The sequence below is a fragment of the Pleomorphochaeta sp. genome (genome assembly GCF_050031695.1).
In the GTDB taxonomy this organism is placed as follows: Bacteria; Spirochaetota; Spirochaetia; order Sphaerochaetales; family Sphaerochaetaceae; genus Pleomorphochaeta.
This window is the reverse complement of sequence record NZ_JBNAIC010000014.1, coordinates 1-57,671: the sequence shown is the minus strand read 5'-3', so window position 1 is coordinate 57,671 and position 57,671 is coordinate 1. Positions and strand designations below refer to the sequence as shown.

Below are 57,671 nucleotides of genomic sequence, written 5' to 3'. Positions count from 1 at the left end.
CGAATGATTCTGGTCCTAAAATAACCATGATAACACCAATGAATAATGTCATTAATAATGTATTAGCAACAACGTTATCATTAAGAATAGATAAGAAACCAGGAGATTCAACATGGTTAACATCATGTTCTTTATTACCTAGTAATCCACCTAATTTATAAGCAAACCAAGCTCCGAACATTTGTTGGTGACCAATTGTAAAACCTGCACCATCTGTAACTTCTTGTGTAGCTTCAATAATAAGGTTAGAAGCAACTGACCAATAAGTACCCATAAGAAGACCAATAATAATTACTAAGAAAGGAGAAGCTGGATTACCACCTGAAGCTCCTAATACCCAATACATTGCCCATAATAGAACAGCTGATTGTTGGTACATGATGTGACCAGTAATAAATAAAGTTCTAATTTTAGTTTGTTTTCTGAATGCAACATATAGAATATTTAGTGCAAAAGCAATTAACATTACATATCCAACATATTGTAAAGAACCTAAAACATCTAAAGCTTCAGTAGCTGAAGTTTGGCCGAAATAAGGGTCAATAACAAGAGCTGTAATACCATATTTTGCATTAAGACTGTTAATGATTGGTCTGAAAGTTCCTACAAGTCCACCAGTTCCGACTTGAAGAATCTTAAAACCAACATACGCTTTAATGAAACCTGCAAGTGCTTCATAAACTTTTTTGCCAAGTAACATATACCCGATAAAAGTAATGGTACCTAATAATAACGCTGGTTGTCCTAGAAATTTATTAATAAATGCTAAGAAAATTGATAGAATAAAATCCATAATTCCACTCCCCATGTGTTTTTATCTGTCGGAATGAATAATATTCATTTTTATCCGACTTTTTATATTTAATTAATAGTAACCTAGGAATTTCAAAAACACAAGAAAATAATCAAAAAAATCAAAATAAATGTTTTTATTGTTTTTTTTATCGAAAATATATAACAAATGAATAGATATTTTTCTTTTTGATTGATTTTTAAATAAAAAACAATCATATATTGGTTATTTTATCTTTTTGTTCTTTTTATAAAAAAGTTACTATATGTTTAAAAAATTAATTTTCCTTAAGGTTGAAGGTAAATTCATCTATTTTTCTATGAAGTTGATTTACTGTATTAGCAATATAATCCATTTTATAAGAAATTAGATCGTCTTCATTTCCCATACCCCAAGTTACGCCTACACTATAAAGATTTCCAGCTATTGCAGTTTTTGCATCAATTACAGTATCGCCAACAAAAAGAATATTTTTTCTTTTAAATCCACTTCTCACTATTAGAGTATCAACAGATTCTTTTTCAGGTTTTGAATAAGGTGAACTTCCGCTACCTTGTATATATTTAAAATCAATATCTGAAAAATAGTAATTAGTTATATGCTCTAATAAACCTTGTGGTTTATTAGAAAAAACAGCTAAATTGTTGGTTTTTTGTATTTGTTGTAACATATCTATAATACCTTCATATGGTTTAGAATATGTGAAAGCATTTTCATAGTATGTCTTTTTAAAATGTTCAACTGCTTCAGTTATAAAATCTTCATTATCTTTATAATCTAATGGAATAGTTTTTTTTAATGTTTGTGCGGGTCCATAACCTAGTAATTCTCTATACGTTGATATTGGATAAGTTGAGAAACCATAAAAGTCTAAAGTTTTATTAAAATTATGTGCTATATCTTTTAAAGAATCCAACAAAGTTCCATCCATATCAAATACGATAGATGCTTTTTCCATAATATACTCCATTAATTATAATTCTTATTATTCTTTATAAAAACGATAAAGTAATTATAAAGAATAATAACTAAAGTCTATAAAAGAGATTTAAAAGGTAAATCTGGTTCAATAGCGAATGCATCATGGAAGCCTCTATCGAACATAAATTCTAAATCATCTTTATTTTCAGGCCAAGTGAATTTACCACCAACTTGCCAAATGTATGGTTTGAATTGATATTTTAATCTATCTTTCTTCATATTCCATAACATTTTAATTTCTTGAGGATCAGCCATGAAATTAGTCCAAACATCATGATGGATTGGAATAATAACTTGAGTATTTAATGATTCAGCCATTCTTAACATATCTGCTGCATTAATTTTATCAGTCATACCTCTTGGGTTTTCACCAAATGAACCAAGTGCAACATCAATATGATGATCATTTCCATGTTTTGCAAAATAGTTTGAATAGTGAGAATCACCACTATGATATAAATTACCACCAGGTGTTTTGAATAAATAGTTAACAGCAATGTCATCCATTTCTCTAACAGGATTATCTTTTAGAATCATTCCTTTAGGTGCAGTAACTAATTCTGTTCTATCAAATGAATCTAGTGCAACAATTTCAGTATCTTTAATTTTTACTGTATCTCCAGGTCTTACTACAATACAACGTTCTTTAGGAACACCCCAAGACATCCATAAGTCTACACAAGCTTGTGGTCCAATAAAAGGAACACTTTCATCACAATTTTGTAAAACTGCTGCTGCAACATATGGATCAATATGGTCACCATGATCATGAGTTGAAAGAACAGCATCAACTGTTTTAATTTCAAATGGATCAAGAACACAAGGAGCGTTACGTAAATTTGGTTGTAGAGCAACACAACCAATCATTCTTTGATGTTGGTGTTGTTTTTTCATTAATGGATCTTTTTTTGTTCTTTTACCACTTTTTGTCCAAAAGTCAACCATAATATTAGCATTACCTTCTGATTTTAACCAAATCCCAGTACATCCTAACCACCACATTGCAAAAGTTCCAGGTTTAACAACTTCGTTTTCGATTTCTTCATTTAACCAAGTACCCCATTCAGGGAAAACATCGTGTAACCATTTGTCTTTGTTGATTTCTTTTACGTTCATCTATAATCTCCTATTTTCTTTTTCGATTATTTTTTTTCTTATTACTGTATTTTTCACACGAAAAGTTCAAAAAGTCAAGATTTATTTTTTCTTTTTGTTCTTTTCTTTCTTTTTATTCGTTTTTTTTACAATTTCCTTTCTTTTTGCTAAAATGTATTATATACTTTAATAAAACGATCAAAAATTCTATAATTACATATGTATTGCTTTTTTTTATGGAGAGAACAAAATAAATGACCAAAAAACCTATATCGTCAAATAGACAATTAAAAATATTAGACATACTGTCTGAGAAGCAAAAAATTAAGGTTCAAGATTTAAGTGAGATATTAGATGTTTCGCCAGTAACTATTAGAAGAGATTTAGATTCCTTAGATTCACAAAAATTATTAATTAGAACTCATGGTGGAGCTTCTGTTTTACAAGAATGGGATACTATTCAACCAGAACGTCTTTTTCAAGAAAAAGTAGATTTAAATAAGGATAAAAAACTTAGAATAGCAAAAAAAGCTGTAGAAATGTTGAAGGATAATGATACAATTTTTGTAAATAGTGGAACTACCACTTTGAGTTTTATCTCTGAAATTAATAAAAAAGTTCATGTAATTACTAATAATGCAAGAGCAATAACAAAACAAATGAATCCTGAGATAGAATTAATTGTTCTTGGTGGAGAATATAGAGAAGCATCTCAATCATTAGTTGGGATATTTACTATTGAAAATTTGCAAAAGATAAATAGTAACTATACTTTTTTAGGAGTTAATGGTCTTTTTGCTGAAAAAGGATTAATGACATCTGTTTTACAAGAATGTAGTGTTAATAATGCAATGATAAATAATACTAATGATAAAGTGATAGTATTAGCAGACCATTCAAAAATTGGTAGAATGTCAAATTTTGTTACAGCTCCTTGTTCAGATATAGATATTTTAATTACTGATGATCTAACACCAGAAGAAGAACTTGTTAAATTTAGAAATATGGGTATAGAAATTATTATTGCGTAATTAAAGTCTTATTAATCTTTACTTATTTTTTTGTTATTTTATTGTGATATTATAGAGGTTCAGGTTTTGAAAAATAATAACCTTGGATAAAATCACATTGTAAATTTAGTAAACTTTCATATTGGTCTTTTGTCTCTACACCTTCTGCAACAACTTTTAAATTCAATTGTTTTGCTAATGTTATTATATTTTTTATTACAATTGCTGATCTTTCATTTATGTTAATCTTATCAATGAATGATTTATCTATTTTTATTTCATCTACTTTAAGACTTTCTAAATAACTAAAAGATGAGTACCCTGTACCAAAATCATCAATTGATACATTAATACCCAAAGCTTTAATTTCTGATAAAGTTTTATTTATTTCATTAATTCCCATAATGATAACTTCTTCAGTTATTTCAATTATTATATTTTCTCCATCAATTTCATATTCATTCAATTTTGTTTTTAAGTAATTAATGAAATCAATATGTATTAAATGAGATGGAGAAATATTAATTGAAACTTGTATTTTCTTATTGTACTTTTTGCATAGTTTGTTATATTCTTGAAAAACTTTATCTATGATTAATTCTCCAAATTGCGCAGATTTATCAAGTTCTTCTATTATTGGAACAAAAACACCAGGACTTACATTACCAATAATAGGCGAATACCATCTAGCTAATGCTTCTGCTCCTATTATTTCAGTGTCTTTTGCTGAAATTTTAGTTTGATAGCTAATAGTAAAAGCTTTTTTTTCAATTGCTTCTTCTACTAATTTATTAAGTTTAGCATTGTACCTAATCAAATCTTCTAAATCATCATTAAATTCTATTCTTTTGATGTTGTTATTTTTTTTGATGTAAGTCATTGCTATATTAGTTTTATTGTAACAATCTAGGGGGCTCATTTTTTCTTTTTCATATTTAGTATAACTAACATATAAGTCTAGTTTATGGTTTAATTTATGTATTCTATACTTTTTATCAATAATTTCTTCAATTTTATTTAAATAATTTATCATATTATTATCTGTTATATTTTCAATCCATAGAGCTAATTCACTTCCTGCAGTTTTTGCTAATAGGTTTAATTCTATTTCTTGATTTTGTAATGTTTTTGCTAACTCTAAAATTACAGAATCACCCATTTCTTTACCATAAATGGAATTAATGAAAGCCAAATTTTTAATATAAAAGATTATTATATATGCACAGTTAATATCTTTTGATCTGTTATTTATATGATTAATTAGATAATGTTGATTTGGTAATTTAGTTAAACTATCATAATAAGCTAACTTGTAAATTTTTTTATTGCTCTTCTCAATTATTTCAAGATAATTGTATAAAGTATCAATTATATTGAAAAATACAATTCTAAACAGTATAAAAAATAGAATGAACATTAAGACATGAGTAATCCAAGCGGTTATTCCAATATTTATATATAAATTATTAGAATATAAAGTTCCCCAAACTCCTAAAATAGCTAAAATCATTATTGATATAATATTTACAAAAAAACTTTCTTTTTTAGTAAATATTAAAATAGGTATTATATTTCCAATTGTTAATAAAATGATAAATCCAGTACTAAATCCACCATCAAAAAAAACTAATATTGCGAGTGTAATTATTACTACTATCATAGTATAAAATTTTTTATCCATTGTTAATTTTTTGTGGAATACACTTAATACTATAAATATAATAGCTATGATTAAATCAATATACATATAAATTATAGGAATGTCACTAAAGTAAATAGAAAAAGCAATTACAGAAGATATAATAGCAACAAGAGGCAAAATACTATCTATTTGCTGCTCTATTTTATTATATACATCTTTTAATACTTTTTTTTTCACAAGTTTTTCCTTTTTTTAATATCATAAATTTTGATTGTCTGTGTTAGAAGTCTATCAGTAATTATTGCAGTAAGCAATTAAAAAATTAAGCTTCTCAATATGTTGAGAAGAAATACCAATATTTTTTTTGTAGAAATTAATAAATGTAATTTTATTATTTAAGATAATAATTCCAAATTACACAAGAAAAGTGATTGAACCATTTTTGTTATAAAAGTAGATATATTTTTCTAGATTTATAATACAAGTTAAATAACAAAATTAAGATTCCTTTAATGTTGTATTTAGATATGATTTAGTTAATAGATTGATTCTATTGTTGTAGTTGTATGTAATATTAGATTGATAAATATATATATGTATTGTTTAATTTTTTTTAAATATTAAATGTATAATAAATTGTAATATTTACTTTTAAGGTAAGTATTTATAAAAAATATTATTTAATTGCAGATTGTTCTTTTTATTATTCTTCTTATCTAATAACCTTTTTATTAAAATAACTAATTCTCTATCATTTTTATTATTATTTTATATGGGACTAATTATAGAAGAGAAAAAATAATTTGACGCCATATGTATTGTGTTGTATTCTTGTATTACTTATTACAAAACAATAATTACAAAAATTGATTGTAATAATAAACAAAAGGAGTCTTATAATGATTAAGAAATTTTTAATGGTAATGCTATGTGTATTAGTTTCTACAAGTATGCTATTTGCAGGTGGACAAGAGGAAGAAAAAGCTTTAGATGCAACTGTAGATGAAAATTGGCCTGATATGACTTGGGAACAAGTTTTAGCTGAAGCTGATGGACAAACTGTAAATTTTTATATGTGGGGCGGAGGTACTTCATATAATAATTTTGTAGATAATGTTTTAGGTGAAGCTGCTGAAGAATATGGTGTAACAATCAATAGAGTTGGGGTTACTAATATTACTGAAGCTGTAAATACTGTAATTGGTGAAAAAGCAGCTGGAAAAGTTGATGGTGGTACCGTTGATATTTTCTGGATTAATGGTTCTAACTTTATGATGATGCAACAAGCTGGTGTAACATTCCCAGAATGGTCAGAAGCTATTCCAAATGCTAAACATGTTAACTGGGATAATCCATCGATCAAGTTTGATATGGGATATCCTGTAAATGGTCAAGAATCACCTTGGATGACAGCTCAATTCCAATTAATCTATAATTCTGATTTATATAGTAAAGATGAATTACCAAAGAATTATACTGAATTCATGGCTTTTGCAAAAGCAAATCCTGGTGTAGTTACTTACCCTGGAATTCCTGATTTCCACGGAACAAGATTTATTAAAGCTGCTATGTATGAATTAACAGGCGGTTTTGAACAATATAATAGAGATGATATTACTAAAGAAGAATTTGAAGAAATGACAGAACCTGTTTGGGAATATTTTGAAGAACTTGAACCATATCTATGGAAAGAAGGTAAAACTTATCCTTCATCAACCCAACAACTTGAATTATATAATAATGGGGAAAGTGTATTTTCTGTAACAATGAATGGTATGGGAATTTATAATGATATTCAAAACGGTAAATATCCTGAAGCATCAAAAGTATATTGTTTAGATACTTCTATTGCAGATACTAACTATGTTGCACTTACTTTCAATGGTGCTCATAAAGCTGGTGCTATGGTAATTGCAAATATCATTGCTGATCCATTTATTCAAGCTAAAAATATATCCTCAACTGGTGGAGCTCCTGCTATTGATTCAACAACACTTACAGATGAACAAACTGAAGCTTTTGCTAAAGAATTAGCAAAACTTGCACCTGGTACTTATGTAGAAGCTTCTGAAAAAGCTAGAACTACAGCACCTGAAATAAGTTCTTACTTAAATATTTATATAGAAGAAATTTGGAACGAAAGAATCGGATCTAATTAGTAATTATTTAATCAGGAGAAGTACTTCTTCTCCTGATTCTTCAATATCATGCATTCGTATGAAAAGAAATTCAGGAGTAAGTGAGGGTGAAAAATATTATCTACCCTCGATAAACCTATGAAAGAAAAAACAAAAAACTGGTTGATGTTATCACCCGTACTAATAATTATTGTTGGATTGTTTGGTGGTGGCTTCATCTATGGACTTGTACAGAGTCTTAATTATATACCAATAATTGGACAATATGAGGTGAATTTAGATGCATATAAAGCTATACTTCAAGATAAAGAATTTTTATCATCTTTAGGCTTTACCTTTTGGATTGCACTAGGTTCGACTTTTTTCTCTATTGTTGTTGCAATTATTTTATCAATGGGATTGAGGAAACGTTTTAAGAGAAAAGGTGCTGTGTTATTTGCATATCAATTTCCTCTTCCAATCCCTCATATTGTAAGTGGTATCGCTATTTTGTTCCTTTTTGGACAAAGTGGATTTATAGCACGTATTTTAGCCTTACTTGGAATTATTGAATCTTCTAGTCAGTTCCCTGAGATGATTTTTGATTCCCATGGTATCGGAATTATATTAGCTTTGATGTGGAAATTTGTACCATTTGTAGGTGTTGCACTAGTTGGAATATTACAAACAACAGGTACTGCATACGAAGAAGCTGCTATTAGTTTAGGTGCTAATTCATGGAATAGATTTCGCTATGTGCTTCTTCCTATGATGCTTCCATCTATATCTACTTCATCAATACTTATTTTCGCTTATGCCTTTGGTTCATATGAAATTCCTTTCTTATTAGGATCAACATATCCTAAAGCATTATCGATTGTTGCATATCAGAAATTTACAAATATAGATTTAGCTTACAGATCACAAGCTATGGCTATGTCTACAATTATAGCAGTAATAGTGTTATTTATTGTAATTGTTTATCGAAGATTGTCTTCTAAAGTACGTTATTAGGAGTGAATAAAAAAATGTCTAAATCAAAAAGAAAAAAAAGTGGCAAAAATGGACTGAGGAATTTTTCCATAGTTTATATTTTAGTAACTGTATTCATTCCATTCATACCTATTATAATATGGTCTTTTGCTTTCAGATGGAACTATCCTAATGTTGTTCCAGAATGGGGCTTAAGGGCTTGGAAATATGCATTAAGTCAAAAGTCAATTATTTCGTCTCTTTTATTAAGTATTAATGTGTCATTAACTGTTACTTTAATTTCATTATGTGTTGGAATGCCTGCAGCAAAAGTTCTTGGAACTAAAGATTTTAAAGGGAAAAAAGTTGTTGAAACAATTGTAACACTTCCTGCTATTGTTCCAGTACTTGTTGTAATTATGGGATTACAAGTAATATTTATTAAGATAAACTTAATTAATACTTTTTGGGGCGTAGTTATTGTTCAATTGATACCTACAATACCATATATGATTATGTATCTTCAAAGTACCTTTGAGGATTATCCAGTATCTTATGAAGATCAAGCTAAAGTATTAGGTGCTTCAACTATGGTTACTTTTTTCCAAATTACAATTCCTATAATTTATCCTGGAATTATAGTAGCTAGTCTATATGCCTTTTTAGTATCATGGTCACAATATTTATTAACAATAATGATTGGTGGACCAAATGTAAGAACACTTCCAACACAGCTATTTGCTTTCATTGGAAGCGGAGATAATGCAATTTCAGCGGTTGTATCTATTATTTTCGTTTTCCCAGCGATATTAATGCTGCTTATCACATCAAGATATCTTTCCGGTAACGGAGAAAAAAAATCAGGAGGAAATGAAGTATGAGCACAAAGCTCGAATTAAAAAACCTTGTAAAACACTATGAAGGAAATCCGCTACCAAGCGTTGAAGATATGAATATTACAATTGAACCTGGAGAAATGATAGCTTTTCTAGGGCCTAGTGGCTGTGGTAAAACTACTACTCTTAGAATGATTGCAGGCCTTATAGAACCTACTGAAGGTGATGTATTATTTAATGGGGAGTCAGTATTAGATATTCCACCTAGAAAACGTGAAGTATCTATGGTTTTCCAAAAAGCAATGCTTTTCCCTCATATGTCTATTTATGATAATGTTGCTTTTGGATTAAAAATGCGTAAAAGACCAAAAGATGAAATAGAAAAGAAAGTTAATCAAATGCTTGATTTTGTTCAACTTAATGGGTATGGAAAGAAAAAACCAACTCAATTAAGTGGAGGTCAAGAACAGAGAGTTTCTCTTGCAAGAGGACTTGTAATTGAACCTAAAATTTTCTTGCTTGATGAGCCTTTATCAGCACTAGATGCAAAATTAAGAATTGAGATGAGAGATATGATTCTCTCAATTCAAAGAGAGCTTGGTGTTACAAGTATATTTGTAACTCATGATCAAGAAGAGGCTGTAATGCTTTCTGATAGAATTGCATTAATGTTTGATGGAAAGTTACAACAATTTGATAAACCAGAAATGTTTTATCGTAAACCTAGAACTAAACGTATAGCAGAGTTCTTTGGTTGTAGTAATTTTGTTAAAGGAATTCAGAGAGGAAACACAGTTGAAACTGAATTTGGTACAGTTACACTGAAAGAACTACCTAAAGATAATAGAGATGTATATCTTGTTGTAAGAAATGAATGTTTTGAAGTTAGTGAAGAAAGTGATGCAATGCAAGCTAAAATTACTAGTAGAATATTTATGGGAACTAGCGTTAGATATGTATTCGATATTAACGGAGTTTCTTTACAGGCTACTATGGATAATGCAGCCTCTTACGATGTAGGTGATACTGTTGGATTAACCTTTATCGAGGATAAACTTTGGGCTGTAGCTCAAGATGATACTATTTAATATGGAGAAAATCTTAAAAATAAAATTATGCGTGATAAAAAAATAGAACACTTAAAAAAACTTGCTGATGATAATGGTTTTTTTAAGATTGCTGCAATTGATCATCGGCAGGTATTTATAAATGCTTGTACTGAAATAACAAATAAAGAAATATCTTTTTCTCAGATAGTTAATCTAAAGATGAGTTTAATTGAAAGTTTAAAACCTTATGTATCATCTTTTTTGCTAGATCCTATATATAGTGCTAAACAAGTGAGAAAAAGAGTTGATTTAGAAAATAAAGGATTATTAGTTGGAATAGAAGGTGATGATTATTCTTCAACTTCTTTTGGAGACAATTATTTAACTGAAGAAATTGATATTGATAATATCCTATCTATTAATGGGGATTGTGTTAAACTTTTTATTTATTATTATGATATTGATAGAATAGAAATTCTTGAAAAAGAAAGAGCTTTAGTAAAATCTGTGGCTTTAAAATGTCATAGTTTAGGTTTACCTTTTCTATTTGAACCTATTCTTGCTCCTGAATATTCAATTCTAAGTCATGATGAAAGAATTGAAGCACAAAAACGTATGATAACTACATTTAGTGATTTACCTATAGATATTTATAAAATTTCTTTTCCTTGTGATTTGAATGAAGTATCTTCTTTAAAAGCAAAAGAAGTTTGTCAATCAATTATCAGTTTATCTGATGCGCCTTTTATTTTGTTAACTTCTGGAATTAATTTTGAAACTTTTAAAGACCAATTAAAAATCTTTAGTGAAGCAGGAGGTTGTGGCTATGCTATGGGGAGAAGTCTATGGAGCAATGGTCTAAAAAGTCTTCTTGAAGACGGAGTTAATAGTGAAGAAATGGTCTTTAATATCAAAGAAATCAATGATATTATAGAAACATATGCAAAACCTTGGAATTAGAGGAGTCTTGAAATGGGATCTAAAAAATTATTATATATTCAATTAGCTGAAAAAATTCAAGATAGAATTAATAATGGAGAATTAGGCCCAGGAGATCTCGTTCCTAGTGAAAATGAACTTGTGAAATTATATAATATGAGTAGAGTTACCGTAAGACATGCTTATAAGCACTTAATTGATCAAGGAATTCTTAGAACAATTCAAGGAAAAGGCACTTATGTTAATGATGTAGAAGAACATGACTGGACATGGATGAGCAGTTTTACAGCTGGAGTTTTAAATGAAGGACATGTCCCTACTACAAAAATTATTGATTTTAAGAAAATAAAAGCTGAAGATGATCTTTGTGATAAACTTCAAATAGCTAAAGGTACCGCTTGTTTCTATTTTAATAGACTTAGGTTTATAGATAATAAACCAGTTTGGTTAACTAAAACATATATTCCTTGTGAAAATTGTGAAACGTTATCTCCAGATTATTGTTCCATTGCAGGCGTTGGGCAATCACTATTTACAGTTTTAAGACAAAATTTTAATTTTAATTTTGTTTTTAAAAATGAAATAAAGGTTGCAATGAATATTAAGAAAAAAGATGCCCAATTGCTTCATATTATTGAAAATAAGCCAGTAATATCAACTGGTTTGATTGCATATGATGATAAGAATATCCCTTTGTTATATGAAAATACTATTTTTGAACAAAGTATAACAAAATCCCCAATGAGAAAATTTAATTAAGATAATAGAGCATATTTTAATGCTCTGTATCAATTAATTAAATCTAATATCATATTTTTTTGAAGGCCTAAATTCTAGGTTTGCTTAATTATATGCCGATTTATTATTATTTTGTGCTTTACGGCACATTTAGGAGAAATTATGAAAAAAGTGATACTTGATTGTGATAATACAATGGGCGTACTTCGCTCCGATATAGATGACGGACTCACATTTGCATACCTTTATGCTCATGAAGATATTGATTTACTTGGTATTACTTGTACTTTTGCAAACAATAAAGAGCATGTAGTTTATTATAATACAATTCAAATGCTTGAAGATATGAATATTAATGATGTTCCTGTATTAAAAGGGGGAAGAACTCCTTGTTCTTATGATAGTGAAGCTGTAGATTTTTTAATTAAAATGGCAAATGAATATCCTAATGAGGTTACAGTTATAGCTATTGGATCTATGAATAATATAGCTGGAGCATATAATAAAGATCCAAAGTTTTTTGAGAAGATAAAAAGGATTATTACAATGGGTGGGCTTGTTGGTGATATGAAAGTTAATGGAGTTCAGTGTGAAGAACTAAATTATTCTGTAGATCATAAATCTGCTTCATCTGTTATATTTAATTGTCCTAATTTAACATTATTATCAGCTCAATGTACTGTTCAAGCAGAGTATTTTGCTAAAGAAGTTCAAAAAATACGAGAAATTAATTCTTCATATTCTAATTATATAATGCCCATGATAGACCATTGGTTATCTTATTGTAGCCTTTTTTATGGTGATAAAGGTTCTTTTATTAATTGGGATTTATGCTGTGCAATTTATTTAACAAATCCTGAGCTTTTTGATCAAAGATTGTGTAGAGTTAAAAAAGATTATAAAAGAATGGAAAGAGGCTATATTGAATTAGATGTCGATGGTTCAGATTTTGATATAAATGAAGTTGAAATACCAACAACTATATTAGATTTAGATAAATTTAATGAACTTTTTTATAATCAATTAAAGAAAATAGATATTTAAATAATTGATTTGTATTTAGCATTATGTAAATAAACTAATAGCTCAATATTATTACAAAAGTTGAATCGTAAAATTGTTCTTACGTAATTACTAATTTGATTAGATAATAATATCTTTTTATCAAAGTCTTATTGGAATTTTAATAGATAAGAGATTTATAGCAAAATAATTTACAAAAACAATACTTTTTATGTTAAAATTATGATAATGAATATTAAATTCATTATTACCCAAATAAATGGACTTACTTAGTTGTTTTCCTTTTATTGGGAATTGATTTAAGGAAAACCATTAGGAGGGTTTATTATGAATAAAAAAGTATTGTTACTAAGTATTTTACTTTTGTTTACATCGGCAACAGGTTCTATTTTTGCAGAGAGTAGTATCGCAGTTGGACCATTTGTTGATAATTACACGGGAATGACTATAAGTGAACTAAGTGAATTTGTTACACTTCAAGATGAGGATGCAGAATTTAGTGAAGTTTTAGAACTGCTTTTTGTTCCGCATTGGGGGACTATGGCTGGAGTAGAAGCTGTTTATAAAAATGGATTATTTCAATTAGATTCAAGTCTATTTACTTTTATGTTAGACCCTAGTATTCTTGGAGCAAATTTGTTGGCAGGTATAAACTTAGATATGGGAAAAGTTGATTTAGGGCTAACAGCTGGGGTTCTTTATTTTGTAGGTGCTGAATATTATTATAGATGTAATACTAATTTAGATATAGATTTAGGAAAGGTTGTTTTAAGATCTTCTCTTTGTGCAATATCTGATAATGATATGTTAGCAGATTTTGAAGAAATAGATTATGATGTGATTTTAGGGCTTGGGTGTTTATTTAAGCTTTAATGAAAAAAAGTTGATTGATTTTTTCAATCAACTTTTTTTATTTACTTTAGTATTAAATCAACTGCTTTATGATAAGCTTTTAGAGTCTGTGATTTCTGTAGTTTTTTAACTTGTTTTTCATTCTCAGGAAAGTTTATTTTCCAAACTCTCCAATAATCTTTCATTTTAAATAGGAGGCTTCTTTCACCGTATAGAATTTCTGAATATTGTTTATATAGAGAATCGTGAAATTCTCTAAATTTTTCAATATTATTAGGTTTTCCTGTTTTATATTCTTCAACTAATCCTGGATTTGCAATTAACCCTCTACCTAGCATTATTTTATTAATTGTTGGGAAATTTGTGACAAATTCATTTATGTTATCTACTGTAAATAAATCTCCATTATAACAAACTTCATGTTTTGACTCATTAACAATAAATTTAAATACTTCTAAGTTTATCGGACCTTTATAATAATCTTCTCTAAGTCGAGGATGAACAATTAACTCTTTTATTGGATAATCATTAAATATGGTAAGTAATGTTTTAATTTCTAAAGGGTCACTATACCCAATTCTAGTTTTAACAGAAATATCTTGAATGTTATTTTTGAATATATCATCAAAAAATAATCTAAGTCTTTCTGTATCTCTTAGTTGACCTGAACCTTTAAATTTACTTGTAACAGTACCTGATGGACAACCTAAATTTAGATTAATCTCATTATATCCCATATTTTTGAGTGTTGCTGATACAATATTGAATGTATTAGAGTTATTAGTTAATAACTGTGGCACAATATTAGAAATTAAGTTGTTCTCTTTATTGACTTCTCTTTGAGATTTTTTTGCTAAGCAACCAGCACTATTAGCATTTAGAAAAGGTGTAAAATATTTATCTACATCTTTATAAAAGTTAGAGTAGGTATTTCTAAAAATATAATTTGTAATTCCTTCTAAAGGAGCAAAGTAAAATAACATGAATGAAATATAGATTATTTAGGTCTTTTTGTTTAGATATAATTTGTTTATTTATATAAAAAAGTAAAGCTTAATTAAAAAAGATTGATATATTTAAAATTTTAATATCATAAATAAAAATCTAATTTATGGTGTTTATCAAATTAAAGTTTAGAAAACTTTTCAAGATTCAAAATTAGAAAATATAAATAAATATAAAAAATGTAATTATTTAGTTGACATAATATCTAATTATAATATATTATGTTGACATAATATAAACCGACTAATTAAAATAGGATGTATAAAAAGATGAAAAATGAAAATGATGCTGATTTATTACTACGTAAAGTATGTAAGATGCATACTAATAAAGTAAATCAAGTTTTAAGTAAAGTTAAACTACATAAAGGACAACCTTTATTATTAAAGCTATTGATAAATCATGATGGTATCCCTCAATCAAGCATAGCAAAAGAATTAGAAATTACTCCTGCAACTGTAAGTGCTATGGTAAAGAGAATGGAGAAATCTGGTTTTATTGTAAGACGTAGAAATGCTGAAGATGAAAGAGTATCTAATATATATTTAACTGAAGAAGGAAGAGCTCTTAGATCTGAGTTAAATAATGCTCAAAAAGAAATGGAAGGTATTGTGTTTAATGGTTTTTCTGACGAAGAGAAAGAAATATTATCAGGATATCTTGAAAGAATGATAGAAAATTTGAAATAGGAATTTTCTTTACATAATAAGTTAGTCGACATAATAAATGTTGACTAAATATAATAAACAATAAAACATGGAGAAATAAATGAACAAAAGAAACAATGATAAAAAAAGAAGTGTATTAAAAAAAGTATTAATATCTATCGGTTCTATTTTGATAATAGCAATTGCTGCAGCAAGTATTTATTGGTTTTCAATTCCTAAAGGGCAACGCAATATGTTAACTTTTATGATGTTTAGTGGTGGAAATTATGACAATTATGAAGTTTCACAAGTTATAGATAGAAATGAAGTAGATTTTGAACCAACAACATATATTCCTGTTGCTGCAGAAACTAGTGAAACAGATCATAATCAAAACATTGCAGTAGTAACTGAAATGTTACAAAACGAGAGTTCAAGCATGTTGAAAGGTGCATATGTTCAAACTATTGGTGTTGAAGATTATACCGGATGGCATTTTTTAGCAGATGAGGGAGCAGCAGAAGGGGAATATCCATATGGTCCATCACCATTGAGTTATTACACAACCGGTGTTGCAACTAACTTACATACACAAATATTATATGCATCTGATGCTTTAGCTGTAGAGTTAGATGATGTAAAAGTTGAAGTAGTAAACAAATTTAGATGGAATCAAATGAGTTCAGATAATGGAACTGGCCATACTGATACAACAAAAACAAGTGTAATTATAGAAAGTAGTGCAAGTGAAGAAGCTGTACAATCTGTAATTGATTTAGCTTTTAATGCTTGGGCAGCAGGGGAAGCTTTAGCTAATAAAACTACAATTGAACCTCAATTAGTAATAAATGGTGAAAATTGGAACAATTACAATTTAAGAGCTGTAACATCTCTATCAGATGAATCAGTTGTAGATGGATTTATGATAAGTAGTGTTACTGATAAAACAATATATCCAGAAACTATTGAATTAGCATTAAATGAAGAACAAGGAATGAGTTTATCTTCTATGGATAATATGGAATTTGAAATCTATGCAATCTCAGAATCTGCGAATAATAGTGATAGACCACAATTAAAGAAAGCAACAATATCAACACCTTCTGGAGAATCATGGGAAATATATAGCGATGAATTTATGAGTGAAGATGATACACCATTAGCTCCAACTTCTTTAGAATATTTTACAGCTGGTACAGCTCTTTGTCTAACTTCCCAAACAACATTGGTAAGTGCAATGATGGATTTAGATTTTACTGAATACAGAGTAGAAAACCAAACAGATTATAGAGAAGAAAATATTAATTCAGATAAAATGGTAAGTTATGCAGATACAGTTCATTCTTATGTATTAATTGAATCTGATGAATCTAAAGAAAGATTAGAAGAATTCTATAATAAATCTTTATCACTTTGCTTTGCAGGTGAAGGTTTAAGCCAAGAAACTGAAATGATTACAACATTCTATTTAAATAATAAAGAACTTAAGTAAGAAATAAGTATTATTTATTAATGCAAATAAAAATCTCCATGCGATTATAAAAAAAATAATCGTCTGGAGTTTTTTTTGTATTATTCAGCTGATTTCTGTGGTAGAATAATACTCGGTTAAATAGTATTTATTAATAGGTTAGCTTTTTAGAAAAGTAGGTTTAATGAGAAACATTAAAAAGTATTATATTTATATTTTTATTGTTATTTTGAGTATATTATTTTCTGTTGTAGTAAAAGAATTTGGTGAGAGCAATATTGAACATATGAAAGTTCAATTACTATCTGAAAATAAAGAAAGAAATGCCGCTAATATAAAATTTATTATTAGTGAAATAGATGAACTTAGAAAATATAATGATGAGATAACAGTAAAAAAGATAATACATGATCAAATTGATAATCTTCCAATAGATGATAATAGAGATATATGGATATATGAAATTATAAATTATGATGGTGGAGATGATTTTGCTAAAATAATAGTTCCTCAAAATATAAGTGAAAGCGAAAATGATTTAATTTCATCTGATAATGAAAACTCTATAGTTCTTGATGCAGTTAAAAATAATGGAAAAGTTTTTTTAAGCTATCATTATCCCATTTATAGTGATGAAAGTTTAGAATTAAAACATTCTTATTTTGAATTATATCAAGATTATAATTGGATTATTGGTTGTGGAATTCTAGAATCTAATCTTTTTAGCAATGTAAATAATTTATCAAGAATTCAAAGTAAAATAATTATTATATTTTCAACTTTATTAGTCATGTTTTCAATAATTATATGTAAAATTATATATGATAGAAAAAAGAAAGAAAAAGAAACTAATCAACTTAAATATGAAAAAATAATAGCTGATAAAAAGAATGAAGCAAAAACTGAATTTCTTTCAACAATATCACATGAACTTAGAACTCCTTTAAATGCAATTATTGGTTTAAATGATCTTTTATTCCAAAGCATAGGTTCTCCTTCACAAATTCAAGAGTATTCGAATAAAATTTCTGAATCGAGTCAAATTCTTTTATCATTGATAAATGATGTACTTGATATGTCTGCTATAGAAAAAAGTAAAATAAAAATTGCAGAAGAAAATTTTAATTTATATTTGCTAATTCATAGTGTATCAAATATTTATAGCAATCTTGCAATAAAAAAAGGGTTAGATTATGAAGTCATTATGGATGATGATACTACTGAATTCTTAATTGGAGATAGTTATCGAATACGACAGATAATTTTGAATCTTCTCTCTAATGCTATTAAATTTACTGATGAAGGACAAATAAGATTAAAGGTTATTGAAGAAAAAAATGAAAGTAATAATGTGATTTTAAATATCATAGTATCAGATACCGGCTGTGGTATGAAAAAAGATATGATAAATAGATTATTCAATCAATTTGAACAAGCCGATGCGAGTGTAGTGAGAAAATATGGTGGTTCAGGGTTAGGCTTATCAATTACTAAGAATTTAGTAGAAAATATGAAAGGAACCATAGAGGTTGAATCAAAATATGGTGAAGGTTCAACCTTTATAGTAAAACTTCCATTAAAAATTGGTGCTGATGATTTTAAAATAGTTGATAAAACTAAAATAAAGCAAAAAGTTTTAATTATTGGAAATAGTGATAAAAATAATAAAATTTTTAAAGTTATATTAGAAGACTGGAGTGTTAATTTTGAAGAATTAATGATCTCTAATGATTCTTTAGATAATTTTGAAGATAATATAATTAATTTTGAAACTTTTATAATCACAGTTGATTTTTCTTTCAATATAGATAGTTTTGATTTGGCAACTATAATAAAAAGAATTAAACCAGAATCAATTGTTATTTTGCTGATAGGGTATAACTATTTAGCAATTCAAAATAATAATAAAAATAATATCAACATAGATTATTTTATTCATAAACCAATTATTAAAAAAGATTTATATTTCAAACTTACAAGAATCTATATCAATCAGACAGATGAAAATATAGCAAAAATGGAGAATTTTATAAAAGGGAAAAATGTACTTATTGTAGATGATAATAAAATTAACCTATTAGTTGCTTCAACTTTATTAAAAAACTTTGGTCTACAAGTTACTGTCTCTCAATCAGGTCAAGAATCTATAAATTTAGTAAAGTCTAGTAAGGCATTTGATATTATTTTCATGGATATCAGAATGCCAGAAATGGATGGACTTACTGCTACAAGAAAAATTAGAGAAATTAATAAAGACATTCCTATAGTAGCACTTAGTGCAAATGCTTTTGAAGAAGATGTTAGAAAAAGTATGGAAGCTGGTATGAACTATCATCTATCAAAACCTATAGATAAAAAAACTTTATTATTTGTTCTCTACAAATATCTAAAAGATGAAATAGATTGACAATACTTATATTAACTTTTTAAGATAGGTAATCTATAAATAGTATTTTTTGTCAAAGTGGACCTTTTATCGAGTGAAAAAATTATAAAATATTGCCAAGTTTTAGAATAAAATATACCTCTTTTTGTTATAGTAATTAAATAAGATAAATTATATAATAGCTTATTGGACAAACGTGGAGGATTCTACATGATTAGTCAAAAAGAACGTATGAATAGTTTATCTCATGGAATTGGAGTTATTTTAGGGATTGTAGCATTAATAATTTTAGAAAAGAAATCTAGTAGTAATACCTATGCAGGGATTGCATTTCTTATATATGGTCTTTCTCAAATTACATTATATCTAACCTCAACTGCGACACACCTTTTAACAGGAAAGCCGAAGTTTCATGCAGTTGTACGCGTTCTTGACCAGTCTGCTGTCTATCTTCTTATTGCCGGTACTTATACGCCTATAGCTTTGCTTTCGCTGCCTAATCCTTATAAGTGGCAAATGCTCCTAATTATTTGGACTATGGCAGCCGCTGGAATTATCATGAAATCGGTGTTCCTTTCAAAGGTACATTTAGTCTCTGATATTCTTTATTTACCGATGGGTTGGTTGGTAGTGTTTTTCTTAAATCCATTGAGAGAATTTGCTCCTGAAGGATTATTATTCTGGATATTTTTAGGTGGTATCATTTATTCTGTGGGATTTATTTTTTATGCTATTAAAAAAATACCATATAATCATTTGATATGGCATCTTTTTGTACTTGGTGGAAGTATCTGTTTCTTTATTGGTTTTTTACTACACCTTGTGTGATTTTTTGCTTCAATAGCAAATTTTAACTAATCATTTATTTATTTTCATAATAAACAAGCCTAATGAAAAAATTTCATAAAAATATACTTTTCTTTTTTAGAAAATAGTTCTTAGAAAAACTGATTATAATTGAAATAATAATCCATTTTTTTTAAGAAGTTAATGCTAAATGATTAGTTAATTTTAAAAATTTATAAAATAAAGATTAGTGTTTTTCTACAGTTCATTATCAGAGAGTGAATCTAACATTTCTGCAATTTCAACTAACTTGATGAATTCAGAGCGATATCCATTTTCATCATCCCCTTTAGAAGCTTTTGCTTGTTTAATAACATGCTCCCAAGAAGAATTTCCTTTATATGGGCTATCTCGAAGCAACATACCAAACTCTACTACAGCTGAAGCAAAAGTGAAATCTAAATCAGTATCACCTTGATGATTGTTTAGCTCTTCTTCATTCATTAATACTGATAAGAGTTGACTCTTCTCTTCTCCATCATCAGGCTTTTTATAACGTAGTTTGAAAGATAGAATATCATTAGATTGAATAATTGTACTCTCTTGAAATACTAAAGGATCAGATTGAGACTCTAAATTTGTTTGATTCGAGTCAGTTAAAACTAATTCATAGAAAGCAGTAACGCTTTGCCCTGAACCCATTTCCCCTGCATCTTTAGTGTCATCATTAAAATCTTCACGATTAAGTAATCGATTTTCGTAGCCTATAATTCTATAGGATGCAACCTTATTGGGATTAAATTCAATTTGTACTTTTACATCCTTAGCAACTGTAAAAAGATTGCCCCAAATTTCTTTTCCTAATACTTTTTTTCCTTCAAGAAGATTATCTATATATGCGTAATTGCCATTACCAATATTAGACAGACTTTCCATTCTCGAATCCTTGTAGTTGCCCATACCAAGTCCAAGAATTGTCAGATATATATTATTCTCACGTTTTTCTTCTATCAAACGCTCTAATGCACCAGTAGAGCTGACTCCAACATTGAAATCTCCATCTGTACAAAGAATTACTCTATTATTACCACCTTTAATGTAATTTTCCCCTGCAATTTTATATGCAAGTTCTATTCCGTCCCTTCCAGCTGTAGATCCTCCAGCTTTTAATTCAGTGAAAGCTCGAATTATTGTTGTTTTGTCTGTCCCAGGAGTTGATTCAAGAATAACTCCTGCTGAGCCAGCATAAGCTACGATAGATATCGTATCTTTTTCTCTTAACTGATCAACAAGTACATTCATACTCTTCTGTAAAAGAGGAAGCTTATTATCGTTATGCATTGACCCAGAAGTATCTATAAGAAATACTAAATTAGAGGCTGGTAAATCTTCAGTACTTATCTCTTCAGCTTGTATTGATACCCTAAGCAATTGATGGTTATTTTCCCAAGGTGCTGGTTCTATATCAAGTTGAAAACCGACAGAGTTTTCACCTTCTGGTTGAGGATAATCATATGAAAAATATTGAAGAAACTCTTCAATTCTTATTGCATCTACCGGTGGAAGTTCTTCATTTTGCATAAGAAAACGTCTAACATTAGTATAACTTGCTGTATCAACATCAATAGAAAAAGTAGAAACAGGATTATCTATAACACTTTTAAATGCATTATCAGTAATTTTATCATATTCTTCAGTATTAAATTCATTTATAGGATTAGGTAGGCTTGTTATTGATTCACCTCCCTTTGCCATCATAGGGGAAACAGCTAGAGTTTTGACAGCTGATTTTGGCATATTAATAGCTTCTTCCATTATAATTTCTTCATCTACTGTAACATCTTCTGTTATTGAGAATTTTTTAGACTCATTACTTTTACTAGCACAGCTGATTAGAAAAAATAAATTAGCTATGATAAATAAATTTATTAGAAAGTATCGTTTCATGAGAAAACCTCCATATATTTATGATAACTATTTAAAACTATAATAGTTTCAATCTTCACAAATATTTATATAAAAGTAATAATTGCAACTAATTAATTATTTCTATAGTCTTTTTTTAAGTTAAATCAACCTAAATTTTTAATAAGATATTTTTATAATTAAAGAGCTCTAAATCAAGAAAAGAAAAATTGAAATAGTTAAGCAAAAAATATAAGATTTATGTCTTTATCCTTATTTTTAGCTTTATTTGTACTATTAATAAAAGATTCAATAGAATTATATATTAGCTTATTTAAATGCTATATTGCTATTTTTTATTAATATTCATTACTAATTGAATAATAATATTTTGAATTAAAATAATAAACACAAATGTATTAATATGATTAAAGGTAAAAGGGGAATTGTTTGAAAAATATAGAAAAGTTTAAACTCTATTAGATAATTATAAAAAATTATCCTAATTATCTAAAAACACACTATACTTTTTCATTATAAATCTAGGAGCAATCTTTTTCTTGCTCCCTATCTATTATTTTCAATAGTTGTATTATAAAGATCTTTTCCAGTATGATCTTTAAAAGTTAAATCTAAAGAGTTTTCATATACTTGTATATCGAGCCAACCAAAAGTTTGATTATTTAACCAAATAGATTGAGGAGAAATATAATCACTTGTTTGATCTAAAATTCCGCCCATAGTCCCAATGATGCCATAATAAGTATTACCATGCTTTAATAATTCCATAAGATGATTGTGTCCACTAAGCATTAGTTCAACATTATAATCTTCTATTAGATTATCAACTTTTTCAATTACATCCTTATTATCATACCATTCTACATTTGTTTCAGGATCAATGTACCCAGAACAATAGCCAAAGCAGTGTGAAAGAATAATTGTCATATCATCTTCTTCAATTTCTTCAAGTTGCTTAATAAGCCATTTTTCTTGAGTTGCATCAAATTCTTCTGCATCCCAAAGTAAATCAAGAGTAATAATATGTAAATCATCAAAATCAACACGACTATAATAATTATCATGGTTTTTTTGAAAATATTTTTTAAAAACTTTAGTTCCATTAATTAATGCATCATGATTACCCATTACAACATGAACTGGAGTACCATTTAAGTATTTTTCAAAATTAGTTGCTGCTTCTATATAAAAAGATTCAGTTGAACCAATTTCAGCTATATCTCCTAAACATAAAAAAGCATCATAGTTTGCTTTTCCTATATTTTTAAGTATTTGAGTTCTAACTTCATCATTACTATTTTCACTTCCCCAGTGAGGATCAGAAGATACTGCTAAAGAGAGTAAAGGCTCATTTTCATGTAAATTGTTTTCAATTGCGACTTCTTTAAAAAGGTATTCATCAGTAGAGTTATTGAAACTTGGTATATTAAAAGCTATAAACATTGCTATCAAGAGTATGGAAAGAAGGGAAGTTGTAGTTATTGAAAGTCTTCTAAATAATTTAATTAAATTTAAGTTCTTATATTTTTTTAAAGAGAATAAAAATAAAATAATATTTATAAAATTAAAGGCCCACATAGCTATTAAAATCTTTTTATACATGGGATTCCATCTACATAATCCTGAGAATCCATGTAAATTTGTTATCCAAAATAAAATAATTGTTGATATTGTTAGTAAAATTATATTTATTATTTGTAGTTTTTTTAGTTTTTTCATTTAGTCCTCAAGCTTAGTTAATATATTTTATCATAAATAATAATTTTTTGTTTGTTTTTTATGAATAATTAATATTACTTAAAAATAGTTTGATATTTATAGATTAAAGTAGATAAATACATTTAAACCACATAATTTGAAATTAATAATAATTAAAATTCATCATTTACAATCATTATTAAAATGAAGTACTGTAGGATTTTTCAATAATTATTCTTTTACAAAAAGTGCGGATTTGTTAGAAACTTATTAAATAAATAATGCGGAATTGTAAGTGTTTTAAGTATTTAAGTAGTTTTTTACCTTAATAGAATAATCAATAAGTTAAATAGCTCTCTTGATAAAAAAATTAATAATCTGTCAAATTCTTTCTAAGAAGTTGCACTTTTTTCATACAAAACCAATAATTTTTTCTATTAAGGTTGTTTGAATTTCTAATGTTTTTTTCTATATGTTCAATAGATTCAAGCCAATCATTATTAAACATACCTTCATTAAGATACTTTGAGAATAAAGTAACTAAATTTTCATCTTTTAGTTTAATTTCATTAAGTATTATTTGTGAAAGTTTTGCATAATATGGAAAGGATATTTCTCCTGTAATATTATTAAATATCAAATTAAATTCTTTTTTATCTACAAAGGATTCATTTAAAAGCTTATTTTTTTCAACTGTATCTCCTAGATAACAATAAAATAAACTCGATTGTGATTTACCTTTTACTTTCCTTAAAATTCTACCAAGTCGTTGAATTCTTTGTCTTTCTTGGGCATTCCCAGATAATATTATTCCAATATCAGATGAGGGTATATTTAATCCTTCATCGAGCGCTTTACATGTTAATAATATTTTAGAAGATCCTATTCTATATGATTCTAGAGCACTTTGTTTTTCCCATTCTTCCATATTACTATGATATTTAGCTATTTTACCTTTGTATTTTTTATTTAGGCGAAAATAAAGTGCATCAACTTGTATAATTCTTTCTGTAAAAATAATTATTTTTTTTGTATCAAATAACAAATCAATTAAATTTATTACAGCTAAAAGTCGAGAGTTTGCATTATATAATATATCTTGTCTTTCTCTCAGTTTTTGTAAAATTGATAAAGCCATACCACCTAATTCTTCATCTTCAGTTCTAATTATTTTTTTTAGTGATGTTATGAATTGATCAAGATTCATTTTAGTTTTCTTAAGTTCAGGAAACTTTGAATAAAGTATAGAAATTAGTCTTGAGATTTGCTTTGAAACTACATCATATTCAAGTGCTTCTTCTTCAGTAAAACTAAGTTTTATATTATATATTACGCATTCATTTATAATGTTATCTTTCATAGCTTTAGAAATAGAATAATTATAAAATATGGGGCCAATTGTTTTTTCAGTTGTATAGCTAGATGTTATTGTTTTTGGTGTAGCTGATAAACCTAAACTAAAATACTGTTTGGTATCATATTTTTTATTAGTTAGGAACTCAAATATCTTAGAATTTTCAGGGCTTGAATAATGATGGCATTCATCTAATATTAGGAGATGAGAATTTCCTTCATTTTGTTCATCTAAAATAGTTTTAGAAAATGTATATCTTGCTGAATTAATAACATAAATCATAAATAGTTTAGAATCATAACATTTTTCTTTACCATAAAAACATCCGATTTCATCCTTGTTTATGCAAAAATCATTTATAAGGCAAGTTTTCCACTGTTGAACAAGAAAAGTTTTAGGAACAATTATTTTTATTTTAAGATTAGACCTATTATTTAATAACATTATTGCTGAATATATAGCCATGAAGGTTTTTCCTCCACCTGTAGCTACTTGTGCAATACCTCTACAATCGCTTGAAAACCATTTATTAATACATTCTTTTTGCCATTTATAAAGCTTAATGTTTGTAGGAATCTTTCTCATATATAATAAATATTATAAATTGTATAAATATATTTGTATAGTTACTTTTAATATAGTTTTGTATATATAAAAAGCAATAATTTAAATATAGTTGAAAGTTGCCTTTTTTTGTTTTAAATATAAAGATATCTTTTTTTCTTATATATATTTATTAAGTTCTTTGTTTTATGTAATTACTTTACATGGCTATAATATTCGTATAGTATAAAAATGTTAAAATTTTATTTTATATAAATTAAATAATTGCTTAATTAATAAACCGTTAGAATAATTAAAAACTTCTTATAAGTTTAATTTAAAAGGAGAATATATTTATGAATTACGAAGATTTTTTTCAAAAATATACAGAAATAGAGAAAATTAACAAAGACAGTATCAAAACATTTAATCGTTTTCAAAGAGCTCTGTCAAAACATATTGCTCAAGGTGAAATAAAACTAGTCAAACAAGATCTTGAAAATATAAAAAACAATAATATTCTTATAGAAGAATCTACAAAACAATTAGAAGAATTAGTAGAATCTTTTAATCCTCAAGAATATATTGAGAGTGGGGAATGGACAAATCAAATGTTAGAGTATGGTAAACAAGCTAAAGTTGATATCCAAGGATCTTTCCCTATTTATGAAATGTTTCCTTTCAAAGTTAGAATTGACAGTGAAAATCAAGATATTTTTATTGATAGGAAAAAAGCTTCATATTTGAGACCATCATTTTTTATCAATAAAGTTAAAGAAATGCAAACTAAACTTAATAAAGCATCATTCAATGCAGTTAAATTTGCAACAGAATTAGCAAATTGTTATGATCAATATTTAATAATTCATAATAAGAAAGCTCAAGCAGATGTTTATCTTTTAGATTTATATAAGTTATTAGTTCCAATGGGTAGATTTAAATCTGATTATAATAAACAAGCATTTGCTTTTGATATTGCACGTCTTAGAAGAGCCGGTGAAATAATCATAAAAGATGGTAGAAAAATACAATTAGGCTCTAGTAGAAATGAAAAGAAAGCTATTAGAGTATTAAATGATTTGGGTCTTGAAGAATTCTTCTCTACTGTAATGTTCTATAAATAAAGAAGATTTATTTTAGTTGAAACTATAAAGGTGGATTTTATAAATGGAAATCGAAAGAAACTACGAAAATAATAATTTTTCTTTTATTCAAAATAAACACAATATGAATAGTGGAGTTGGTTTTATTAATGATTTTTGGGAAAAACATTATTTAAAAGAATATATTAAAGAAGGTGGAAGTAAAATTAAATTTATCACTGGTAGCAAGGGAAGTGGTAAATCTTATTTGATGAATCAATTTAATGAAGTTGCAAAGAATAATGGATATCTTACTGTTTCTTTTTCTGCAAATGAAATTTGGTTAAATGATTTTAAATTTATATTCTTAGAAACACTTAGACAATGCGATTTAGATTCGTTAATGGAAAAATGTGCAAAAAAAATAATAACAGAATTAGGTTATGATTATAATCAAATCAATGATGGTGAAAACTTTATTGATTATTTAGCTTCTTTAGGAAAAAATGATGCTATTGAGAGAGGTGAAATTAGAAATCAACTTCGAGTATTATTTAAAGATAATCCCAAAATGGATATCAATTTTGCATTAGCTTGCTCTCTTTTATGTGGAGGCGTATTAGGTCAACCTCCTCTTGAGGATTCAAGCAAAGAGTTGATTTTTAATTGGTTATATAATGTGAAAGGTTTTCGCATTACATCTTTAAGACCCTTAGGAATGTCACCTGCAAGAATAACTAAATTTAATGCAAGAACAATGTTACAATCTTTATCAGAATTAGTTATTGTAAGTGGTTATGCAGGACTCATTGTAACTATAGACGATTTAGAAATTCTTGTTGATAGATCAAGCCTTGCTCCTTTACATTATACTAAGATGAGAAGAGAAGATACTTATGAAAGTATCCGAGAATTAATTGATGACATAGATAATTTTAAACATATTATGTTTATTTTTGGCTGTTCTAATCAACTTATTGATAATGAAAAAATGGGAATGAAATCTTATCAAGCACTTTGGATGAGAATCCAAAATGAAGTTTGGAATGATAAAATCAATAACTTTGGAGATATAATCAATATGGATGATGTTGCAAGACAGGTATATACACCAGAAGTTCTAGTAAATATGTCGAAAGAGTTTTCAAGTCAAATTATTAATAAAGAAATAGAACCAAAAATAATTGATGAAGAATATGCAAAAAAACTAATTGAAAAATCAAAACTAGGTGGTGTTTCAATTCCAATTCTTGTTAAGAATGCTACTTTAGGCATTACTAATATGGAGGAAAATTAAATGGATTTTGATTTTGAATCAAGACATATTATTGAGGCTTTACGCTCTGGAATTCCTTCAAGAACTGTAGGAAAATGTTTCAATGATTCACGTACAGATTTACTCGAAAAAATAGAAAAAGAATTAATTGAAGTTTCAGAAACTAATAATTCTAATTCAAGAATAATTAGTGGTAAATATGGTGAAGGTAAAACTCATATGCTGAATACAGTATTTGATATTGCAAATGCTAATAACATGGTTGTTTCTATGATTTCATTAAGTAAAGAAACTCCTTTTAATAAGTTGTTTCTCCTTTACCAAAAATTGGTAAACAATACTTATCTTCCTAATAGAGAACAACCAGGCTTTATTCAAGAATTAGATAAACTTACCTTAAATTCTAAAATTACTAGTGATCTTCTTCTTTATTGTTTGTCTGAATTAAAGAGGGATAAATTATTTTACGTTCTTAAATCATTCGTTTCTACAGATAGTTTAGAAGAGAAATATTTACTACAATCTGATTTAGAAGGAGATGTTATACCAAATACAAAGGTAAAACAAATCTATAAAAGAATTTTTAATGAAAGGATCAAATTTAAAGAAAATTTCTATAAAACTCGTCATTTTGAAGATTATTTTTATTTCTTAAGTAAACTATTTAAAGAATTGGGATATAACGGTTGGCTAATAATGTTTGATGAAACAGAACTGGTTGGTCGCTTAGGGAAAAAGACAAGATTATATTCTTATAGACAAATGGAGAAATTTCTCTTTCCTGATTCAAATTTAGAGTCTACTTATACTCTTTTCGCAATTACTTCTTCATATTCTGCTGATGTAATTGATAGTAAAAAAGACTATGAAGCTATTGATAAATATTTTCCTGAAAACATAGAACCTTTTGTTAGAGTTTTAGAAACTATTGAATCTGCAGAACAACTAAAGCCTTTAAATTCTGATGAAATTAGTGATATTTTAAAAAAGATAATATATTACCATGGAAAGGCTTATAACTGGGAACCAGATGTAGATGTAAGTGAAATTTTAAATAAAAGTAATAATAGTGGATATTTACTTAGATCAAAAATAAGAATTGCTATTGAATATCTTGATAATCTTTATATTTATAGGGATTTAGGTAATGTTTCTATTGGAAAAATAACTGAAAAAGAATCTGATATGCCACTTTTTGATCTTGAAGAAGAATTAAATACTTAATTATAGGACTATACTTAAATAATAAAAGGTATAGTCTTTATAAACAATAACTTCCAACTTTTTTAGCCATATTACCATAATAAATATAATTAAATATTCTCTATTAGAAGTTAATTCTATTTAAATTAAATATTAAAACGCTTATAGAGTTAACTTTATTTAACTCTAATTTGAAACCTATATTTATACTAACAGTGCAAATAGAAATAAAAATAATCATATAAATAACTATCAAAAGCGTTTTTTCAAATTAATGATTAGTTGTATCAGTAATTTTAAAAGAAATATTATTAAAGGTTTAATAACTCATTGTTTGTGAAAGCTTTTTTATGAAAAAAAACTTTAGCTATTATACTAGAAAAAAGATCACTACATTTCTTAAATTTAAGTTATTCACTTTAGCAATTTCTAATTTCTTATTTGACCAACCTCTTTGTAATCTATTTCTATCTGTAAATGCTAGATAAGTTTAGTTTAATCTTTTTCCCAATATTCAACTTTTAGGGGAGAATTAATTAGTTAAATATTTAATTGTATATGCAATTAATTGTGAAAAGTAAGAGTCAAACAATTTAGATTATATATTATTTTATTTTAGATAGTTTATCAAACTAATAAGTGCTTTAAATCACAGAAGAAAAAGTTTCAAAAGATAAATGTAATTAATTAGAAAGACAAAATGAAGAATAATTAATTAAGAAAAAAGAATTTACTTTTACAATTAACAACATAGAATCACTGAAAAATATTAGAATAGTAATAATTGACCGCTAAAATAGGGTATGCTATCATTAATTATAATTTAAGCGATAAATTATAGGAATTAGGTATGAAACTGTTAGTATTTGTATTAAATGATGAAGAGTTATTAGAAGAAGTAATGGAAGCTTATATTGAAGCTGGCATCACAGGTTCAACTATACTTGATTCTGAAGGTATGGGTAGATTTTTAAGCTATGAAGTACCTTTATTTGCTAAATTCAAAGATTTCATGAAAGGAAATAAACCCTACAACAAAACAATTTTTTCAGTTGTATATAGCGATGAAGTTATAAAAAGAGCTAAAGAACTAGTTGATGAAATAGTTGGTGGTCTAGAAAATACTGGTGCTGGAATTATGTTCACTCTACCTGTAGATTGGGCAGCTGGGTTAATTGAAGAAGGAGAAGAGGTATAATACTATGTATGGAATTTATTCATTAATCGATAAATCATGTATTTTGCTTGATAAACAAATGCATTCAATCGATGAAATAATCAAAACTTTAACAAATCAACTTAATAAAAGCATGCCAAATATCGCATCAACAGAATTGATGGATAAGGTTGTTAAAGACGGTTTTCATACAACTTGCATGGGTAATAAATGTGCAATAACACATGCTAGATGTATATCAATGGAAAAATCATTGATAGCAGTTATGCGTCTTAAACCTGAAATTAATTTACAAGCACTTGATAAAAAAAATGTTAAACTTATATTCTTATTAGTTGGTCCACAAAAAAGTAGTAGTTACCATTTAAAAATATTAAGTAGGTTAGCTCGTATATTAAGTCACGAATCTTTTAGAGAAGGGCTTTTTAATGCACCTGATGCTGAAAGTTTCTTTAATTTAATAAAACAAGAGGAACAATAGATGAATTATGGAAGAACTTGGGCAATTTTAAGATTTATATTAACAACCCTTTTTCTTTTTTTTATATGGATATTATTTACTGCCACTACAGAAACTTTTACCCTTGTTTTTGGGCTCTTTGCTTCTTTATTAACAGCAAGTCTTACTTACCATATATTTTTACCAAAACATCAAGCAAGCTTAAATTTTATTCTACCAAATCCATTTTATCTAATTGTTTTTTTGGCTTTGATGGTAATGAATTTATATAAATCAAGTTTTCAAGTTGCTAAAGCTGTTTTTACTGGTAATACGAATCCTCGTATAGTTCATTTTAGAACAAGACTTAAATCTGATATTGCAAGAACTATATTAGCGAATTCAATTACTTTTACCCCTGGAACCTTAACTCTAGATTTAAATGATGACCATATAATAGTTCATTGGCTTTTGTGTAGTACAATACATAACAAAGCTGCTGGTGAAAAAATAAAAAGTAATATTGAAAAATCATTAAAAAGGACTTGGAAGTGACAAACTTTATTCTATCAGGAATGAGATATTTTTTAATTGTATTTGCAACTATAACTATCATACGTTTATTAATTGGTCCCTCAGCTAGTGATAGATTAATAGCAATGAATGTATTATCTGCCATAGCCTTAGCTTTGCTAATACTTTGGGGGGTAACGACTAAGAATGTGTTATATCTTGATGTAGCTCTTGTATATGATATTTTTGGATTTTTAGGATTTTTAGCAATTACAAGATTTCTAAAAAATACAAAGGATAAGCTATGATTATAAAAGAAGTAGCAGCACTTATTTTCTTTATAATAGGATCAGCTTTTGGGATTGTGGGAATGATTGGACTTTTTCGTTTCAAAGATCCTTATAGTCGTTTGCACTCAGGATCTCTTTGTGGTACTACAACTGTTTTTTCATATCTTATAGCATTATTAATTCTATCTCCTTCAATAGCTATAACATCTCGTATAGTCATTCTAGTAATTTTCTTTTTAATTTCTGCACCAACTGGTAGCTCTATTGTAAGTAAATTTATTTGGGAATCAGAAGAGGCAGAAGATCAAAGAAGTTCAATGCAAAAAGAGGATAAGAGCTTATGAATATACTGCTACTTAGTTTGATACTTTGCTTATCTATTTTTTCACTAATTTCTAAAGATTTACTACATTCAATTATAGCTTTATCAGCTATAAGTATTCTTAGTGCTCTGTTTTTTACTTTTTTAAAAGCTCCAGATGTAGCTATAACAGAAGCTGCTGTTGGTACAGGTGTATCTACAATAATTTATGTTTGGGCAATAAGACATACAAAAAGAAAAGATGGGGATAAGTAATGAGGAAAGTAAAAGTTTTAAAAGTATTTCTAACCATATTAATAATCTCACTAGCAACTTTACCCTTAATTATAAGTAATGTAAGTTGGCCCACAATGACACGAGATTATCTTTTTTCTAATGCACTTGAAGAAACTGGGGCATCTAATACAGTTAGTTCAATATATTTAGGATATCGTCTTATGGATACTTTAGGTGAAACTTTAGTCTTATTTGTTGCCATCACAGGAACCATGTCCATTCTTTTAAACTTACATAAACAAGCACTAGAAAGTGTCAAAACTCAATCTGCTTTAGCTCCAGAGAAGCGAGTAAAAAATGCGCTTAGAACTAATTTAGTAGAAGTTGTAGCATCAAAACTTGGACCTATAATTTTACTATTTGGTTTATATGTAATGTTATTTGGACATATATCTCCTGGGGGAGGATTCCAAGGTGGCGTTATATTTGCATCTGCAATAGTTTTTTTAGTACTCGGAACTGATGTAAAAACTAAAATTACTAATTCACACGTATTAGAAAGAATTGAAGCATTCTCTTTTATATCACTAATTTTAGTAACAACATATGTAGTGTTTTTCCCAGAAGGTTTCTTTAATAATACTGCTAGTGGGAACTCATTTCTTTCTGCTGGAATTATTATTGTTTTAAATATAATTATTGGAATTAAAGTAGGAACTAGCTTAGCTGTTATGATAATAGCTATGATGGGAGGACAACATGATAATTGAGAGAGTATTGATTTTTCTAATTTTTATAACCGGATTTATCGGACTAATAGTGGTGAAAAATATAATTAAAAAAATTATTGGACTTAATTTGTTAAATTCTGCCATAGTATTATTATTTATTTTAGAAGCAAGTAGAATTGGTGATCATTCTCCTATCTTAGTTGGCCAAGGGAAAAATATAGTTGATCCAGTTCCTCAAGCACTTATGCTTACTGCTATAGTTATTGGAGTGTGCGTTACTTCTCTTTCTCTTGCAATGGCAGTTAGACTTTATAAAACAACAGGGTCCTTAGATATCACAATTATAAAAGAAAGAATAGAAAATGAATCCAAATAGTTTATTATTAACACCAATCTTTTTGCCGCTTCTAGCAGCAAGTATTGTTTTGACATCAAAAAGCTTTTTACCAGTAAAAGCTCGACGTTTTAGCGAATATTTTGGAATTTTAATTGGCCTTATAATGCCTATTCTATTTGTTTTTTCATTGTATCCATATGTGATAAATCAAGGTAGTTTAATTGTTGTAATTGGCTCTTATAAACCAACAATAGGTATTGTATATAAGTTTGATTCACTATCTCTTTTTATGATTGTTTTAACAAACTTATTAACAGTACCAGCATGGATTTATTCAAGGACAGTAGGCCCTTCTCATTCTTACTTTACTGCTCTGATATTAATACAGAGTGCCACAATTGCTGCCATTAGTATGACCTCTGATATTTTTAATCTGTTTGTATGTTTAGAAGTAATGGGTCTAATTGCATATGTATTAATCGCTAGTAAACAAGAAAAAAGTGCTGTTTTTGCTGCTTTCAACTATATGATGTATTCTTCATCCTCAATGGTATTTTTCCTACTAGGATCTTTTGGATTGTACCGTTTGACTGGAAGCTTATCTTATCAAAGAATCACAGAAGCTTTATTAAACCTTTCTTCAAAAGAGTTAAATATTGCCTTAATGTGTCTTTTGTTGATGATAGTTCCTATATTATTACGTGTTGCAATAATGCCTCTTTCAAATTGGTTAGTTGGAGCACACTCTAAAGCTCCACACCCAGTTTCTGCTCTTCTATCTGGTATTCTTATAAAAATCCCACTCTTTGTGTTGGTTAGAGTCTTTTCTCTCTCCCCAATACTAAAAAACATAACTCCTTCTCTTGCATATATAGGATCTATTACTGCACTAATTGGTGTACTGTTTGCTCTATCTCAATCAGATGCTAAAAAACTTTTAGCATATCATTCAATTAGTCAAATAGGTTATATTGTAACAGCATGGGCAATGGCCTTAAATGCAGGCATTGATACAACACCTGGTGCTATATTATTGATTGCAGCTTTATTTCATACATTTAGCCACGGTATTTTCAAAGGTCTATTATTCTTATCTATTGGAACAGCAATTGATGCTGCAGCCTCTAGAAATGTTTATGAAATAAGAGGTGTTAATTTATTGCTCCGTCAAAAAGGCGAAAGATTTCCAATTACCATGATTTGCTATTTAGTCGGAGCTTTATCGATTATGGCAATACCACCATTTAATGGTTTTTTCAGTAAAACTCTATTAACATATTATTTAAAACCAAGTATCAATTATACAATATTGAGCATTGCAGGAGCTGGTACTGTAGCGTCTTTTATAAAATTATCTAGGATTTTTTTACCAAATAAGCAAATCAAAAAACAAATCAATGAAGTATCGAAAGAAAAGTTCCCATTTTCTATACATTTAAGTCTAATTATATTAGCTCTGTTAGCGTTATTAACTGGTATTTTTTCTCAGAATATTTTCGAAATACTAGAGAATATGTTTATTTCAACAAGCCAAAGACCAATAAATAAAACTATATTCTTTTCACAATCAAGCATTTTTAAAACTCTTTATACAGTTTTAGGAGGTGTTCTATTGTTTGTAATTGCAACAAGTAAAATAGGATCTAAGGTGCTACATAAATTGAAAGGTATAAAAACTGACTTTACTGATCAGTATTTTCATTTTGCAATCACTTTAGCAGTGTTGTCATATTTTATATTTGTGTAACTTTTAAAGAATATTATTTTGATGAAGATTCTTTCACAATCAAACATATATCACTTGAGTTATCTAGCGTTCCCATTTCTACTTTTTTATAGATAAATTAGTTTCTAATATTTGTACAAATAACTTTTTCTAGTTTTTTTATTTATTAAATTTGTTCATATTATAAAAGGTTTAATTATAGAGTGCTCAGATATAAAAAACAGTTAGTGATGAAATGCTTAGGTTGCATAAATACTATTTCTTGATTTGTTAATTTACCACAAGATGGACATAATAGTTGAAGATATTCAACTTCAATAATAATTTTGTTCATCAAAACAAAAAAGATGTTTTAAATATGGTTTATTAATATCTATAAAATGATAATAGATTAAAGGACAAATATATTAATGATTTTGTAATATAGTTTTTTCAAAAAACAGTAAAAAAGCAATTCAATTATATAATAAATAATCTGCTATCTTAATTTAAAGATATAAAAATATGCTTTAAAAAAAAATAGCAGTTCTAAGATATAAATAAGTAATTAAATTATTATTTTTTACGGTGCTTTTTTATATCATCTTGTAAATGGTTTAAAAGATTTTGATATCTTTTTTCGATATATTTTCTTTTTATTTTTAAAGTTTGAGTGAGCTCTTTACCTACAAGAAAATCATTCTTAACTGCAAGAATTTTAGTTACAAATTCAAAATTTTTAAAACCATGTTCTTTATTTATTAAAGAATTTACTTCTTTCATCAAATGTCTCATGATATCTTCATGTGTTATAGAGCCCTTACCTTCAAGAGCTATTTCTTCGTAGGAAAGCTTTAATTCTGAAGCCAGTTTCATTAATTCTTCATCGTTTACAGCAACAATAGCAGTAAGTTGTTTTTTATCTTGACCCAAAACTACTGCATGGTCAATATAAATACTTTCTTTCATTTTTTCTTCAATAGGCTCTGGTTCAACATTCTCTCCACCCATCAGAACAATAGTATCCTTCATCCTACCAACGATAATAATTTCACCATTTTCACTTCTTACAGCCAAATCACCTGTATTTAACCAACCATCCTTCGAGAGAACTTTATCAGTAGCTTCTTTGTTTTTATAATAACCAAGCATAACTTGAGGTCCACGTACAAACACAACACCTTTTTCACCAATTTTTGTAATACCCCCATCTTCTCTCCTAATTTCAACCGAAGTATTATCAAAAGGAATTCCTGTTGTATTAAAAGTATTATGTTCTATTGTTCTACTTAAAATACCGGGAGCAGTTTCAGTCATTCCATATGCATTAACTAAAGGAATTTCTAAGGCATTAAAAAACTCATCAATATATTTAGGTAGAGCTCCTGCTGCAGAAGTTGCAACACGTAAACGTCCTCCTAATTTTACCATGAAAGGTTTGAAAATTTTCTGTGCAAAAAAATGACCTGGGAAATAAAGGATTATTCTAACAAAATGATAAATTGTAGCAATAACTTTCCTAATCCAAGATCTTTTCTTCAATGATATATAATCACCTTTTAAATATTGCTTCGAAACAAGATATGTTTTATTAAATCTAATAAACAATAATAATAAAGTACGTTTAAAAACAGACATCGTGCTTATTGTTTTAAGCATCTTTTGATAAATAGATTCCCACATTCTTGGTACTGAAATTAATACTTGAGGTTTTTCTTTTATTAAATCTACACCAAATCTACCTGGGGCAGAATAAACTAGAGTCATTCCTGCAGAATATGCACAATATTCAAAGGCTCTTTCATAAACATGCCATGAAGGAAGCATCACTACCGAAACCTCATGACGATTTATATCAACTCCTAATCGAGGAGTATTAGCATGTATATTTTGAAGAAAATTTGCATGAGTTAACATAACTCCTTTTGGATTACCTGTAGTTCCTGAAGTATAAACTATAGTTAAAAGATCTTCCGCTTTAATTTTTGCTGAAAGCTTATCTAACATTTGAGGATTTTTTTCATACTTTGGAGATCCAAATTGTAAGACTTCTTTATAAAAATGAATTTTATTTTTTATACTTTTAGCAATATTAGAAATATCACCATCATCTATTATAAAAAGACTTTTACAGTTATTCCAATCACTTTCATCAAATACTTCTATTAATTCAGATAATTGTTTTACATTTTCGACAATAAGATATTTCGAATCAGAATGATTATAAATAAAATGAGATTCTTTTGGTGTTGTATCTGAACCTCTTGGGACAGATATTGCTCTTAATGCCATAATTGCAAAATCAGTTACTATCCATTCAAAACGATTGTTTACAAAAAAACTGATATGATCATCTTTTCCCATACCAAAATGTTCAAAACCCGCTGTTAATAAGGCTATAGTTTTAACAAATTCTCCATAAGTTTTATTTGGAATATTTTTTTTAATATTTGATTTATGGGATATTCTTTCAGGATAGATAGAGGCTGTTTTTAATGGAACCTCAAGAATATTATTATACATTATTTCTCCATTTAATGATTAAAAATAAAATAATATTTTAATAATGAGCTTAAATATTTTTTAATCATTTAAATTTATTCAATTCTTTATTTTGACTTTTTTTATCAATTCAAAGCCTCTTTTTTTTTAAATACATAATAATTTTTAAGAATTAAAATATTAAAAATGACAGTTAAAAAGAAAGCAACCTAAATGAATATAAAACTCCTAATTGTATTTTTAATAAGACATTTAATTCCTGTCAAATTTGATAATTAAAAGCACATAACAAATTGTTGTTTCATAATAAGTTGTACAAAATGTAAAGTCAAGTTTATTCGTCATCACCTTGTTCTTTATAAAATAGGGGTATTATAAATTATTTTATCTTATCTAAAAATGTAATAAAAGTAATTTTATTTCATTATACCGAGATATTTGTGATTATATTTAAATGAAATAGAAAATATTTTATGAAAATAAAATTATTATTATTTGTATTAATTATTAGCTCAATATTTTTTAAGCTGCGCTACAAATGAATTACAAGATGATCCATTAAACAACAGATAAAAAATTGATTTAGAAAAATTATTGGTAAGTTTGTATGAAATAGCTAGATTTCGAAGTGTTTTTAAGAAGAATGTTATTGGTGATACAGTAGAATACTCTCTTAGAGAAGATATTAGAATTAGTATGGATTCTGTTGGGAAAACTTTTGAAATATTCGTGAAATATTCTAGAAAGTGTCTTGATTGTCATCTCACTATATAGTGATTATTTCATAGGTACGATTTTTCAAAATAAATCTATATTCATCTGTATAAGGAATCTAATACAATTACACCTTAATATGCTCTAGGGTGTATAAAAGATGGTTCTAAAAATCAAAAATATCCTCTTTTAATAAAAAATCCTTTATTCCAATAATCATTATTCCACTTTCATCTATTCGAGGTTTTATGACTTTACCTAAAATAATAATCTTTTTAAAAGAATCATTAATATTCCTAAAGGGTCTTTTTTCTTGCTCCTTTTTTTCTTCTGAAGGAAGCGAATAGGCAGACTGTATATAATATTTTTTAATCCCTTTGCTCGCAATGAAATCTATTTCCAACTTTTTTCTAAGTAGTTTGTTTTTCGTATTTAACTCTCGTATTTTAACAACCCCAATATCAACATTGAAACTACGTACTTTAAGTTGATTATAAATAATATTTTCCATTAAATGAGTTTCTTCAATTTGCCTAAAATTAAGTCTTGCATTCCTAAGCCCAACATCAACAAAATAATATTTCATTGGAGAATTAATATACTTCTTGCCTTTTACATCATATTGCATAGCTGCATCAATTAAAAAAGATTCTTTTAATGCTTCTAGATAAGATTTAATTGTATCATCTGTTATCGTACTTTTTTTAACAGATTTAAAAGTGTTTTCTAATTTTTTAGGATTAGTTAAAGATCCAATTGAAGACGAAATAATATTCACTATCTCTTCTAAATTACTTGTATTTCTAATTTTATTTCTCTCTACAATATCAACTAAATATGTTTCTCTAAAAAGGTTTTTTAAATACTGAGATTTTTTCTCATCACTTTCCATAGATATTATTCTAGGCAGTCCGCCATAAATCATATATTCATCAAAGGCTTCTTCAAAAGTTCCATTATATACAGAGAAAAATTCTGAAAAGGATAATGGAAATATCCTAATCTCATCACCTCTACCTCTAAATTCAGTAATTACATCAGATGATAAAAATTTTGAATTACTCCCTGTAACATATATATCTACATTGTTAATATAAAGAAGTCCATTCAATAAATCTGTAAAATTTTCTACAAATTGTATTTCATCAATTAAAATATAATGTAAATCATCATTTATAATTTTTGAAGTAATATATTTATATAGTAGCTTTGGATCCCTTAAATCAATGAATTTTATATTATCTAATTGTATTTTTATAATATTTTCATCTTTTATTCCTTTAGCTATTAGGTACTTTGAAAATAAATTAAATAATATATAAGACTTTCCTGCTCTTCTAACTCCAGTAATTACTTTTATTAAACCATTATGTTCACTACTCTTCAATTTATCTAAATATAAATCTCTTTTGATTTCCATTACTGCACGTCCTATTCGATAAATTAGGCGATATTACCTACTTTATCGATTACAGTATATCAGAGAATATACGATATCACAACTTCTATTCGATTATTTTGGTTAAACAACCATTTTTATCGAATTAAAATTTCAACTCGTATGATATCTGTATTAATAGTAATTTAAAAATAATGAAATATAATAATTTACACTTAGTAATTGAAAAAATCAAACTAGTCGGTTTATCGGGTAAAGTTAATAATAACAATTTTTTTTCAATTAAAGGATTCAAAATTTTTTTCACTTAAATATGGCCTACTCTTAATAGCTAAAAATTCCTGAATTTCTGCTCTTGTTTTTGGTTCTTTACAAAATTCTAAAACCTTTTGAGATTTAATTTGTATTTCATCATGTTCACTATCATGTTCACTACTTAATGATAATAAAGGAATAATAGTTTTAAAAATATCATCTTAATTAAATTAAGGATCTTCTCCAGAATAAATTTCATTGTATTTAAAAATATTCCTAACACTAACCAATTTCTTTAAAAAAATCGAGCTATTGTTGGATTTTTTGGAAATGGAGAGAAACTATTGAGATTAATTAGCTCATTCCCATATACATAAATTTGGGAATAGACACTTGGGGTTGCGGATATTTTTTTAGACAATCATGCAGTGATTGCTAAAGATTTTCGATATTATATAGGACTTAAATATCCTAATTTTACTTTATTAGCTATTTATATAGAATGTGGGTTTAAATCTTCTTCTAGTTTCTATTCAATTGTAAAAGAAGAATATGGAGTAACTCCAAAAGTGCTAACTAATCAGATTAGTTCATAGTGGTTTTATATTCTCCAGGACTTATTCCAAAGTATGATTTAAAAACTGTACCAAAATGTTTTGAAGAGGAAAATCCCACATCTAATGCTACATCTTGTACTTTTGAGTTTGGATTGGAAAGTAATGCTTTTGCTGTTTCCATTCGCATTCGAAGTAAATATTTAGAATATGGCTCTCCAATTTCTTTATGAAAAATCGTACTTAAATATGATGGTGTTATATTAAAAATATCTGCTAGTATTGTTAAGCTTAAACCTTCTCTGAAGTGAAGTTGTAAATATTCTTGAATTTGTGAAACTAGGCTGTTTTTGTTTTCTGTTTTTTGTTTAATTGAAATTCTTATGGAATCTTTATCTTTTAATGTTATAGCATAAAGAGCTGCTGATAATTCTTCATCTCTTAATGGTTTTAATAAATAGTCTATAACATTAAGTTTTAGAGCTGCTCTTGCATATTCAAATTCATTATATCCAGTTACTATAATTATTGGTAAATCTTTTAGATTGTTATAAATATATTTTGATAATTCTATCCCATCCATTGCTGGCATTTTGATATCAGTAATTACAACATCATATTTGTTATTTTGTAATAGTTGAATCGCATAAATACCATCACTGGCTGTATCTTCGCAAATCCAATCTTCATTGATTTTATTTAAATTATTTCCTAAGTAATCTCTCATTAGTGGTTCATCGTCTACAACTAAAGCTTTATACATTTTTGTATTCTCCTTCATCTTTAGGGATTGTAATTATAAATGAAGATCCCTCATTTTCAATAGATTTTATAGATAATCCATATGCACTGCCATATCTAAGTTTTATCCTTCTAGATATATTAATAAGGGCAACTCTTTTGATATTTCCATCGATTGAAGAATTTGGATTATCAAGCTTTTCTTTTAATTCTTGGAGTTTTATTTCATCAATTCCAACTCCATTATCATTAATACATATTAAAATATTATTATCTTTTTCTTTAGAATATATATTTATAAGGCATTCATCTTCTTTCCGTTGAAATCCATGAATAAGAGCATTTTCAATAATAGGTTGAATCGATAATGCAGGTATTAAAGTTTCTAAGTGTTTTTCTTTAATATTGATTTTATAATTAAGATTAGTATATCGGATTTTTTGCATGCTTAGGTAGTTATTACAGATGACCATTTCTGATCTTAGTGTTATTTGAGAATCGGCATGAACCAAAGCATTTAAAAGTGATGCTAGTTTTTCAATATAATCAATAGCTTCTTCTCTTCTGTTTACTTTAACTAATAAACTAATATTATTTAAACTATTAAATAGGAAATGAGGTTTTATTTGATTGCACATAGCTATATATTGAGCTTCTTTTTCAAGATATTTGACTTCATAAATTTCTTTTGTAAGTTGAATGTTTTTTTGCATTGTTTGATTAATTTTTTCAGTCATTTCATTGAATGATGTTGCTAAGTATGCTATTTCATCATCTCCTTCAACATTAGCTTTTACACTATAATCTTCTTTTTGAACTTCTTTCATTAAAGATGTAACATTATAGATAGGACTTAATAATTCTCTTACAAACCAAGCTGAGACAACTATTCCAATAACTACAAATAATAGAGCAAGGAATATAGATCTATTTTGAATTTGATTTATGTTCTTTGTCATTTCATGGATGCTTGTAATGTCATAGATTTTCCATTTTGTTATAGAAATATCAACACTTGTTATTAGAAATTGTTCTCCCTCATTTTCAATAATATTGTTTATATCATTTGTATTTATTACATCATCAAATATTTCAACAATTAACTTATGAGAGTAGGATTTGCTATTTGCATATATTAAAGCATTATTATAGTTAGTAATTAATAAAGCTTTTCCCTTTGAATCAATTACTTTATTACATACTTTATCTAAACCTTTTGAATTAACATCTATTCTAAAGATACCTATTGATTTATTATTATCATTTAAATCAACAATATTACTTAATACTTTAAATTCAAAATCATTATTATCAGAATAAATAATAATTGGTATTTTACTATTTCTAACTCTTTGTATCAAATCATCACTTAGACCTGAACTAGTAATATAGTCATTAGTTCTATTGCTTGAAAATAATTCTTCTCCACAATAAATATAGGCATATTCAATATCATCATGGGGCAGTAAAATATTTGTTTTTAAAAACGATTCAATTGTTCTCTGTCTTTTTAGTATAGAGGACGGTTCTGTAGCTGTTTGAGAGAGAGCTTCAATCAATTCAGTATCATAATAAGGAATAATGCATAATTCTTGAACTCCTTGTAGATATGTTTCTACATTGTTTGCAAGTTGTTCAAGGGTTGTCTTTGTTGCATTATAGGAAAGATCTATCATATCTTCTTTATAATTTCTAGAAGAAATGATTGTAACAAACATTACTGAAAAGAATATAAGGATACTTGTGCTAAATATTAGTTTTTGTTTGATTGTCCATTTATTTTTCATAAATCATTCCTTTTCTCTTATACTATAAGTGTATAATCACTATAGCAAGCTTTTACTTGTAATAATGAGTAAATCGAATAAACTTGAACCTATATTGAAAAAACTTGGTATTTAGCAATTTGGTTTTTGAGGTGATAATAAGTTATCACAATCAAAAGGAGTTATATATTATGAAAAAAAGACTAATATCAGTTCTAGCTATAATGTTAGTGGCTAGTGGTTTTATTTTTGCACAAGGTGGAACAGAAGTATCATTTTTCACAGGAAAAGTTGAAACTATTGATTTAATGAATGAAATTATCAATGAGTTTAATGCTCAAGAAGAAGGTTTCTCTGTATCACAAGAATATCAAAAAGATGCAAGTAATATTATAAAAGTAAAATTCGCATCAGGTGAAGTTCCTGATATTATGACAACTTATGAACAAGCTTATGTTGATCAAGGTAAATATTTAGATTTAGGCGATGAAATTTGGTGGGATAGATTAATTCCTTCAATGAAAGATAGTTGTACAGATATTAAAACAGGTAATCAATATAGAGTATGTACAAATATGACTATGGCTGGTCTTTTCTATAATAAAGATGTCTTTGATGAATTAGGACTAGAAACTGCAACTACTTGGGATGAATTTGTAGAAAACTTAGAAGTTATTAAAAAAGAAAAACCAGAATTAACACCTTTATTTATTCCTGGTAAAGAAGCTTGGTCTTTAGGGCACTGGATTGAATTTGTTCCTCATGGTTATTTAAAACAAACTCTAGGACCAATTGATTGTAAAATTGCTATGCTAAATAATGAAAGTGATAAGCTTAACTTTGGAGATCCTAATGGTTTTATGGCTGAATTTGCAAGAAATCTTGTTGAACTTCAAGATAAAGGTTTAATTAATTCTGATGTATTAACAGCTACAGCAGATAATAGAACTGAAGCTTTTGTAAGTGGACAAGCTGTAATGTTCTCAGATGGTATGTGGGCTTTAGGTGGTCTATTAGCTGCTAATCCTAATATGAATATTGGCTTTGCTCCTTATCCATCTTATATGCCTAATACTAAACCTGTTGTTTTATCTGCAGAAGATAGTGGGTATAGTATTTCAGCTTCTTCAACAAATATTGAAGGTGCTAAAAAGTTCTTAACTTTCTTATTCTCAAAAGAAAATATGACAAAATATTCAGAAAGTTTAGGATCTCCTAGTGCATTTAAAGATGTAGATGCTAATTGGGCTCCAAAAGGATTTAGAGATGAAGTAACTTCTGCACTTAACTCTGCTGTAAACATTGGATTTACAAATGAAAAACCAGCTGGTTTCTCAGGTGATGATGCAGGAAGAATGGTACAAGATTTATTTGCAAAAACTTATTCTCCTGAAGAATTTGCAAAAGCTTATGAAGATGCTTGGAACAAAGGTTTCTAAATTAAATGGGTAGGGGATTTTCCTCTACCATATATTTCTAGGATTAAATAATGAAAAAAAGAATTGATGGAATCCAACTAATGAGTATTCCGGCAGCTATGTTGTACGGGATTTTTTTTGTCTTTCCTCTATTACAAGGAATAAGGCTAAGCTTTACTGATTGGAATGGAATGGGAAAAGCAAGTTTTGTAGGATTTCAAAATTATATAGATTTTTTTAGTGATACTAGAGCTTTAGGTGATATTAAAACAACTGTTTTATTTGCTATTGGTAGTGCATTTCTTTTAAATGTAGTTGGATTAATTTATGCTTTAATAATGAAGAATAAATTTAAATTCCAATCTTTTGTTAGAGTGGTTATTTATTTGCCAGCTATTATTAGTCCCTTAATTATGGGATATATATGGTATTTTCTACTTCAACCTGGAAGAGGATTTATTTATAGAGCTGCTGAGTTTTTTAATTATGAAGTTGCATTTAACTGGATGGGCCAATATTCCTATACAATAATTGTCTTAATATTAGTAAATGTTTGGCAATACGCTGGGATGACTATGATTATATATTTAGCAGGTTTGCAATCCATTGCTAATGAATTATATGAAAGTGCTAAAATCGATGGGGCTAAAAGAAGTCAAATTTTTAGAAAAATAACAATGCCTCTATTAATACCTTCTATTAGAATTAATGTTGTTACTAATATTATAGGATCTCTTTCAGTCTTCGATATTATCATGTCGTTAACAGAAGGTGGACCTGGATATTCAACCGAAAGTTTAAGTATTTATATTATGAGAATGTGTTATGGAAATAGGACTGGTTATTCAACTGCTGTTGCTATGATTTTATTCCTATTGATTTTGGTGCCAGTATTAATTTCGTTTAGATTAACTAAATCAAGGAGTTAGATAAAATGAAGAAATTTGATTTATTAAAAGTCTTAAAAATCATTTTAATCATATTTATTTGTGCAATTTGTATAATGCCATTTTATGTATTGATAGTTTTATCTCTTAATAATCCAAGTTCTCTATTTTATGAAGGGAATATGTTTGTTCCGGATTTTCATATTTATAATTATATTGAAGCTATTCAAAAATCTCATATTTTTAGAGCTATGTTTAACTCATTAGTTATTACTTTAGGCTCTCTAAGTTTATCAATAGTTGTAGGGGGTATGGCAGGATATTCTATTGCAAGAAGAGCGAGTAAATTTAACTATATACTATTTTCTACTTTAATTGCTTGTATGATGATTCCGGGTATTATTAATACAGTCCCTCTATATACTCTGATGAGAAGAATTCATGGGGTTGATACTTTGTGGGGTATGATATTTGTAACCTCTACTTTATCTCTTCCAACTTGTGTGTTTATTTATACAACTTTTATTAGAGAATTACCTAAAGAATTAAATGAAGCGGCTGAAATAGATGGTTGTACTGGAATATCTGCATTTTGGAAGATTATTTTTCCTCTATTAAAACCTGCAACGGCCTCCTTTGTTATATTGAATGGTTTTGGAATTTGGAATAACTATGCTCAAGCAGTATTCTTTTTACAAAGTAATAAGAAACATAATGTACCTCAAGCATTATCTGTGTTTTTTCAACAATTTGCAGGAGCAAAATGGCATCTAGTATCTGCAACAGCAACTATTGCAATTATACCGGTTGTAATTATTTTCTTGATTTTTCAAAAACAATTTATGAGTGGATTAGCTGATGGAGCAGTAAAGGGATGATAAAAGAGTTTTATTTAAATAAAAGTAAATATAATAGAAGTGATGAAATTGAGTTAACTATAGATAGTAATGTAATAGATAAAACAGCATTAATTACAATCTTTAATTTGGATAAGCAAATTAGAGAAATAAAAAAAACATTATGCTTTGGAATAAATAAAATAAATCTTGGAATCTTCGATTATGATTTTTCAGGTTTCATATTTACTATCAGAATTGATGATTATGAGATTAATTCATCATTTTCAATTGATACTAATGATAAAATTATTAGATATGGATTTTTAAGTGATTTTGAAAAAGTTGATAATAATGATGATATTAATTGGATGAGAGATAATCATATTAGTTTTGTTCAATATTATGATTGGTCGTATCATCATGATGATATGGTATCAAATGCAAAGAGTTATGTTGATTCAATGGGGAAAAGAAATAATTTAGATATTATTTCTAATAAGATTAGTTATTGTAAATCTTTAGGTATGAAGAATATGGCTTATGGACCTATTTATGCTGCAACTAAAGATTATTTTTTAAATCATAAAGAAGAAGCATATTATGCTATAAAGGATAAACCTTTATCCTTTATAGATACTTTCTATTTTATGAATATTGGAGAATCTTCTTATTGGAGATCACACATAATAAGTGAATATAAAAAGAGTATTAATCAAGTAGGCTTCGATGGTATTCACCTTGATACTTATGGCTATCCAAAAAAAGCTTTAGATTATAATAATGAAGTTATTGAACTAGGTAGGGAAATCCCAAAGTTTTTAGATAACGTTGAAGAGTCTTTAAATAATGCAAAATTAATATTTAATAATGTTGGTGCTTGGCCCTTAACTAGAGAATGTGCAAGAAGTCAAACGGCTATTTATATTGAAGTTTGGCCACCTTTTGATACTTTCTATAATTTAAAAGAGATTATTCTTAAGGCAAAAGAGTTTAATAAACCTATAATCTTAGCAGCCTATATTGCAAGCTTTAGACTTGATAGAGAAAATGCTCTATACAGTGCATTATTTACAACTTTCTATATCAATTCATTGGGAGCAACTCATTTGTTCTTAGGAGAAGAAGGCTGTGTAATAACTCAAGGGTATTATTGTGATTATACTAAACTTAGAGACGAAGAGAAAAAGATTGTAAAAAGATATCAAGATTTCTTTGTTGCTTATCAAAGTTTACTTTATGATGATTCATTTGTTGATGTAACTATGACCTATAGTGGTTGGGATAATGAAGAATATATTATTGAAGGTAATTATTCACTTACATCAGAATCAAATAATATTTCTGTGATTATTAGAGAGAATAAGAATAAACATTTAATTAGTCTTATGAATTTAGAAAATAATGATAATGTCTGGCATCTTGGTAAAAAGGAACCAAGTTTATCATCTTCTTTAATATTTAAAGTACAAATTTATAGTGATGTTAAAAAAGTATTATTTTTAGATCCTGAAGATAGTAAACTGTTACCAACTTTTCTTGATTATGAAATAAGAGAAGGGGCTAGAAGTAAAGTTATTGAATTTGAAGTTCCAAAGTTTAAAGTAGGGGCTTTAGTATATTTTATTGAGGAGAATTAAATTGATTCAGGTTAGTGGAAATGAATATATATCTTTAGCAAATATCGAAGAGAGAGATGGATCTATTAAATATTTAACAACTCTTAATATGCAGCATAAAGGATTATTTCAAATAGAAGGGGATAGTTTAATATCTCCTTTTGTTAAAATAAACAATGAGATTATAGAATTAGATAATAAATTAGTTTGGGATAGAATTAATTATTGGATACCTCAAGCTATTTTTGAAACTGATAATATTAAAATTACATTTACTTATTTAGCTCCTAAAGGGCATAAAGCAATTGCTTTGAATGTTTGTGTTGAAAATAAGAGTTATAAAGACTTAGATATTGAAGTTAGTTATATATTAGACTGGACGCGAACTTTTCATGTAATTAATGAGAGTAATTTAATTGATAGTTCTATTATAGAAAAAGAGAGTAATTGGAATCATGGTAAAGTTTATCAACAAATTAATATATTACCTTTGATTGCACTAGCACCAATGGATTCTAAAGATAAATATAAGACGTTAAAACCTCATGAAAGTTTGTCTTATGATTATTTTTTAGGTATTGGGTACGATGAGGTTGCTTCTGCTACCGCAGCAAAGCATTTAAAGAGAATTGGTTTTGATTATCTATTAAAAGAAAATGTAGACTATTTAAATAGTAAGATAATAAAAAACGAAGATAAATATGTAGAGATGATTATGAATACTAATTTATTTTTTGCATACTTTTATTCTTGTGGAATAACTTTAGATAGTGAAGAGTTAGTATTAGTAACATCTAGATCTCCTAGATATTATGTATCTGCAGCTTATTGGGATAGGGATTCTCTTCTTTGGAGCTTTCCATCTATCTTATTAATGGATGAGGATTTATCAAGAGATATTCTTAAATATGTATATACAGTTCAAATTAATAATGTTGGAGAGCATAGTAGATTTATTGATGGGACTTTATTAGAGCCTGGGTTTGAATTAGATGAATTGTGTGCTCCAGTTTTAGCCCTTAATTCATATATTGAAAAGACAAGTGATAAATCTATCTTAGATGAATCATATATTAAAGAAGGACTATCTTTGATTTTAAAGAAATTGAGAAGTAAAAAACATCCTACAATTAATCTATATGAAACTTTCTTAATGCCTACTGATGATTTTACAACTGAAAAATACTTAACATATAATAATGTGTTAGTTTATAAAGTATTTAAAATATTAGCTAATTATTTAAATATAGATGAATTAAATATAGATGCTGAATTAGTAAAAGCTGCAATTTATAATCACTTAGTTGAAGATGATATGTTTGTTTGGTCTAGTGATTTAAATGGACATAGTAGTATTTATGATGAGCCACCAGGAAGTCTTCAATTGCTAAGTTATTTAGATTTTTGTGATAAAGAATCTAATACCTTTATTAAAACAGTGAATCATATTAGATCTAGCGATTATAGTTTATCTTTTGCAAATAATAAAATTAGTGAAATTGGATGTAATCATGCACCTCATCCTTGGATTTTATCTCTATGTAATAGTTTATTAGCAGGTTTTGGGAATAAAGCTATAGAAAATTTAAAGTTAATGAAAATGGATAATTATACTGCATGTGAAAGTATAGATGAAGAAAGTGGAGAATGTACAACAGGGGAAGCTTTTGCTACTTGTGCGGGGTTTTTAGCTTTTAGTTTGAATTATTACTATTTTAATTAATAAAAAATTGCACCTGCTCATAATGAAAAGGTGCATGAATAATATTTTTAGTCTACTGTTGGAATTCTTTTGATATTGAGATTTGTGAAAATATCAGTTTCATCATAACTAGTAGTTGAAAATTCAGATACAACAGCTCCCTCATCTCCTGCTTGAAACCAGTGAAGAGTGTTAGGGTAGATTGTATATTGTTCTCCTGGATTTAAAACTATTTCATTAAATACGGTAAAATACTCATTAGGAGGAGTAACTTTAATATCTTTAGTAGCTTCTCCACTTACATATAGATAAACTTTACCGTATCTACATCTAAATGTTTCTTATTTTCCATCTAGTTTACCAATTTGTGTATGTCTGTGTTCAGGACATGTTTGTTTAGGAAATAGAACTCATTCTTTAGAACAAACTTTTTTAGTATTAATATATGTTATTAATTGTAAGCCTTCATTATCCAAATTATTAAGTCCAAAATCAGCAACTTCTAAACAGTTTTTTTCTTCTTCGGTTAATACGATACTGGCTTTTTCATAATATGATAAAGCTCTTGTTTTTGCTTTTTCATATACCTCTTTTTTCATCCCTCACTCCTTCTATAATACTGTAATTACATTAATATTTTTTGATTTTAAAGCTTATTTATCATTAATGCTCAATTTGCTATCTGCCTAGATATTTACACATCAATACAACTATACGATTATAAAAAAAGTGGGTGTATTTTCCCTATATAGGGTTTATCAATCATAAAAATTATAATATATATTATTTTCTATTTGTATAATACTTTTGCTTTTTACTAGTTAATTTATCTGGTAAAGTTAATAATAACAAATCTTTTTCAATTAAAGGGTTCAAAATTTTTTGACTTAAATATGGCCTACTCTTAATAGCTAAAAATTCCTGAATTTCTGCTCTTGTTTTTGGTTCTTTACAAAATTCTAAAACCTTTCGTGATTTAATTTGTATTTCATCATGTTCACTATCATGTTCACTACTTAATGATACTAAAGGAATAATAGTTTTAAAAATATCATCTTATTTAAATTAAGGATCTTCTCTAGAATAAATTTCATTGTATTTAAAAATATTCCTAACACCTGAACCTAATATTGGTTTAGCAAATATGTATAATAAAGATAAATTTAGACTATATTTAGCTGATACAGGCCTACTTATTACACTTATGTTTAAAGATAAAGATTTTACTGATAATATCATTTATTCAAAATTATTGAATAATAAATTGCCTATAAATTTGGGTATTGTTTATGAAAATGTTGTAGCTCAAATCCTTACAGCTAATGGGAATAAACTATATTATCATACTTTTTATGATAAAATTCAAAAACGAAATTATGAGGTCGATTTTTTATTAGTTAAAAGAGAGAAAATATGTCCAATAGAAGTAAAATCTTCTAGTTACAAAGCACATAAATCATTAGATATTTTTTCTGAAAAATATTCAAAAACAATTAAAGAAAAAATAGTAATATATACTAAAGATTTAGATAAACAAGTGGTCTGCACCTAATTTATTTGACAATGTTTTTGTAAAATTCTTTCGTTTTCAGTTTTATTAATTGAATAATAATATATGATTGATAACACTACTAATTTTTTATATAGAAAAGTTAGTATAAATACCATCACTAGTATCACCTTTTTTAATGATATTTCAAAAACTACCTACTGCACCTGATGGAGCATCTTCTATTTGATTTCTTAAGAATTCCATATTTTTAGTTATAAAATATTATTTATAATTGAATAAGCATTCCTCAAAAAAATATATAAGTATGCAATAATATCACAATATTAGGCTTATTTAAATAGACAAATTATATTTATAATGCTAAACTATGTAAAAATATCGCATAGTTTGAGGTTTTTATGATAATAGAATATGGAGCAAAAAACTGTTTTTCATTTAAAGATTGGCTACAAATTAGTTTTGAAGCTACTAGAAAAGTTGTTCCTAAGGAATACAAAATAGCTGATACGAATGTATTACCATATCTTTGCTTAGAAGGGAGTAATGCATCTGGTAAAACAAATGCATTAAAGGTATTGTATTTTATAATTTCTTTCGCAAGAAATTCATTTGATAATAAACCTGAAGAGAAAATAGCTTATGATACTTTCTTTAATAATGACGATAAAGCAGATTTTTTTCTTACTTTCACGTTAGATGATTATTTAGAAACTGATATAAAATATTATTATGAATTTTCATTAAAAAAGGGAAAAGTTTTCTCTGAATCTTTAAGTGAAAAAAAAGGTTCAAAAAAAGCTAAAAAGATTTTTACAAGAAATAAAAGCAAAGTGGAGGATAAATATTTTAATACTAATATGGGTATAAAATTTAGAGATAATGTTTCCTTTTTTTCTACTTTATTTCAATATGAAATAGATAAAAGCAATCCTTTTAAATCTTATTTTAATAAAATTACATCCAATGTTAATTATTTTGGTAGTTATAAGTTATCACATGAAAACATAAGTAAAATTTATTATGATAATCCAAATTTATTAAAAATAACCATAGAAGAATTGTCTCGCTTTGATTTAGGTTTAGTAAATATAGTAATTGAAAAAAGTGAAGATCCATCATTACCTGAAGAAAAAAGATATTACCCTATTTTTGTACATAAAACTGAAGAGGGAACTTGTAAATTAAATGAATATTCACAATCAGCAGGAACTATAAAACTGTATTATATTTTATTATATTTCTTATCACTAATGATGAATGGTGGATTATTGATTATGGATGAAATAGACAGAGAGCTTCATGATGAAATTGTAAGTGATTTATTATCTAAATTTAACAATGGCAATAATCCAAAAGGTGCTCAATTAATTTTTACCTCCCACAATTCTAGGTTATTAGATGATGCAAAAAAATACAGGAGTTATTTTTTTGAAAAAGAAAATGGTGAAAGCTTTTGTTATCGTGGTGATGAAATCCCTTTGAAAATTAGAAATGAGAGATCTTTAGCTGCTCTTTATAATAATGGAGATCTAGGAGGTAGACCTAATATTGTCAAAGAAGAATAGAAAAAATCCAAAAAAAGAAAATGCTTTAAAATCTTTTGAAACTCAAAATAGTTTGAATAACAATATTTCAAAATATTGTTGTTATAATTTTAAATATTTTAGAAGTACAGATAATGGACAATCTTTTGAAGAATGGCAGTAAAAGAAAATATTAGCTGACTTAATGAATAAATTAAAAGAATTCTCACAATTAAGTGTTGAAGAATTAAAACAAAATAAAAGATTAATAATATATGGGCAATTTCCAACATCAAAATGTACAGATTTTAAACATCCTTCAGATTTACCAAAAAATGGAATAAAATGGAGCCGTTTTCGAATAACAGGTGAAAAAAGGTTAATTGGATTTTTTGTTTCTAAAGAAGCAGAGATTGAGGATTGTAAAAATATAGCAAATGCTTTTTATGTTGTTTTTTAGATGAAAAACATAAATTTTATAAAAGTAATAAAAAACATACTTAATTATGATATGGTACATCCAAAGTTGGTAAAATAAAGTTTGAAAAACTTTGGAGAAATTTTTCATGAAAACTATTTTAGCTTTAGCAAAAACGTTATAATTCAAGCTTTTTGGAATTATATATAAATTAATATAAAGCCTATCTCCATTGTCATCTTTTTTAAAAGCTATTTCATAAACTCCAACTGCAAAAGGAATCCCCACTTCTTGAACTTTATATTGAATGATTCTATTATTTAATTACATGGATAGAGCTTCAGTCGCCTAAGGGCCTGGGGCCATTTTTTTAAAAAACATTTCACTTTTAAATTGTAATTTTCTAATAATGGATAGATAGAATAAGGAATGATGCATTTCAAACTATTTGATTATGCATATTATATATAGGGTATATACCCCTATATACTATATATATAATATTAATACTTTATTAGTATATTCTTATTCCACTTATTCCAAAAGATACTTAAATCATCAATCGTAAAGAATTAGTAATGGTACAAGATAGTGGAATGATTAGCTTTTTTACTTCCAGTTTTTAGCTTTTTATTCCTTTATTTTTATATTTTACACAGAATTGTTTATTATTAATGAAAGGTTAATCAAAAAAAAGTGGAATAAGATTTATAAAACATTAGCACCAATAGTTAAAATACTACTGATGCTAATATTTTTGTGTTATTAAAATTAACTATAGTGAATTGATAATTACTCTTTCAACTTTTTAACATAGGCTTGTTGTTTACCATAAAGAGGGAATCGCTTAGTTTTACTTTTATTTCCATCAAACCTTGTCCAATCATCCATATGTTTCATTATTGTAGCAATTTCATAGGAATCAGCTTTTTTAATAGAGGAAGGATCTCTCCCTAAACATTCACTCCATATTTCTAGATTGCAGACTGTAGTTCTTTCAACTTTTCCAATTCCACTATTAAACCCTGAAAGATAATCACGTCTCTCAAAAAGACTTAATTCATCCCATTTCTCAGGAAGTAAAGTATTAAGATATGCTTTAACGAGTCCTTCTCTTTCATCAGATTCAATAGCTTTGTCTTGAAAATCTCTTGCAACTTTTGCAATTTCACCTTCAAGATATAATGACTCTCCTTTCTGATATAGAACTAATGCTTCAGCCCATATTTGAGATATTACATTATAATTTAAATCCCATGCTTTCTTTATACTATCTCCTGTAACTGTTATAGGCCAAAATCTTCTGTTCCCAGTAATATCACGTAGGAATCCTCTCTCTGCATTAGTAGGTCCAACTATAATACATTGTCTTGGGTGGCTTTCTACATTTACACCATAACTAACTCTAAACTTGTCATCATTACGGGATATAAAAGATTTAACACTTTCAATATCAACTTTTCTCATACCTGCAAGTTCTCCTAGTTCTAATATCCAATAACCTTGAAGTTTCTCAGGACCTGATTTGTCTTTCATATCAGTTAGAGTTAAACTATCAGAAAACCATTTCCCACCTAATTTAGAGAATAGAGTTGATTTACCAATCCCCTGTGGTCCATTTAAGATTGGAACACAATCAAACTTAATACTAGGTTCATATATTCTAGCTACTGCTGCTATTAATGTCTTTCTTGTAACAGCTCTAATATAAGGAGAATCTTCTGCACCAAGATAATCAATTAATAAAGTATCTATCCTTTCGACTCCATCCCATATAGGTAATGAATTAAAATATTCTTTTATTGGATGATAAAGTCTCTCTCCACATATAGCTAAAAGAGCATTTTTTAATTTAGTTGGTGAATATAGTTTATAAACTTTTGAAGTGCTACAAAAAACAAACATTTTCTTTGTTTTAAAAGGCTACTAGATAATCACTTTGAAGGTATCATAGCTCATGCTACATATAATATAACAGATAGAAAGATAGAAGGAATTAATAATAAAATTAAAACTATAAGAAGACAGAGATATGAGTATCTAGATAATGATTATTTCATTTTAAAGCTCTTCGATGCAAGTAGGAAAGCTTATGTAAGAAATCCTCCCTCAAATAAAATCACACAAAGTTTGTGATTGAACCTTAATTTTTTTGAATTTGTTAAAGAAATAATTGACTTATTATACACTCAAAAATATAATTACATTGAAGATCAAAAATAAATAGAAATATTTTTTTTAAGAAAGGACATATATCGATTCTTTCAACTTTTTTTTATTTTTAGATTTTTTTGATATTATAAAAGTTTAAAATTAGAAGCTGTCTAGATTATTGGGCAGTTTTTTTTGTTAAATTTGATAAATCCTAATGATTCAATACTGATAAAAATTACCCCAAAGAATTAGGCTGTTATTAAACGATAGCATTAATTTAAATTCTATTTTCCTTTATACCTTAATATTATCTTTAGAATAAACCTCAATTTTATCAACTATAGTTAGAAAAAGGTTCGGTGAAAGTTCAGTTAAGATTCCATCTTGTGATTTTATGTTTTTAAAAAATTGTTTGATTTTACTTTTTCTAATAGTTTTATCTTGAATTGTAGATTGAAGGCTTTTTAATTCATTAAGAGCAGAAGAATATGTTGGATATAAACTATTAAACTTTTCATCATACTCTGCTTGGTTTTGAATTATTGTAGCATTAGAAGCTACTAACTGCCTAGATATTTACACATCAATACAACAATACGATTATAAAAAAAGTGGGTGTATTTTTTCTTAATAGGGTAAAAATATTTAATAAATGCGTTAAATCATTTTATTACGTGCCAAACTCCATAATGTTTCGAACCTATCCATTCAATTAATCTTTTATTTTGTAAAGAACTGAAAGCTCTTTCAATAGTTCTTTTTGTAACATCTACCTTTTTAGCTATATCTTCTACAGAATAGCTCTCATCATCTAATAAATAACTTATAACTTTCTTTTCTGTTTTATTCAAACCGACATTCAAACCGACATTTTTTTTCGCAATTTTTGACATTACTTCAGAATCAAAAGGACTAGTACATCGTATGTAATTACTCTATATTCAAAAAATTTTAAAACTATATTAATAATAATTGGTCGAATTCCATAACCACTATATTAAAAAATTACCAAAAACATCGAAAGAGTTTTTATTTACAATAATAAAAGCTATTGACAGAAAAATTAATCAATATTATTTTTTGCAAGTAGTTATAGACAAACTACTCAATATTTCTAATAAATATTGACGGCCATTGAAATAATTAGTGTTGCCAAGGATATTAATTATGTAGCCTAACATAGGTTTTACGTTTAGATAGACCATTTCTTGGATAGGGTATTAACCGAACGAAAACGTAAATAGTAAAACTTTCGTTTAGGAGATGTTTTTACTTTTTATCATTAACTAATCTATAGATTAGATTTTTTTTCACTTGACTATTAAATAAAATTATTTAATAATTTTATTACAGTCAGTGGTGGTAGGATTGCCCCACGTAAAAAACAGAAAAATCCGAACAGAATGGACTGTAAGCAAGCCTCCTAATTGGAGGCTTTACTTTTTGCTTTGGAGTAATTGTACTTATGGAAATTGTTAAATTAGATAAAACCTTTTACAAAGATAATAATAATCTAATAGAAGCCTTAGATCATGTACAAGGAAACTGAATTAAAAATAAAACTCGGGGTTTTTGATTAGTCATAATAAATATCAATAATTTAACAGTTGCAATTCCCCTAAGATCAAATATAAAGAACAAAGCATCATTTATTACTAAAAAGAATCATATTGCAAATAGTTTAGGAAAGGGGCTTGATTATTCTAAAGCATTATTAATTTTACTAACCCATATTATATTTTATTTAAAGAGCCTTTTTTAATACCAAATGACGAATATATATATCTATTACTTCTAAAGAAAATTATATTAAAAAAAGTTTTGAAAAATATGTATCTAAATATATTTCAGCAGTAAAAAATAATAACACACATATTCTTAACAGTAAAATATATAGATTTACAACTCTCAAAAATTATCACAAAGAATTAGGCTGTTAATAAACGATAGCATTAATTTAAATTCTATTTTCCTTTATACCCTTTATTTTTCATTCATAAAAACAACCTTAATATCAACTTTTGTATAAACTTCAATTCTATCAACAAGAGATAAAAAAAGATTTGGTGATAATTCAGTTAAGATTTTATCTTGTGATTTTAAAACTTTTAGAAATTGTTTGATTTTATTTTTTCTATTGTTTTTATCTTGAATTGTGGATTGAAGGCTTTTTAATTCATTAAGAGCTAAAGAATATGTAGAATATAGACTATTATACTTTTCATCATATTCTACCTGATTTTATATTGTTGTAGCATTAGAAGCTATTAGCTGATTTAATTCTTTTGATAATTTTTCAACTTCAATAGTTAAAGTTGCTTCTTTTGCTTTTAAATCATCTATTTGTAAAACTTGATTAAGAATAAGATTACAACTTTCTATAATAGAATCTTTATCTTTAATTAAATCATTAATTGCATTAAGTGCTATTTCTTTTAACTCTTCTTCATAAAAATGAGGGGTGGTACATCTTACTTTGTTTTTATATTTATTACTACATTGAAAGATTATTCTTT

At 27.1% G+C, this 57,671-nt stretch carries 55 protein-coding genes (1 of these 55 running past the window's edge); 37 read left to right on the top strand and 18 right to left on the bottom strand.

From position 1 onward, the window contains the following. The 3 genes from ACPKM0_RS02675 to ulaG form a co-directional block, all read right to left on the bottom strand. Positions 1–793, bottom strand: the 5' portion of a protein-coding gene (locus tag ACPKM0_RS02675; RefSeq protein WP_472473255.1) for a PTS sugar transporter subunit IIC. The gene continues 629 nt to the left of window position 1, outside the view; only the first 793 of its 1,422 coding nucleotides appear in the window; it begins with the start codon at positions 791–793; its stop codon lies off the left edge, out of view. Positions 794–1,070: 277 nt separating this feature from the next. Further along, the gene (locus ACPKM0_RS02670) at positions 1,071–1,751 is read right to left on the bottom strand and encodes an HAD family hydrolase (RefSeq protein ID WP_472473254.1); all 681 of its coding nucleotides are present in this window, start codon (positions 1,749–1,751) and stop codon (positions 1,071–1,073) included. Between the two features lie 77 nt (positions 1,752–1,828). Beyond that, positions 1,829–2,890, bottom strand: coding sequence for an L-ascorbate 6-phosphate lactonase (gene ulaG / locus ACPKM0_RS02665; RefSeq protein ID WP_472473253.1), 1,062 nt, complete (start codon positions 2,888–2,890; stop codon positions 1,829–1,831). Between the two features lie 233 nt (positions 2,891–3,123). On the opposite strand from ulaG, the gene ACPKM0_RS02660 reads away from it, so the two are divergent. Next, on the top strand, positions 3,124–3,900 hold the full coding sequence (locus tag ACPKM0_RS02660; RefSeq protein ID WP_472473252.1) for a DeoR/GlpR family DNA-binding transcription regulator: 777 nt from the start codon (positions 3,124–3,126) through the stop codon (positions 3,898–3,900). A gap of 49 nt (positions 3,901–3,949) precedes the next feature. Here ACPKM0_RS02660 and ACPKM0_RS02655 read toward each other — a convergent pair whose 3' ends face one another. Further along, positions 3,950–5,758 carry an EAL domain-containing protein gene (locus tag ACPKM0_RS02655; RefSeq protein ID WP_472473251.1) on the bottom strand — a complete coding sequence of 603 codons (1,809 nt, stop codon included), beginning with the start codon at positions 5,756–5,758 and terminating at the stop codon, positions 3,950–3,952. 662 nt (positions 5,759–6,420) lie between these two features. On the opposite strand from ACPKM0_RS02655, the gene ACPKM0_RS02650 reads away from it, so the two are divergent. The 8 genes from ACPKM0_RS02650 to ACPKM0_RS02615 all read left to right on the top strand — a co-directional run bounded on the left by ACPKM0_RS02650 (position 6,421) and on the right by ACPKM0_RS02615 (position 14,068). Then, the gene (locus tag ACPKM0_RS02650; protein WP_472473250.1) at positions 6,421–7,680 is read left to right on the top strand and encodes an ABC transporter substrate-binding protein; all 1,260 of its coding nucleotides are present in this window, start codon (positions 6,421–6,423) and stop codon (positions 7,678–7,680) included. Positions 7,681–7,797: 117 nt separating this feature from the next. Continuing rightward, positions 7,798–8,652 (top strand): ABC transporter permease, encoded by an 855-nt coding sequence (locus ACPKM0_RS02645; RefSeq protein ID WP_472473249.1) that lies wholly within the window; start codon positions 7,798–7,800, stop codon positions 8,650–8,652. A gap of 14 nt (positions 8,653–8,666) precedes the next feature. After that, positions 8,667–9,491 (top strand): ABC transporter permease, encoded by an 825-nt coding sequence (locus tag ACPKM0_RS02640; RefSeq protein WP_472473248.1) that lies wholly within the window; start codon positions 8,667–8,669, stop codon positions 9,489–9,491. Continuing rightward, a complete protein-coding gene (locus ACPKM0_RS02635; RefSeq protein WP_472473247.1) occupies positions 9,488–10,534 on the top strand; it encodes an ABC transporter ATP-binding protein in 1,047 nt (348 codons plus the stop codon). Before ACPKM0_RS02640 ends, ACPKM0_RS02635 begins: the two co-directional genes overlap by 4 nt. Positions 10,535–10,561: 27 nt before the next feature. Next, on the top strand, positions 10,562–11,455 hold the full coding sequence (locus tag ACPKM0_RS02630) for a hypothetical protein (protein WP_472473246.1): 894 nt from the start codon (positions 10,562–10,564) through the stop codon (positions 11,453–11,455). A 12-nt stretch (positions 11,456–11,467) separates the two neighbouring features. Further along, positions 11,468–12,193: a GntR family transcriptional regulator gene (locus ACPKM0_RS02625; RefSeq protein ID WP_472473245.1), complete on the top strand. Its 726-nt coding sequence runs from the start codon at positions 11,468–11,470 to the stop codon at positions 12,191–12,193. 141 nt (positions 12,194–12,334) lie between these two features. Continuing rightward, entirely contained in the window at positions 12,335–13,216 is an 882-nt protein-coding gene (locus ACPKM0_RS02620; protein WP_472473244.1) for a nucleoside hydrolase, read from the top strand. A gap of 306 nt (positions 13,217–13,522) precedes the next feature. Further along, complete coding sequence (locus tag ACPKM0_RS02615; protein ID WP_472473243.1) at positions 13,523–14,068, top strand: hypothetical protein; 546 nt, start codon at positions 13,523–13,525, stop codon at positions 14,066–14,068. A gap of 41 nt (positions 14,069–14,109) precedes the next feature. Here ACPKM0_RS02615 and ACPKM0_RS02610 read toward each other — a convergent pair whose 3' ends face one another. Next, the gene (locus tag ACPKM0_RS02610; RefSeq protein WP_472473242.1) at positions 14,110–15,030 is read right to left on the bottom strand and encodes a tRNA-dihydrouridine synthase; all 921 of its coding nucleotides are present in this window, start codon (positions 15,028–15,030) and stop codon (positions 14,110–14,112) included. A 291-nt stretch (positions 15,031–15,321) separates the two neighbouring features. On the opposite strand from ACPKM0_RS02610, the gene ACPKM0_RS02605 reads away from it, so the two are divergent. The 4 genes from ACPKM0_RS02605 to trhA all read left to right on the top strand — a co-directional run bounded on the left by ACPKM0_RS02605 (position 15,322) and on the right by trhA (position 20,384). Then, positions 15,322–15,741 (top strand): MarR family winged helix-turn-helix transcriptional regulator, encoded by a 420-nt coding sequence (locus ACPKM0_RS02605; protein WP_472473241.1) that lies wholly within the window; start codon positions 15,322–15,324, stop codon positions 15,739–15,741. A 79-nt stretch (positions 15,742–15,820) separates the two neighbouring features. Further along, on the top strand, positions 15,821–17,191 hold the full coding sequence (locus tag ACPKM0_RS02600; RefSeq protein ID WP_472473240.1) for a hypothetical protein: 1,371 nt from the start codon (positions 15,821–15,823) through the stop codon (positions 17,189–17,191). Between the two features lie 163 nt (positions 17,192–17,354). Continuing rightward, positions 17,355–19,577 (top strand): response regulator, encoded by a 2,223-nt coding sequence (locus ACPKM0_RS02595; protein ID WP_472473239.1) that lies wholly within the window; start codon positions 17,355–17,357, stop codon positions 19,575–19,577. Positions 19,578–19,766: 189 nt separating this feature from the next. Next, complete coding sequence (gene trhA / locus ACPKM0_RS02590; RefSeq protein ID WP_472473238.1) at positions 19,767–20,384, top strand: PAQR family membrane homeostasis protein TrhA; 618 nt, start codon at positions 19,767–19,769, stop codon at positions 20,382–20,384. Positions 20,385–20,600: 216 nt separating this feature from the next. On the opposite strand, the gene ACPKM0_RS02585 is transcribed toward trhA, so the two are convergent. From ACPKM0_RS02585 to ACPKM0_RS02575, 3 genes are all read right to left on the bottom strand, one after another. Further along, the gene (locus ACPKM0_RS02585) at positions 20,601–22,289 is read right to left on the bottom strand and encodes a vWA domain-containing protein (protein ID WP_472473237.1); all 1,689 of its coding nucleotides are present in this window, start codon (positions 22,287–22,289) and stop codon (positions 20,601–20,603) included. A gap of 525 nt (positions 22,290–22,814) precedes the next feature. Continuing rightward, positions 22,815–23,987, bottom strand: coding sequence for a metallophosphoesterase family protein (locus ACPKM0_RS02580; RefSeq protein ID WP_472473236.1), 1,173 nt, complete (start codon positions 23,985–23,987; stop codon positions 22,815–22,817). A gap of 349 nt (positions 23,988–24,336) precedes the next feature. Further along, positions 24,337–25,905, bottom strand: coding sequence for a DEAD/DEAH box helicase (locus ACPKM0_RS02575; protein WP_472473235.1), 1,569 nt, complete (start codon positions 25,903–25,905; stop codon positions 24,337–24,339). Between the two features lie 314 nt (positions 25,906–26,219). Here ACPKM0_RS02575 and ACPKM0_RS02570 point away from each other — a divergent pair, with 314 nt between their 5' ends. The 12 genes from ACPKM0_RS02570 to ACPKM0_RS02515 all read left to right on the top strand — a co-directional run bounded on the left by ACPKM0_RS02570 (position 26,220) and on the right by ACPKM0_RS02515 (position 35,196). Continuing rightward, on the top strand, positions 26,220–26,987 hold the full coding sequence (locus ACPKM0_RS02570; protein ID WP_472473234.1) for a hypothetical protein: 768 nt from the start codon (positions 26,220–26,222) through the stop codon (positions 26,985–26,987). A gap of 43 nt (positions 26,988–27,030) precedes the next feature. Then, on the top strand, positions 27,031–28,242 hold the full coding sequence (locus ACPKM0_RS02565) for a BREX system ATP-binding domain-containing protein (RefSeq protein ID WP_472473233.1): 1,212 nt from the start codon (positions 27,031–27,033) through the stop codon (positions 28,240–28,242). Continuing rightward, entirely contained in the window at positions 28,243–29,445 is a 1,203-nt protein-coding gene (locus ACPKM0_RS02560; RefSeq protein ID WP_472473232.1) for a BREX system ATP-binding domain-containing protein, read from the top strand. Positions 29,446–30,274: 829 nt separating this feature from the next. After that, positions 30,275–30,622 (top strand): P-II family nitrogen regulator, encoded by a 348-nt coding sequence (locus ACPKM0_RS02555; protein ID WP_472473231.1) that lies wholly within the window; start codon positions 30,275–30,277, stop codon positions 30,620–30,622. A gap of 4 nt (positions 30,623–30,626) precedes the next feature. Then, positions 30,627–31,082, top strand: a complete 456-nt coding sequence (locus ACPKM0_RS02550) for a PTS sugar transporter subunit IIA (protein WP_472473230.1) — start codon at positions 30,627–30,629, stop codon at positions 31,080–31,082. Next, entirely contained in the window at positions 31,083–31,595 is a 513-nt protein-coding gene (locus ACPKM0_RS02545) for a Na+/H+ antiporter subunit E (RefSeq protein ID WP_472473229.1), read from the top strand. Next, the gene (locus ACPKM0_RS02540; protein ID WP_472473228.1) at positions 31,592–31,861 is read left to right on the top strand and encodes an MrpF/PhaF family protein; all 270 of its coding nucleotides are present in this window, start codon (positions 31,592–31,594) and stop codon (positions 31,859–31,861) included. The genes ACPKM0_RS02545 and ACPKM0_RS02540 overlap by 4 nt, the downstream gene beginning before the upstream one ends. Beyond that, positions 31,858–32,187 carry a cation:proton antiporter gene (locus ACPKM0_RS02535; protein ID WP_472473226.1) on the top strand — a complete coding sequence of 110 codons (330 nt, stop codon included), beginning with the start codon at positions 31,858–31,860 and terminating at the stop codon, positions 32,185–32,187. The genes ACPKM0_RS02540 and ACPKM0_RS02535 overlap by 4 nt, the downstream gene beginning before the upstream one ends. Continuing rightward, positions 32,184–32,420 (top strand): Na(+)/H(+) antiporter subunit B, encoded by a 237-nt coding sequence (locus tag ACPKM0_RS02530; protein ID WP_472473225.1) that lies wholly within the window; start codon positions 32,184–32,186, stop codon positions 32,418–32,420. Before ACPKM0_RS02535 ends, ACPKM0_RS02530 begins: the two co-directional genes overlap by 4 nt. Further along, positions 32,420–33,151, top strand: coding sequence for an MnhB domain-containing protein (locus ACPKM0_RS02525; RefSeq protein WP_472473224.1), 732 nt, complete (start codon positions 32,420–32,422; stop codon positions 33,149–33,151). The genes ACPKM0_RS02530 and ACPKM0_RS02525 overlap by 1 nt, the downstream gene beginning before the upstream one ends. Then, on the top strand, positions 33,141–33,488 hold the full coding sequence (locus ACPKM0_RS02520) for a sodium:proton antiporter (protein ID WP_472473223.1): 348 nt from the start codon (positions 33,141–33,143) through the stop codon (positions 33,486–33,488). Before ACPKM0_RS02525 ends, ACPKM0_RS02520 begins: the two co-directional genes overlap by 11 nt. Beyond that, positions 33,475–35,196, top strand: coding sequence for a complex I subunit 5 family protein (locus ACPKM0_RS02515; protein WP_472473222.1), 1,722 nt, complete (start codon positions 33,475–33,477; stop codon positions 35,194–35,196). Before ACPKM0_RS02520 ends, ACPKM0_RS02515 begins: the two co-directional genes overlap by 14 nt. A gap of 534 nt (positions 35,197–35,730) precedes the next feature. Here the strand turns inward: ACPKM0_RS02515 and ACPKM0_RS02510 are convergent. Then, on the bottom strand, positions 35,731–37,677 hold the full coding sequence (locus tag ACPKM0_RS02510) for an AMP-dependent synthetase/ligase (RefSeq protein WP_472473221.1): 1,947 nt from the start codon (positions 37,675–37,677) through the stop codon (positions 35,731–35,733). A gap of 573 nt (positions 37,678–38,250) precedes the next feature. On the opposite strand from ACPKM0_RS02510, the gene ACPKM0_RS02505 reads away from it, so the two are divergent. Then, positions 38,251–38,430 (top strand): hypothetical protein, encoded by a 180-nt coding sequence (locus ACPKM0_RS02505; protein WP_472473220.1) that lies wholly within the window; start codon positions 38,251–38,253, stop codon positions 38,428–38,430. 106 nt (positions 38,431–38,536) lie between these two features. Here the strand turns inward: ACPKM0_RS02505 and ACPKM0_RS02500 are convergent, their stop codons facing one another. Further along, positions 38,537–39,790 carry an ATP-binding protein gene (locus ACPKM0_RS02500; protein ID WP_472473219.1) on the bottom strand — a complete coding sequence of 418 codons (1,254 nt, stop codon included), beginning with the start codon at positions 39,788–39,790 and terminating at the stop codon, positions 38,537–38,539. Positions 39,791–40,452: 662 nt separating this feature from the next. Here ACPKM0_RS02500 and ACPKM0_RS02495 point away from each other — a divergent pair. Continuing rightward, positions 40,453–40,620: an AraC family transcriptional regulator gene (locus ACPKM0_RS02495; protein ID WP_472473218.1), complete on the top strand. Its 168-nt coding sequence runs from the start codon at positions 40,453–40,455 to the stop codon at positions 40,618–40,620. Here the strand turns inward: ACPKM0_RS02495 and ACPKM0_RS02490 are convergent. Both ACPKM0_RS02490 and ACPKM0_RS02485 read right to left on the bottom strand, forming a co-directional pair. Then, positions 40,610–41,341: a response regulator transcription factor gene (locus tag ACPKM0_RS02490; RefSeq protein WP_472473217.1), complete on the bottom strand. Its 732-nt coding sequence runs from the start codon at positions 41,339–41,341 to the stop codon at positions 40,610–40,612. The two genes, ACPKM0_RS02495 and ACPKM0_RS02490, sit on opposite strands and share 11 nt — an antisense overlap. Then, on the bottom strand, positions 41,334–43,106 hold the full coding sequence (locus ACPKM0_RS02485) for a sensor histidine kinase (protein ID WP_472473216.1): 1,773 nt from the start codon (positions 43,104–43,106) through the stop codon (positions 41,334–41,336). Before ACPKM0_RS02485 ends, ACPKM0_RS02490 begins: the two co-directional genes overlap by 8 nt. A 170-nt stretch (positions 43,107–43,276) precedes the next feature. Here ACPKM0_RS02485 and ACPKM0_RS02480 point away from each other — a divergent pair, with 170 nt between their 5' ends. From ACPKM0_RS02480 to ACPKM0_RS02460, 5 genes are read left to right on the top strand one after another with little or no spacing between them, the layout of a single operon-like run. Then, entirely contained in the window at positions 43,277–44,524 is a 1,248-nt protein-coding gene (locus ACPKM0_RS02480) for an ABC transporter substrate-binding protein (RefSeq protein WP_472473215.1), read from the top strand. A 50-nt stretch (positions 44,525–44,574) separates the two neighbouring features. Further along, positions 44,575–45,432 carry a carbohydrate ABC transporter permease gene (locus ACPKM0_RS02475; RefSeq protein WP_472473214.1) on the top strand — a complete coding sequence of 286 codons (858 nt, stop codon included), beginning with the start codon at positions 44,575–44,577 and terminating at the stop codon, positions 45,430–45,432. A gap of 5 nt (positions 45,433–45,437) precedes the next feature. Then, positions 45,438–46,268 (top strand): carbohydrate ABC transporter permease, encoded by an 831-nt coding sequence (locus ACPKM0_RS02470; protein ID WP_472473213.1) that lies wholly within the window; start codon positions 45,438–45,440, stop codon positions 46,266–46,268. Then, positions 46,265–47,866: a glycoside hydrolase family 66 protein gene (locus ACPKM0_RS02465; RefSeq protein ID WP_472473212.1), complete on the top strand. Its 1,602-nt coding sequence runs from the start codon at positions 46,265–46,267 to the stop codon at positions 47,864–47,866. Before ACPKM0_RS02470 ends, ACPKM0_RS02465 begins: the two co-directional genes overlap by 4 nt. Position 47,867: 1 nt before the next feature. Then, on the top strand, positions 47,868–49,568 hold the full coding sequence (locus tag ACPKM0_RS02460; RefSeq protein WP_472473211.1) for a glycoside hydrolase family 125 protein: 1,701 nt from the start codon (positions 47,868–47,870) through the stop codon (positions 49,566–49,568). A gap of 47 nt (positions 49,569–49,615) precedes the next feature. Here ACPKM0_RS02460 and ACPKM0_RS02455 read toward each other — a convergent pair whose 3' ends face one another. The 3 genes from ACPKM0_RS02455 to ACPKM0_RS02445 all read right to left on the bottom strand — a co-directional run bounded on the left by ACPKM0_RS02455 (position 49,616) and on the right by ACPKM0_RS02445 (position 50,528). Continuing rightward, a complete protein-coding gene (locus ACPKM0_RS02455) occupies positions 49,616–49,780 on the bottom strand; it encodes a D-lyxose/D-mannose family sugar isomerase (protein ID WP_472473268.1) in 165 nt (54 codons plus the stop codon). Positions 49,781–49,957: 177 nt separating this feature from the next. Continuing rightward, on the bottom strand, positions 49,958–50,146 hold the full coding sequence (locus ACPKM0_RS02450; protein WP_472473210.1) for a hypothetical protein: 189 nt from the start codon (positions 50,144–50,146) through the stop codon (positions 49,958–49,960). Positions 50,147–50,330: 184 nt separating this feature from the next. Next, entirely contained in the window at positions 50,331–50,528 is a 198-nt protein-coding gene (locus tag ACPKM0_RS02445) for a Fic family protein (RefSeq protein WP_472473267.1), read from the bottom strand. A 112-nt stretch (positions 50,529–50,640) separates the two neighbouring features. On the opposite strand from ACPKM0_RS02445, the gene ACPKM0_RS02440 reads away from it, so the two are divergent. The 4 genes from ACPKM0_RS02440 (at position 50,641) to ACPKM0_RS02425 (ending at position 53,043) form a co-directional block, all read left to right on the top strand. Beyond that, positions 50,641–51,099 (top strand): DUF4143 domain-containing protein, encoded by a 459-nt coding sequence (locus ACPKM0_RS02440; protein ID WP_472473209.1) that lies wholly within the window; start codon positions 50,641–50,643, stop codon positions 51,097–51,099. 359 nt (positions 51,100–51,458) lie between these two features. Further along, positions 51,459–52,625: an AAA family ATPase gene (locus tag ACPKM0_RS02435; RefSeq protein ID WP_472473208.1), complete on the top strand. Its 1,167-nt coding sequence runs from the start codon at positions 51,459–51,461 to the stop codon at positions 52,623–52,625. After that, positions 52,609–52,767, top strand: a complete 159-nt coding sequence (locus ACPKM0_RS02430; RefSeq protein ID WP_472473207.1) for a hypothetical protein — start codon at positions 52,609–52,611, stop codon at positions 52,765–52,767. Before ACPKM0_RS02435 ends, ACPKM0_RS02430 begins: the two co-directional genes overlap by 17 nt. A 21-nt stretch (positions 52,768–52,788) precedes the next feature. Further along, positions 52,789–53,043, top strand: coding sequence for a hypothetical protein (locus tag ACPKM0_RS02425; RefSeq protein WP_472473206.1), 255 nt, complete (start codon positions 52,789–52,791; stop codon positions 53,041–53,043). 750 nt (positions 53,044–53,793) lie between these two features. Here ACPKM0_RS02425 and ACPKM0_RS02420 read toward each other — a convergent pair. Beyond that, entirely contained in the window at positions 53,794–54,906 is a 1,113-nt protein-coding gene (locus ACPKM0_RS02420) for a virulence-associated E family protein (protein WP_472473205.1), read from the bottom strand. 42 nt (positions 54,907–54,948) lie between these two features. Here ACPKM0_RS02420 and ACPKM0_RS02415 point away from each other — a divergent pair, with 42 nt between their 5' ends. Further along, entirely contained in the window at positions 54,949–55,137 is a 189-nt protein-coding gene (locus ACPKM0_RS02415; RefSeq protein ID WP_472473266.1) for a hypothetical protein, read from the top strand. Positions 55,138–55,817: 680 nt separating this feature from the next. On the opposite strand, the gene ACPKM0_RS02410 is transcribed toward ACPKM0_RS02415, so the two are convergent. Together ACPKM0_RS02410 and ACPKM0_RS02405 are read right to left on the bottom strand one after the other, a co-directional pair. Further along, on the bottom strand, positions 55,818–56,048 hold the full coding sequence (locus ACPKM0_RS02410; RefSeq protein WP_472473204.1) for a helix-turn-helix domain-containing protein: 231 nt from the start codon (positions 56,046–56,048) through the stop codon (positions 55,818–55,820). 1,348 nt (positions 56,049–57,396) lie between these two features. Next, the coding region (locus tag ACPKM0_RS02405; RefSeq protein WP_472473203.1) for a recombinase zinc ribbon domain-containing protein at positions 57,397–57,671 on the bottom strand (275 nt) is incomplete at its 5' end.

Excerpts from the sequence above, each read along its gene's own strand:
- ACPKM0_RS02670 (WP_472473254.1), bottom strand. The coding sequence starts at position 1,751 with ATGGAAAAAGCATCTATCGTATTTGATATGGATGGAACTTTGTTGGAT.
- ulaG (WP_472473253.1), bottom strand. The coding sequence starts at position 2,890 with ATGAACGTAAAAGAAATCAACAAAGACAAATGGTTACACGATGTTTTC.
- ACPKM0_RS02660 (WP_472473252.1), top strand. The coding sequence starts at position 3,124 with ATGACCAAAAAACCTATATCGTCAAATAGACAATTAAAAATATTAGAC.
- ACPKM0_RS02650 (WP_472473250.1), top strand. The coding sequence starts at position 6,421 with ATGATTAAGAAATTTTTAATGGTAATGCTATGTGTATTAGTTTCTACA.
- ACPKM0_RS02645 (WP_472473249.1), top strand. The coding sequence starts at position 7,798 with ATGAAAGAAAAAACAAAAAACTGGTTGATGTTATCACCCGTACTAATA.
- ACPKM0_RS02640 (WP_472473248.1), top strand. The coding sequence starts at position 8,667 with ATGTCTAAATCAAAAAGAAAAAAAAGTGGCAAAAATGGACTGAGGAAT.
- ACPKM0_RS02635 (WP_472473247.1), top strand. The coding sequence starts at position 9,488 with ATGAGCACAAAGCTCGAATTAAAAAACCTTGTAAAACACTATGAAGGA.
- ACPKM0_RS02630 (WP_472473246.1), top strand. The coding sequence starts at position 10,562 with ATGCGTGATAAAAAAATAGAACACTTAAAAAAACTTGCTGATGATAAT.
- ACPKM0_RS02625 (WP_472473245.1), top strand. The coding sequence starts at position 11,468 with ATGGGATCTAAAAAATTATTATATATTCAATTAGCTGAAAAAATTCAA.
- ACPKM0_RS02620 (WP_472473244.1), top strand. The coding sequence starts at position 12,335 with ATGAAAAAAGTGATACTTGATTGTGATAATACAATGGGCGTACTTCGC.
- ACPKM0_RS02615 (WP_472473243.1), top strand. The coding sequence starts at position 13,523 with ATGAATAAAAAAGTATTGTTACTAAGTATTTTACTTTTGTTTACATCG.
- ACPKM0_RS02610 (WP_472473242.1), bottom strand. The coding sequence starts at position 15,030 with ATGTTATTTTACTTTGCTCCTTTAGAAGGAATTACAAATTATATTTTT.
- ACPKM0_RS02605 (WP_472473241.1), top strand. The coding sequence starts at position 15,322 with ATGAAAAATGAAAATGATGCTGATTTATTACTACGTAAAGTATGTAAG.
- ACPKM0_RS02600 (WP_472473240.1), top strand. The coding sequence starts at position 15,821 with ATGAACAAAAGAAACAATGATAAAAAAAGAAGTGTATTAAAAAAAGTA.
- ACPKM0_RS02595 (WP_472473239.1), top strand. The coding sequence starts at position 17,355 with ATGAGAAACATTAAAAAGTATTATATTTATATTTTTATTGTTATTTTG.
- trhA (WP_472473238.1), top strand. The coding sequence starts at position 19,767 with ATGATTAGTCAAAAAGAACGTATGAATAGTTTATCTCATGGAATTGGA.
- ACPKM0_RS02585 (WP_472473237.1), bottom strand. The coding sequence starts at position 22,289 with ATGAAACGATACTTTCTAATAAATTTATTTATCATAGCTAATTTATTT.
- ACPKM0_RS02580 (WP_472473236.1), bottom strand. The coding sequence starts at position 23,987 with ATGAAAAAACTAAAAAAACTACAAATAATAAATATAATTTTACTAACA.
- ACPKM0_RS02575 (WP_472473235.1), bottom strand. The coding sequence starts at position 25,905 with ATGAGAAAGATTCCTACAAACATTAAGCTTTATAAATGGCAAAAAGAA.
- ACPKM0_RS02570 (WP_472473234.1), top strand. The coding sequence starts at position 26,220 with ATGAATTACGAAGATTTTTTTCAAAAATATACAGAAATAGAGAAAATT.
- ACPKM0_RS02565 (WP_472473233.1), top strand. The coding sequence starts at position 27,031 with ATGGAAATCGAAAGAAACTACGAAAATAATAATTTTTCTTTTATTCAA.
- ACPKM0_RS02560 (WP_472473232.1), top strand. The coding sequence starts at position 28,243 with ATGGATTTTGATTTTGAATCAAGACATATTATTGAGGCTTTACGCTCT.
- ACPKM0_RS02555 (WP_472473231.1), top strand. The coding sequence starts at position 30,275 with ATGAAACTGTTAGTATTTGTATTAAATGATGAAGAGTTATTAGAAGAA.
- ACPKM0_RS02550 (WP_472473230.1), top strand. The coding sequence starts at position 30,627 with ATGTATGGAATTTATTCATTAATCGATAAATCATGTATTTTGCTTGAT.
- ACPKM0_RS02545 (WP_472473229.1), top strand. The coding sequence starts at position 31,083 with ATGAATTATGGAAGAACTTGGGCAATTTTAAGATTTATATTAACAACC.
- ACPKM0_RS02535 (WP_472473226.1), top strand. The coding sequence starts at position 31,858 with ATGATTATAAAAGAAGTAGCAGCACTTATTTTCTTTATAATAGGATCA.
- ACPKM0_RS02530 (WP_472473225.1), top strand. The coding sequence starts at position 32,184 with ATGAATATACTGCTACTTAGTTTGATACTTTGCTTATCTATTTTTTCA.
- ACPKM0_RS02525 (WP_472473224.1), top strand. The coding sequence starts at position 32,420 with ATGAGGAAAGTAAAAGTTTTAAAAGTATTTCTAACCATATTAATAATC.
- ACPKM0_RS02520 (WP_472473223.1), top strand. The coding sequence starts at position 33,141 with ATGATAATTGAGAGAGTATTGATTTTTCTAATTTTTATAACCGGATTT.
- ACPKM0_RS02515 (WP_472473222.1), top strand. The coding sequence starts at position 33,475 with ATGAATCCAAATAGTTTATTATTAACACCAATCTTTTTGCCGCTTCTA.
- ACPKM0_RS02510 (WP_472473221.1), bottom strand. The coding sequence starts at position 37,677 with ATGTATAATAATATTCTTGAGGTTCCATTAAAAACAGCCTCTATCTAT.
- ACPKM0_RS02500 (WP_472473219.1), bottom strand. The coding sequence starts at position 39,790 with ATGGAAATCAAAAGAGATTTATATTTAGATAAATTGAAGAGTAGTGAA.
- ACPKM0_RS02490 (WP_472473217.1), bottom strand. The coding sequence starts at position 41,341 with ATGTATAAAGCTTTAGTTGTAGACGATGAACCACTAATGAGAGATTAC.
- ACPKM0_RS02485 (WP_472473216.1), bottom strand. The coding sequence starts at position 43,106 with ATGAAAAATAAATGGACAATCAAACAAAAACTAATATTTAGCACAAGT.
- ACPKM0_RS02480 (WP_472473215.1), top strand. The coding sequence starts at position 43,277 with ATGAAAAAAAGACTAATATCAGTTCTAGCTATAATGTTAGTGGCTAGT.
- ACPKM0_RS02475 (WP_472473214.1), top strand. The coding sequence starts at position 44,575 with ATGAAAAAAAGAATTGATGGAATCCAACTAATGAGTATTCCGGCAGCT.
- ACPKM0_RS02470 (WP_472473213.1), top strand. The coding sequence starts at position 45,438 with ATGAAGAAATTTGATTTATTAAAAGTCTTAAAAATCATTTTAATCATA.
- ACPKM0_RS02465 (WP_472473212.1), top strand. The coding sequence starts at position 46,265 with ATGATAAAAGAGTTTTATTTAAATAAAAGTAAATATAATAGAAGTGAT.
- ACPKM0_RS02450 (WP_472473210.1), bottom strand. The coding sequence starts at position 50,146 with ATGAAAAAAGAGGTATATGAAAAAGCAAAAACAAGAGCTTTATCATAT.
- ACPKM0_RS02435 (WP_472473208.1), top strand. The coding sequence starts at position 51,459 with ATGATAATAGAATATGGAGCAAAAAACTGTTTTTCATTTAAAGATTGG.
- ACPKM0_RS02425 (WP_472473206.1), top strand. The coding sequence starts at position 52,789 with ATGAATAAATTAAAAGAATTCTCACAATTAAGTGTTGAAGAATTAAAA.
- ACPKM0_RS02420 (WP_472473205.1), bottom strand. The coding sequence starts at position 54,906 with ATGTTTGTTTTTTGTAGCACTTCAAAAGTTTATAAACTATATTCACCA.
- ACPKM0_RS02410 (WP_472473204.1), bottom strand. The coding sequence starts at position 56,048 with ATGTCAAAAATTGCGAAAAAAAATGTCGGTTTGAATGTCGGTTTGAAT.